General features: G+C 65.1%; 56 protein-coding genes, 1 tRNA gene and 4 pseudogenes (1 of these 61 running past the window's edge). 36 read left to right on the forward strand and 25 right to left on the reverse strand.

What is annotated here, in order from left to right; all coding sequences use genetic code 11:
* A partial coding sequence (locus ACZ60G_RS29930) for a quinone oxidoreductase family protein (RefSeq protein WP_465814188.1) occupies positions 1-293 on the reverse strand: 293 nt, incomplete at its 3' end.
* 360 nt (positions 294-653) lie between these two features.
* Positions 654-1,247 carry a TetR/AcrR family transcriptional regulator gene (locus tag ACZ60G_RS29935; protein WP_465814190.1) on the reverse strand — a complete coding sequence of 198 codons (594 nt, stop codon included), beginning with the start codon at positions 1,245-1,247 and terminating at the stop codon, positions 654-656.
* A gap of 15 nt (positions 1,248-1,262) precedes the next feature.
* Between ACZ60G_RS29935 and ACZ60G_RS29940 the strand changes: the two genes are divergently transcribed.
* The 6 genes and pseudogenes from ACZ60G_RS29940 (at position 1,263) to ACZ60G_RS29965 (ending at position 5,819) form a co-directional block, all read left to right on the forward strand.
* The gene (locus ACZ60G_RS29940; protein WP_465814192.1) at positions 1,263-1,742 is read left to right on the forward strand and encodes a DUF4345 domain-containing protein; all 480 of its coding nucleotides are present in this window, start codon (positions 1,263-1,265) and stop codon (positions 1,740-1,742) included.
* 2 nt (positions 1,743-1,744) lie between these two features.
* A pseudogene (locus ACZ60G_RS29945) lies at positions 1,745-2,488 on the forward strand (SDR family NAD(P)-dependent oxidoreductase).
* An 86-nt stretch (positions 2,489-2,574) separates the two neighbouring features.
* Positions 2,575-3,489 (forward strand): alpha/beta fold hydrolase, encoded by a 915-nt coding sequence (locus tag ACZ60G_RS29950; protein WP_465814194.1) that lies wholly within the window; start codon positions 2,575-2,577, stop codon positions 3,487-3,489.
* Complete coding sequence (locus ACZ60G_RS29955; protein WP_465814196.1) at positions 3,486-4,178, forward strand: SDR family oxidoreductase; 693 nt, start codon at positions 3,486-3,488, stop codon at positions 4,176-4,178. Before ACZ60G_RS29950 ends, ACZ60G_RS29955 begins: the two co-directional genes overlap by 4 nt.
* The gene (locus ACZ60G_RS29960; RefSeq protein ID WP_465814198.1) at positions 4,175-5,176 is read left to right on the forward strand and encodes an NADP-dependent oxidoreductase; all 1,002 of its coding nucleotides are present in this window, start codon (positions 4,175-4,177) and stop codon (positions 5,174-5,176) included. The genes ACZ60G_RS29955 and ACZ60G_RS29960 overlap by 4 nt, the downstream gene beginning before the upstream one ends.
* 199 nt (positions 5,177-5,375) lie before the next feature.
* Entirely contained in the window at positions 5,376-5,819 is a 444-nt protein-coding gene (locus ACZ60G_RS29965; protein ID WP_465814199.1) for a tyrosine-type recombinase/integrase, read from the forward strand.
* A 122-nt stretch (positions 5,820-5,941) separates the two neighbouring features.
* Here ACZ60G_RS29965 and ACZ60G_RS29970 read toward each other — a convergent pair whose 3' ends face one another.
* The 3 genes from ACZ60G_RS29970 to ACZ60G_RS29980 form a co-directional block, all read right to left on the reverse strand.
* On the reverse strand, positions 5,942-6,973 hold the full coding sequence (locus tag ACZ60G_RS29970; RefSeq protein ID WP_465814201.1) for an ABC transporter permease: 1,032 nt from the start codon (positions 6,971-6,973) through the stop codon (positions 5,942-5,944).
* Between the two features lie 35 nt (positions 6,974-7,008).
* Positions 7,009-7,968, reverse strand: a complete 960-nt coding sequence (locus ACZ60G_RS29975) for an RNA polymerase sigma-70 factor (protein ID WP_465814203.1) — start codon at positions 7,966-7,968, stop codon at positions 7,009-7,011.
* A gap of 110 nt (positions 7,969-8,078) precedes the next feature.
* Positions 8,079-9,269 (reverse strand): NAD(P)/FAD-dependent oxidoreductase, encoded by a 1,191-nt coding sequence (locus ACZ60G_RS29980; protein WP_465814204.1) that lies wholly within the window; start codon positions 9,267-9,269, stop codon positions 8,079-8,081.
* A 276-nt stretch (positions 9,270-9,545) separates the two neighbouring features.
* On the opposite strand from ACZ60G_RS29980, the gene ACZ60G_RS29985 reads away from it, so the two are divergent.
* The 3 genes and pseudogenes from ACZ60G_RS29985 to ACZ60G_RS29995 all read left to right on the forward strand — a co-directional run.
* Positions 9,546-9,923, forward strand: coding sequence for a DoxX family protein (locus ACZ60G_RS29985; RefSeq protein ID WP_465814206.1), 378 nt, complete (start codon positions 9,546-9,548; stop codon positions 9,921-9,923).
* Positions 9,924-10,014: 91 nt separating this feature from the next.
* Complete coding sequence (locus ACZ60G_RS29990; protein WP_465814208.1) at positions 10,015-10,191, forward strand: hypothetical protein; 177 nt, start codon at positions 10,015-10,017, stop codon at positions 10,189-10,191.
* Positions 10,181-10,243, forward strand: a pseudogene (locus ACZ60G_RS29995) (hypothetical protein); the annotation flags it as partial. The gene ACZ60G_RS29990 and the pseudogene ACZ60G_RS29995, both read left to right, overlap by 11 nt.
* Positions 10,244-10,288: 45 nt before the next feature.
* On the opposite strand, the gene ACZ60G_RS30000 reads toward ACZ60G_RS29995, so the two are convergent.
* Complete coding sequence (locus ACZ60G_RS30000; protein WP_465814209.1) at positions 10,289-10,744, reverse strand: hypothetical protein; 456 nt, start codon at positions 10,742-10,744, stop codon at positions 10,289-10,291.
* 194 nt (positions 10,745-10,938) lie between these two features.
* Here ACZ60G_RS30000 and ACZ60G_RS30005 point away from each other — a divergent pair, with 194 nt between their 5' ends.
* The 3 genes from ACZ60G_RS30005 to ACZ60G_RS30015 are packed head-to-tail and all read left to right on the forward strand — an operon-like array spanning position 10,939 to position 14,031.
* Positions 10,939-11,778 (forward strand): SDR family NAD(P)-dependent oxidoreductase, encoded by an 840-nt coding sequence (locus ACZ60G_RS30005; RefSeq protein WP_465814211.1) that lies wholly within the window; start codon positions 10,939-10,941, stop codon positions 11,776-11,778.
* Between the two features lie 32 nt (positions 11,779-11,810).
* On the forward strand, positions 11,811-13,289 hold the full coding sequence (locus ACZ60G_RS30010; RefSeq protein WP_465814213.1) for an amidase: 1,479 nt from the start codon (positions 11,811-11,813) through the stop codon (positions 13,287-13,289).
* The gene (locus ACZ60G_RS30015; RefSeq protein WP_465814215.1) at positions 13,279-14,031 is read left to right on the forward strand and encodes a winged helix-turn-helix transcriptional regulator; all 753 of its coding nucleotides are present in this window, start codon (positions 13,279-13,281) and stop codon (positions 14,029-14,031) included. Before ACZ60G_RS30010 ends, ACZ60G_RS30015 begins: the two co-directional genes overlap by 11 nt.
* Here ACZ60G_RS30015 and ACZ60G_RS30020 read toward each other — a convergent pair.
* Positions 13,997-14,576, reverse strand: a pseudogene (locus ACZ60G_RS30020) (SDR family NAD(P)-dependent oxidoreductase); the annotation flags it as partial. The gene ACZ60G_RS30015 and the pseudogene ACZ60G_RS30020 sit on opposite strands and share 35 nt — an antisense overlap.
* Before the next feature lie 182 nt (positions 14,577-14,758).
* On the opposite strand from ACZ60G_RS30020, the gene ACZ60G_RS30025 reads away from it, so the two are divergent.
* From ACZ60G_RS30025 to ACZ60G_RS30035, 3 genes are all read left to right on the forward strand, one after another.
* Positions 14,759-15,850 (forward strand): alkene reductase, encoded by a 1,092-nt coding sequence (locus ACZ60G_RS30025; RefSeq protein WP_465814217.1) that lies wholly within the window; start codon positions 14,759-14,761, stop codon positions 15,848-15,850.
* A 72-nt stretch (positions 15,851-15,922) separates the two neighbouring features.
* Positions 15,923-16,774 carry an alpha/beta fold hydrolase gene (locus tag ACZ60G_RS30030; protein ID WP_465814219.1) on the forward strand — a complete coding sequence of 284 codons (852 nt, stop codon included), beginning with the start codon at positions 15,923-15,925 and terminating at the stop codon, positions 16,772-16,774.
* Between the two features lie 129 nt (positions 16,775-16,903).
* Positions 16,904-17,563 carry a winged helix-turn-helix transcriptional regulator gene (locus ACZ60G_RS30035; RefSeq protein WP_465814221.1) on the forward strand — a complete coding sequence of 220 codons (660 nt, stop codon included), beginning with the start codon at positions 16,904-16,906 and terminating at the stop codon, positions 17,561-17,563.
* Between the two features lie 67 nt (positions 17,564-17,630).
* Here the strand turns inward: ACZ60G_RS30035 and ACZ60G_RS30040 are convergent, their stop codons facing one another.
* Complete coding sequence (locus tag ACZ60G_RS30040) at positions 17,631-18,686, reverse strand: aldo/keto reductase (RefSeq protein ID WP_465814223.1); 1,056 nt, start codon at positions 18,684-18,686, stop codon at positions 17,631-17,633.
* A 226-nt stretch (positions 18,687-18,912) separates the two neighbouring features.
* On the opposite strand from ACZ60G_RS30040, the gene ACZ60G_RS30045 reads away from it, so the two are divergent.
* Both ACZ60G_RS30045 and ACZ60G_RS30050 read left to right on the forward strand, forming a co-directional pair.
* Positions 18,913-19,419: an SRPBCC family protein gene (locus ACZ60G_RS30045; protein WP_465814225.1), complete on the forward strand. Its 507-nt coding sequence runs from the start codon at positions 18,913-18,915 to the stop codon at positions 19,417-19,419.
* Positions 19,419-20,473 (forward strand): annotated as a pseudogene (locus ACZ60G_RS30050) (LLM class flavin-dependent oxidoreductase). Before ACZ60G_RS30045 ends, ACZ60G_RS30050 begins: the two are co-directional and overlap by 1 nt.
* 3 nt (positions 20,474-20,476) lie before the next feature.
* Here the strand turns inward: ACZ60G_RS30050 and ACZ60G_RS30055 are convergent.
* Positions 20,477-21,355: an alpha/beta fold hydrolase gene (locus tag ACZ60G_RS30055; RefSeq protein ID WP_465814227.1), complete on the reverse strand. Its 879-nt coding sequence runs from the start codon at positions 21,353-21,355 to the stop codon at positions 20,477-20,479.
* A gap of 31 nt (positions 21,356-21,386) precedes the next feature.
* Positions 21,387-22,235: an alpha/beta fold hydrolase gene (locus ACZ60G_RS30060; protein ID WP_465814229.1), complete on the reverse strand. Its 849-nt coding sequence runs from the start codon at positions 22,233-22,235 to the stop codon at positions 21,387-21,389.
* A gap of 92 nt (positions 22,236-22,327) precedes the next feature.
* Between ACZ60G_RS30060 and ACZ60G_RS30065 the strand changes: the two genes are divergently transcribed.
* Positions 22,328-22,933, forward strand: a complete 606-nt coding sequence (locus tag ACZ60G_RS30065) for a TetR/AcrR family transcriptional regulator (RefSeq protein WP_465814231.1) — start codon at positions 22,328-22,330, stop codon at positions 22,931-22,933.
* A 142-nt stretch (positions 22,934-23,075) separates the two neighbouring features.
* Here ACZ60G_RS30065 and ACZ60G_RS30070 read toward each other — a convergent pair whose 3' ends face one another.
* Positions 23,076-23,297: a hypothetical protein gene (locus ACZ60G_RS30070; RefSeq protein ID WP_465814233.1), complete on the reverse strand. Its 222-nt coding sequence runs from the start codon at positions 23,295-23,297 to the stop codon at positions 23,076-23,078.
* Positions 23,298-23,435: 138 nt separating this feature from the next.
* A complete protein-coding gene (locus tag ACZ60G_RS30075) occupies positions 23,436-23,519 on the reverse strand; it encodes an HNH endonuclease (protein ID WP_465814482.1) in 84 nt (27 codons plus the stop codon).
* A gap of 1,357 nt (positions 23,520-24,876) precedes the next feature.
* Here ACZ60G_RS30075 and ACZ60G_RS30080 point away from each other — a divergent pair.
* The 3 genes from ACZ60G_RS30080 to ACZ60G_RS30090 all read left to right on the forward strand — a co-directional run bounded on the left by ACZ60G_RS30080 (position 24,877) and on the right by ACZ60G_RS30090 (position 29,178).
* Positions 24,877-25,188 carry a hypothetical protein gene (locus ACZ60G_RS30080; protein WP_465814235.1) on the forward strand — a complete coding sequence of 104 codons (312 nt, stop codon included), beginning with the start codon at positions 24,877-24,879 and terminating at the stop codon, positions 25,186-25,188.
* Positions 25,189-25,530: 342 nt separating this feature from the next.
* Complete coding sequence (locus ACZ60G_RS30085) at positions 25,531-26,964, forward strand: ATP-binding protein (protein ID WP_465814237.1); 1,434 nt, start codon at positions 25,531-25,533, stop codon at positions 26,962-26,964.
* A gap of 1,683 nt (positions 26,965-28,647) precedes the next feature.
* Positions 28,648-29,178 (forward strand): hypothetical protein, encoded by a 531-nt coding sequence (locus tag ACZ60G_RS30090; RefSeq protein WP_465814239.1) that lies wholly within the window; start codon positions 28,648-28,650, stop codon positions 29,176-29,178.
* Here ACZ60G_RS30090 and ACZ60G_RS30095 read toward each other — a convergent pair.
* Positions 29,107-29,715, reverse strand: a complete 609-nt coding sequence (locus tag ACZ60G_RS30095; RefSeq protein ID WP_465814241.1) for a hypothetical protein — start codon at positions 29,713-29,715, stop codon at positions 29,107-29,109. The two genes, ACZ60G_RS30090 and ACZ60G_RS30095, sit on opposite strands and share 72 nt — an antisense overlap.
* A 147-nt stretch (positions 29,716-29,862) precedes the next feature.
* On the opposite strand from ACZ60G_RS30095, the gene ACZ60G_RS30100 reads away from it, so the two are divergent.
* Positions 29,863-30,138 carry a hypothetical protein gene (locus ACZ60G_RS30100; RefSeq protein WP_465814242.1) on the forward strand — a complete coding sequence of 92 codons (276 nt, stop codon included), beginning with the start codon at positions 29,863-29,865 and terminating at the stop codon, positions 30,136-30,138.
* Positions 30,139-30,268: 130 nt separating this feature from the next.
* Here ACZ60G_RS30100 and ACZ60G_RS30105 read toward each other — a convergent pair whose 3' ends face one another.
* The 4 genes from ACZ60G_RS30105 to ACZ60G_RS30120 form a co-directional block, all read right to left on the reverse strand.
* Entirely contained in the window at positions 30,269-31,324 is a 1,056-nt protein-coding gene (locus ACZ60G_RS30105) for a tyrosine-type recombinase/integrase (RefSeq protein WP_465814244.1), read from the reverse strand.
* A complete protein-coding gene (locus ACZ60G_RS30110; protein WP_465814246.1) occupies positions 31,321-31,776 on the reverse strand; it encodes a hypothetical protein in 456 nt (151 codons plus the stop codon). The genes ACZ60G_RS30105 and ACZ60G_RS30110 overlap by 4 nt, the downstream gene beginning before the upstream one ends.
* A gap of 107 nt (positions 31,777-31,883) precedes the next feature.
* A tRNA-Leu gene (locus ACZ60G_RS30115) sits at positions 31,884-31,968 on the reverse strand.
* 55 nt (positions 31,969-32,023) lie between these two features.
* Positions 32,024-32,563: an HD domain-containing protein gene (locus ACZ60G_RS30120; protein ID WP_465814248.1), complete on the reverse strand. Its 540-nt coding sequence runs from the start codon at positions 32,561-32,563 to the stop codon at positions 32,024-32,026.
* A 173-nt stretch (positions 32,564-32,736) separates the two neighbouring features.
* Here ACZ60G_RS30120 and ACZ60G_RS30125 point away from each other — a divergent pair, with 173 nt between their 5' ends.
* The 3 genes from ACZ60G_RS30125 to ACZ60G_RS30135 are packed head-to-tail and all read left to right on the forward strand — an operon-like array spanning position 32,737 to position 35,334.
* Positions 32,737-33,897 carry a glycosyltransferase gene (locus ACZ60G_RS30125; RefSeq protein WP_465814250.1) on the forward strand — a complete coding sequence of 387 codons (1,161 nt, stop codon included), beginning with the start codon at positions 32,737-32,739 and terminating at the stop codon, positions 33,895-33,897.
* A gap of 49 nt (positions 33,898-33,946) precedes the next feature.
* On the forward strand, positions 33,947-34,141 hold the full coding sequence (locus ACZ60G_RS30130; protein WP_063038523.1) for a DUF3046 domain-containing protein: 195 nt from the start codon (positions 33,947-33,949) through the stop codon (positions 34,139-34,141).
* Entirely contained in the window at positions 34,138-35,334 is a 1,197-nt protein-coding gene (locus ACZ60G_RS30135) for a tetratricopeptide repeat protein (protein ID WP_465814252.1), read from the forward strand. The genes ACZ60G_RS30130 and ACZ60G_RS30135 overlap by 4 nt, the downstream gene beginning before the upstream one ends.
* 2 nt (positions 35,335-35,336) lie before the next feature.
* Here the strand turns inward: ACZ60G_RS30135 and ACZ60G_RS30140 are convergent, their stop codons facing one another.
* Positions 35,337-35,852, reverse strand: coding sequence for a CGNR zinc finger domain-containing protein (locus tag ACZ60G_RS30140; RefSeq protein ID WP_465814254.1), 516 nt, complete (start codon positions 35,850-35,852; stop codon positions 35,337-35,339).
* 154 nt (positions 35,853-36,006) lie between these two features.
* On the opposite strand from ACZ60G_RS30140, the gene ACZ60G_RS30145 reads away from it, so the two are divergent.
* The 3 genes from ACZ60G_RS30145 to ACZ60G_RS30155 are packed head-to-tail and all read left to right on the forward strand — an operon-like array spanning position 36,007 to position 37,855.
* Complete coding sequence (locus ACZ60G_RS30145) at positions 36,007-36,468, forward strand: VOC family protein (RefSeq protein ID WP_465814256.1); 462 nt, start codon at positions 36,007-36,009, stop codon at positions 36,466-36,468.
* Positions 36,469-36,492: 24 nt separating this feature from the next.
* Entirely contained in the window at positions 36,493-37,380 is an 888-nt protein-coding gene (locus tag ACZ60G_RS30150) for a pyridoxamine 5'-phosphate oxidase family protein (protein WP_465814258.1), read from the forward strand.
* A gap of 25 nt (positions 37,381-37,405) precedes the next feature.
* Complete coding sequence (locus ACZ60G_RS30155) at positions 37,406-37,855, forward strand: nuclear transport factor 2 family protein (RefSeq protein ID WP_465814260.1); 450 nt, start codon at positions 37,406-37,408, stop codon at positions 37,853-37,855.
* Positions 37,856-37,961: 106 nt separating this feature from the next.
* On the opposite strand, the gene ACZ60G_RS30160 is transcribed toward ACZ60G_RS30155, so the two are convergent.
* Positions 37,962-39,368 carry an MFS transporter gene (locus tag ACZ60G_RS30160; protein WP_465814262.1) on the reverse strand — a complete coding sequence of 469 codons (1,407 nt, stop codon included), beginning with the start codon at positions 39,366-39,368 and terminating at the stop codon, positions 37,962-37,964.
* A gap of 97 nt (positions 39,369-39,465) precedes the next feature.
* Here ACZ60G_RS30160 and ACZ60G_RS30165 point away from each other — a divergent pair, with 97 nt between their 5' ends.
* From ACZ60G_RS30165 to recX, 3 genes are all read left to right on the forward strand, one after another.
* Positions 39,466-40,488: an Lrp/AsnC family transcriptional regulator gene (locus tag ACZ60G_RS30165; RefSeq protein ID WP_465814264.1), complete on the forward strand. Its 1,023-nt coding sequence runs from the start codon at positions 39,466-39,468 to the stop codon at positions 40,486-40,488.
* A 209-nt stretch (positions 40,489-40,697) separates the two neighbouring features.
* Positions 40,698-41,744 carry a recombinase RecA gene (gene recA / locus ACZ60G_RS30170; protein ID WP_063038472.1) on the forward strand — a complete coding sequence of 349 codons (1,047 nt, stop codon included), beginning with the start codon at positions 40,698-40,700 and terminating at the stop codon, positions 41,742-41,744.
* Positions 41,745-42,165: 421 nt separating this feature from the next.
* Positions 42,166-42,735, forward strand: a complete 570-nt coding sequence (gene recX / locus ACZ60G_RS30175) for a recombination regulator RecX (protein ID WP_465814266.1) — start codon at positions 42,166-42,168, stop codon at positions 42,733-42,735.
* A gap of 144 nt (positions 42,736-42,879) precedes the next feature.
* On the opposite strand, the gene ACZ60G_RS30180 is transcribed toward recX, so the two are convergent.
* Positions 42,880-43,764: an NAD(P)H-binding protein gene (locus tag ACZ60G_RS30180; protein WP_465814268.1), complete on the reverse strand. Its 885-nt coding sequence runs from the start codon at positions 43,762-43,764 to the stop codon at positions 42,880-42,882.
* Between the two features lie 96 nt (positions 43,765-43,860).
* Between ACZ60G_RS30180 and ACZ60G_RS30185 the strand changes: the two genes are divergently transcribed.
* On the forward strand, positions 43,861-44,811 hold the full coding sequence (locus ACZ60G_RS30185) for a LysR family transcriptional regulator (RefSeq protein WP_465814270.1): 951 nt from the start codon (positions 43,861-43,863) through the stop codon (positions 44,809-44,811).
* Between the two features lie 209 nt (positions 44,812-45,020).
* On the opposite strand, the gene ACZ60G_RS30190 is transcribed toward ACZ60G_RS30185, so the two are convergent.
* From ACZ60G_RS30190 to ACZ60G_RS30205, 4 genes are all read right to left on the reverse strand, one after another.
* A complete protein-coding gene (locus ACZ60G_RS30190; protein ID WP_465814272.1) occupies positions 45,021-45,920 on the reverse strand; it encodes an amino acid ABC transporter permease in 900 nt (299 codons plus the stop codon).
* Complete coding sequence (locus ACZ60G_RS30195; protein ID WP_465814273.1) at positions 45,917-46,591, reverse strand: amino acid ABC transporter permease; 675 nt, start codon at positions 46,589-46,591, stop codon at positions 45,917-45,919. The genes ACZ60G_RS30190 and ACZ60G_RS30195 overlap by 4 nt, the downstream gene beginning before the upstream one ends.
* A 121-nt stretch (positions 46,592-46,712) precedes the next feature.
* On the reverse strand, positions 46,713-47,546 hold the full coding sequence (locus tag ACZ60G_RS30200) for a glutamate ABC transporter substrate-binding protein (protein ID WP_063038464.1): 834 nt from the start codon (positions 47,544-47,546) through the stop codon (positions 46,713-46,715).
* A gap of 65 nt (positions 47,547-47,611) precedes the next feature.
* Positions 47,612-48,340, reverse strand: coding sequence for an amino acid ABC transporter ATP-binding protein (locus ACZ60G_RS30205; RefSeq protein ID WP_063038495.1), 729 nt, complete (start codon positions 48,338-48,340; stop codon positions 47,612-47,614).
* A gap of 264 nt (positions 48,341-48,604) precedes the next feature.
* On the opposite strand from ACZ60G_RS30205, the gene miaB reads away from it, so the two are divergent.
* Positions 48,605-50,161 (forward strand): tRNA (N6-isopentenyl adenosine(37)-C2)-methylthiotransferase MiaB, encoded by a 1,557-nt coding sequence (miaB, locus tag ACZ60G_RS30210; protein WP_465814274.1) that lies wholly within the window; start codon positions 48,605-48,607, stop codon positions 50,159-50,161.
* Positions 50,162-50,781: 620 nt separating this feature from the next.
* Positions 50,782-51,363, forward strand: coding sequence for an Rv2732c family membrane protein (locus ACZ60G_RS30215; protein WP_040692860.1), 582 nt, complete (start codon positions 50,782-50,784; stop codon positions 51,361-51,363).
* 1,005 nt (positions 51,364-52,368) lie between these two features.
* Here the strand turns inward: ACZ60G_RS30215 and ACZ60G_RS30220 are convergent.
* On the reverse strand, positions 52,369-53,799 hold the full coding sequence (locus ACZ60G_RS30220; protein ID WP_465814275.1) for a DUF349 domain-containing protein: 1,431 nt from the start codon (positions 53,797-53,799) through the stop codon (positions 52,369-52,371).
* Positions 53,800-53,976: 177 nt separating this feature from the next.
* Here ACZ60G_RS30220 and ACZ60G_RS30225 point away from each other — a divergent pair, with 177 nt between their 5' ends.
* Both ACZ60G_RS30225 and miaA read left to right on the forward strand, forming a co-directional pair.
* Positions 53,977-54,846 carry a class III extradiol ring-cleavage dioxygenase family protein gene (locus ACZ60G_RS30225; protein WP_465814277.1) on the forward strand — a complete coding sequence of 290 codons (870 nt, stop codon included), beginning with the start codon at positions 53,977-53,979 and terminating at the stop codon, positions 54,844-54,846.
* A protein-coding gene (gene miaA / locus ACZ60G_RS30230; protein WP_465814279.1) for a tRNA (adenosine(37)-N6)-dimethylallyltransferase MiaA crosses the window boundary here: on the forward strand, positions 54,843-54,929 show its beginning. 831 nt of this gene lie beyond the right edge of the window; 87 of the gene's 918 nt are visible here — the first part of the coding sequence; the start codon lies at positions 54,843-54,845; the stop codon falls past the right edge of the window. Before ACZ60G_RS30225 ends, miaA begins: the two co-directional genes overlap by 4 nt.

The following is a 54,929-nucleotide window of genomic DNA, read 5'->3' on the forward strand; positions in this document are numbered from 1 at the left end:
TACTGCGCATACCCGCCAGCGCCGGGCGTCGCGAAAACGGCGTCTCCGACGTTCAACCACGAGACCCCTTCCCCGACAGCGGCAATGGTGCCCGCTACTTCTCCGCCGAGGGTGAACGGCGGGGGTGACGGCTCTGGATAGTCATCGCCTCGCCGGCGCATCACATCGGCGAAGTTGAGACCCACAGCTTCGATTCGGATCAGAACTTCACCGTCCGCGGGTGTTGGATCTGGCACATCTTCATAGACCAGGACCTCAGGCCCTCCGGTGCTGTGGAATCGCACTGCCTTCATGACTTGCTCCGCCTCACTATTACGACGACCCTTCCTCTTGCGCGTGCCGACTCGAGTGAGTCGTGGCCGGGTGCCGGCGCCTCCAAGCGCAGGAACCTGTCCAACACCTCACCCGAATCAATTGGTCGTGTTCCCTTGTGTGTGAGCACCTTTGGCGCTCAGGAACAAACGAAAAGCGACTCGCACAGCCGTTTCCGCCGACCTCAGCCGGTGAATCCGGTCCCACGATGGTCTCAGTCCGACACTTCGGATACTTGACTTGATGCGACCAATGTTTGACATTTGGCGACGGCGATGAATCCGAGTGCACGCATGACCCGCTGATGAGCGCGGCGCTAGGCGGGTCAGCCCACAGGGTCGTTAGGCCCCGGCTTGGTCGAGGAGCGTCTGCACGGCCTTACGCGCGTGTGTCCACGGAGCCGGGTCGTCAAGAGAGGTGGACAACGCAGCCGCACCTTCGTAAAGGACCCCGAGTTGGTTCCCGAGCAGAGTGGGTTTGGCGGCACCGGCTTGACGGGCCAGCTTGATCAGGCCCTTGATGTAGTTGCGCTTGTGTTCCTGGACGATGTCGTGAATTTCGGGCATGACGTCAGCGGCCTCGACCGCCGCGTTGTGGAAGGGGCAGCCGCGCATCTGCCCGCCCGGAGACGGCGTGGCGAACAGGGCGAGTATCCGCTCGCGAGGTGTGCGGTTGGCCGCGTCCGGTCCGGGCCGGATGGGGTCATCGACGAGTTGCTGGATAGAACGCAGATACTCCTCGACGACGGCAGCCTTGCTCGGAAAGTGTTGGTAGAGAGTTCGCTTGGAGACCGATGCTTCGCTGGCGAGTCGCTCGACGCCCGTTGCGTTGATGCCCTCGCGATAGAACAGTTCGGCGGCCGTGTCGAGGATGCGCTGTCGTGCGCCGCGGCCGCCGCGACCATTGGTGGACGGTGCATCTTGCTCAGTGGTCATAGGGCGAGTATACCGATGGGTTTACATCGTGCACAAAGGCGTGTAGCGTCCTCCGATCAAGCAGGTACACCGACCGGTATATTGGGAGTGGGCGTGACACACCAACGTAGTAGCAGTCGTCGGGGGTTGCAGAGGACGCTGGCGGTGCTCGCGGCGATACCGACGGCCAGCGCGATCGGAGAGATCGTTCGGGGTCCGAAGGGGGTCCCCGGCGGTTCGCCGGACGTGGCGCCGACGGTGGACAGTGCTCTGCGATATGCGAATGTTTTCAAATTCGCCGTCGGACCGATCGTGTGGTCTCAGCTCGCACGTGTCGAGCAGTCGTCGGCCGTGACCTTGGCGCTGTCGACCATCTTCGTCGGCGGCCTGGCGCGAGTGCGGTCATGGCAACAGAGCGGGCGACCACATCCCATCACGGTGTCCGCAATAGGGCTCGAAACCGTCGGGGTAGCGGGTCTGCTGATGTGGCAACGGCGCCTTTCCAAGGCAGTGTGACCATGCCGTCCGTGTTGGTTACCGGTGCAGGCCGAGGAATCGGTCGTGCAATCACCGAACACATGAGCAGCCGAGGATGGGACGTCTACGCCACCGCCCGATCCGACGCGGCCCTGGACAGCCTCGATCGCATGCCGAACGTGCACGCGATCGCTCTCGACATCACCGACAGATCCGCCATCGCGGCGCTCCTCGATCGGCTTCCACTGAGCTCAACGGCGGCGTCAACAACGCAGGGATGATACTCAGATAAAACTCAACGGGCCGGTCGAGAGGCTATTCCTCGATGACCTGACACGGCAACTCGACGTTAACGTCATCTCCCAGATCGCGGTGACCCAGCCGCTCTGCCGAAGATTCGTGCTGCGCGCGGCCGGGTAGTGTTCACGCCCTCAGTCAGCGGCTTGATCACCACACCGGGCACCGGCGCTTACAACGCATCGAAGTACGCGATCGAATCGTTTGCCGATGCACTGCGGATGGAGTTGCGCCCCTGGCGAATCCCCGTCTCACTCATCGAGCCAGGACCCATCCGTACCGATATGCGGGGCGACGTGCTCACCGATTGCTCACCAAGATCTTGGTTAAGCGTCCGCTTGAAGACCGATGGCTTCCTCGCGATTGGTCCGACGCCGGTGGTGCACCCCCTCGAAGCGAGGACAGCTCTGCCGATGCGTCAACACGCGATGCGGAGGCTACCTTCGCCGCGAATCGGTCCCGCACCTCATGAGCGGCGTCATAAATGAAAGTACACCGGGCAGTTTACCGATTGACGAACCGCGTGCTATCGTCGCTTCAGTAAGTAAACCGTTCGGTATACAAAGAGGAAATCATGGCAACCAGACGAACCCCCCGGCACGACCCCGCCAGTCATCCGCGCAACGCGAGCGCGCGCTGGGGCGTTACTTCGTACCAGAACGCACCGACGAGATCGGTTTCGGTCGGCGGCACCCGGTTCGTCTACCGCGAACTCGGCCTCGATACCGGCGTACCGGTGATCTTCGTGAATCACCTGGCCGCCAACCTCGACAATTGGGACCCCCGGGTTGTCGACGGCATCGCGGCCAAGCACCGCGTGATCACCTTCGACAATCGCGGCGTCGGCGGCTCGGAAGGCAAGACACCCGACACGGTCGAGGCAATGGCACACGATGCCGTCGCGTTCATCCGAGCACTGGGCTTGGACAAGGTCGATCTGCTCGGGTTCTCCATGGGCGGATTCATCTCGCAAGTGATCGCCCAGCAGGAGCCCGCGCTAGTGCGCAAGATGATCCTCGCCGGGACGGGACCAGCTGGAGGCGAAGGCATCACCAACGTGACGAAGCTGACCTATCTGGACACGTTCCACGCGTACGCCACTTTCAAGGATCCCAAGGAACTGCTGTTCTTCACGCGAACCGCCCACGGCAAGTCGGAGGCGAAAGCATTCATCAAGCGGTTGAAGGAACGCACGAACGATCGGGATAAGGCGATGGCGATCGGAGCATTCCGCACCCAGCTCGAGGCGATCCACACCTGGGGTCTGCAGAAACCGGCCGACCTGTTGTCCACCATCCAGCATCCTGTGCTGGTGGCCAACGGTGACGACGACCGCATGGTGCCGACCAGCAACTCTTATGAGCTGGCTCGGCGTCTGCCCAATGCGACGCTGCGGATCTACCCCGACGCTGGCCATGGCGGCATCTTCCAGGCCCATGAGCGTTTCGTACCCGAGGCCCTCGCATTCCTGGGAGCGACGATTTCATGACTTCGCTTGCCGAGCAGACAGTGCTGGTCACCGGAGCTAACCGCGGCATGGGCCGCGAATACGTCGCGCAACTGCTCAGTCGGGGAGTGACGAAAGTCTATGCGGCTGCCCGTGATCCGCGGACAGTCGACGTCGCGGACCCGCGCGTCGTTCCACTTCAGCTTGATGTCACCGACCCCACGTCCGTGGCGGCGGCGGCCGAATCAGCCTCCGATGTCAGTGTCCTGATCAACAACGCCGGCATCGTCCGCGGCACCTCAGTTCTTGGGCAGGACACCTCCAAACTGCGCGAAGAGATGGAGACGAATCTTTTCGGTCCGCTGGCGATGGCCTCCGCTTTCGCCGATCGGATTGTGGAAAAGTCCGGTGCCATTGTGAATGTCGCCTCGGTGCTCGCGTGGCTGCCCATCGGCGCGAGCTATGGGGTGACCAAGGCGGCGCTGTGGAGCGCCACGGACTCGATGCGGCTTGAACTGGGGTCGCGTGGGGCGCAGGTGGTGGGCGTCTACGTGGGACTCGTCGATACCGACATGACCAAGTTCAACGATGGTCCCAAATCCGATGCCGCCGACGTAGTCCGTCAGGTCCTCGACGCAATCGAGTCCGGGGCCGACGAGGTGCTCGCCGACGAAATGACCCATAAGGTGCGGGCGCACCTGAACAAGCCGATACGGGAACGCCTGTCATGAAAGCCTTCACGATCGATCGCTACAAGAGCAAGGACGGCGGTCGGCTCGTCGACATGCCGCAGCTGGCGGTCGGGGACAACGACGTACTCGTTCAGGTGCATGCGGCCGGCGTGAATCTACTCGACCCCAAGATCGCGGACGGAGAGTTCAAACTCGTTTTGCCGTATCGCTTTCCGCTGATTCTCGGCAACGACGTCGCTGGTGTCGTGGTCGAGGTCGGAGCACGGGTACGCCGCTTCAAGCCCGGTGACGAGGTGTATGCGCGGCCGGACAAAGACCGGATCGGCACGTTCGCGGAGTTCATCTCCATGGGCGAAGGCGATGTGGCGGTCAAGCCCAAGAACCTCAGCATGGAGGAAGCCGCTTCACTTCCGCTGGTGGGCCTGACCGCTTGGCAAGCACTGGTCGAGATAGCCGACGTCAAGGCCGGGCAGAAAGTCTTCATCCAAGCAGGTACCGGCGGCGTCGGCACGTTCGGGATTCAACTGGCGAAACACCTGGGTGCGACAGTGGCTACCACAGCGAGCGCCGCCAATTTCGACTTGCTGAGAGATCTCGGCGCCGATGTCCTGATCGATTACAAGACTGAGGACTTCGAAACCGTGCTGCATGGTTACGACGTGGTTGTGCACAGTCAAGACGCCATGACCCTGGATAAGTCGTTGCGGGTGCTGAAGCCGGGCGGGAAACTCATCTCCATATCGGGACCGCCAGACCCGGCTTTTGCCAAAGAAATCGGCGTGCCGTGGTTCGTGAAGCTCATCATGGGGGTCTCGAGCTTCGGCGCTAGGAGAAAGGCCAAGCGACTCGATGTGACGTTTTCCTTCTTGTTCATGAGGGCGAACGGCAATCAATTGAGCCGGATCACCTCCCTCATTGATGAGGGCGTCATACGTCCGGTCGTGGACAAGGTGTTTGCCTTCGATGAAACCAAAGACGCACTGGCATACGTCGAGACAGGCCGGGCCAAGGGCAAGGTCGTCGTCAAGGTGCGGTAAGCAGACGCGCTTGACCATCTAGGTTTCGCTCGTGGCGTTGAGGTCGTCGCACATCACGTGCGGCTGGTGCGAACCGGGGCCTCGGCCGGTGGGCGGGCACCTCCGCAGGCGGGAGCTTGAAGATCAGCCGGCCACCGCTGGCGGCGTCAAACTGACCCACTACCCAGCCGTCCAGTTCTCGGTGCGCTGTGTTTGTTCCATGAACCGCCGCGCCACCGTGGTCCGCAAGGGCGGCGGCCGCGACGTGATCTATTGGCAGACCGGCACCGCGCGGTTGCTGCCGCGGTTGGTCGCTGGTCGTGAACGCGGTCCGCTGTTCCTGACCGATCGCAAGGCGAAACCGTCTGTGGCACTGGCCGATGTCGGCCCGAGCACGCAACGTGCCCGGTTGTCGTACCGGCGGGCGGCGACCCTGTTCGAGGAACACACCGAGCGGATGAAGCGGGGCCCGTTCACGCTGCATCAACTACGGCACAGCAAACTGACCCACGCCGCGGAGGCCGGTGCCTCCACCCCGATGCTGATGGCGTTGTCCGGGCATACGTCGGTGCGCAGCCTGGCCAAGTACACCAGGGTGTCGGCCGAGGCACTGGGACGATGGCAGGGATCGACGGACCCCGCATCGCGGCGTCGAGACCGGTGAAGGAGGCCGCTGTCGGAGCGGCCCTGGGCTAGCGAGACGGTGCGGCCGGGTCGGGCAGGCCGACGAAGAACTCGGTGAGTATCGCGTTGTCTTCGTCGCTGCGGGTCACGTGGCGACGGGAATTACGCTTGCTGATACTCCTTTCGAACTGCACGTTCAGGGTTCGAGGTGGCGTGGTGTGCGCGCAGGCCGTCGATCAGGCAGAGCGCCGCCCCGAGTGCGGCCCAGACGACCAGGACGGTGACGGCGGGGGTAGCGCCGTGGCCGTAGAAGAAGGCGGTTGATCGCAGTAGCCGACCACCTGCCCCGGGCGGCAGCAACTGCCCGAGTGCGCCGGACCAGCCGGGCAGCATTTCGGGGGCGGTGGCCGTCCCCGAGAGCGGGTTGCCGATGAGCATCATGATCACGGCGCCGATCCCGATTCCGGCGTATCCGAACACCGATTCGAGCCCGAGGACGGTCAGGGAGACCGCTGCGATGCTCAGTGCGACGGCGCCGGCATTGGCCGGGTAGGACCCGTTGAGCGAGCCGAACCAGAACTGCAGGATCCCCGCCACGGCTAGGCCGGCGGTGACCGCGAAGGCCAGTGTCCCGACGACGCGGCGACCGGCGCCGCGCACGAGCCTGGTCAGCAGCACCGCGGCGAGCAGGCCACCCATGACCAGCGGCAGGGCACCGGCGGATAGGCCGGCGCCGCGCGGGTCGTCGGTGGGCAGGGCAGCGAGGTCGCGGACCGCCACCGGCGTACCGGCATTGGCGTTCTGTCCGAGTCCGGTTGCCATGGTCTGCAGGGTTTGGGCGACCGCGGTGCTGGCGGCGGAGGCGACGATGACCTGCGGGGTGCCGGAGCCGAGATCTATCGCCCCGTACACCTGCCGGTCGCGGATGAGTTGTTCCGCGCTCGCGGTGTCGGCGACTTCGGTGAGGTCGAAGCCGCCCGGCGCACGCTGCTCGAGCGCGGTCCGGACCTGGGCGACTGCGATGGTCGGTCCGGCGACGGCGATCGGCACATCGTGCACGGAGGACCGCACCGACGGCCAGGCGAAGGCGATGAGCAATACGCTGGTGATCGTCGTGAGCACGACGACCGCTCCGGCCACGGTCGGCCATCGTGACGGAAGCGTATCGGTGGCGAGCGGTGCCCGCGTGGTCATGTCTACTCCCTTGAGTGGTCGGGTCGTGGCCGGTGTCAGCGCAGGGTGAGTGGGGTTTCGGCGTCGATGTGGGTCAGCTTGTGCGGGTTGCGGACGAAGTAGAGGCCAGTGATGCGGGTGTCCTCGACTCGCACCGCGAGGACACCGTCGAATTCCCCATCGACGTGCAGCGCCAATGCGGGACTGCCGTTGATCGCGGTCGGTTCGACGGTGAGCGCGACGTCGTGCTTGGTGAGGCCCCCGACCATGAACCGCGCCACCTTGTCCGCGCCGATGACGGGCCGTGGGGTGGCCTGCTTGATGCCGCCGCCGTCGCTGATCGCCACCACCTCGGGGGCGAGTACATCGAGCAGGCCCTGCAGGTCCCGGGACTCGAGCGCGCGCCGGAACGCTTCGACAGCCGCCTGCGCCTCGCCCGCGGTGACCGCGCGGCGCGGTCGGCGGGCTTCGACGTGGCGGCGGGCGCGGTGGGCGATCTGGTGCACGGCGGCGGGGGATTTCTCTACCGCGGCCGCGATCTCGTCATAGCCCAGCCCGAACGCTTCTCGCAGCACGAATACCGCTCGTTCGGTCGGGGTCAAGGTCTCGAGCACGACCATCAGACCCATCGACACGCTTTCGGCGAGTTCCACATCGGCGGCCACGTCCGGAGTGGTGAGTAGCGGCTCCGGCAGCCAGGAGCCCACGTACGCCTCCCGGCGGCGCTTCACCGAACGCAGCCGGTTGAGCGCCTGCCGCGTGGTGATCCGCACCAGGTAGGCGCGCAGGTCGTCGACGTGTGCCGCGTCGACGCCGACCCAGCGCAACCAGGTTTCCTGCAGGACGTCGTCGGCGTCTGCCCTGGATCCGAGCATCTCGTAGGCGACGGTGAACAGCAGATTGCGATGTGCGACAAACGTTTCCGTCGCCGCGAGGGTGGCGCGGTCACCGTCGCCGAGGCTCGCGGCCTCGCCTTCGGCCCGCCGTCGCGCACCGGATTCATCTGTCGTGTGCATGAATTCCTCTCCTGGAGATGGTCGTGGGCCGGCGCGGGCGCACGATGCGCAGCCTTCTCGATCCGAACGCTGCCGGACCGTGCCGCTGGTGGTAGCGGCGAAACCAGCGTCTACGCGCTCGATGTCGTCACGTTCTCGTTCCGGGCTTGCAGCAGGGCGGGCCGGTGTTCACCATCCTTCGGCCAGTGGTGCGAGCCGGGCTTGTGTGCCTCGGTCACCAAATGCTTGACGCTGGCGGCGCAGGAGAACTCCTTGAGTTTGCGGCCCATGAACCCGGTGAAGTACAAGCGCTTTGCCGTGTCGTCCTTGTGCAGGAGTTGGAAGATCCCGGTATCGCGGCCGAAACTGAAGCACATGGCCTGGAATGCCAGGTCGACCGGTGTCGGCCGCTCATCTGCGATCCGGGCCAGCACCGTGTCGGCGGCGTGGGCGCCCAGGCATCCAGCGATATAGGCACTCATCCGGAACGGCACGTCCGACGGCGCCGACGCGTCGCCCGCCGCGATGATGCGATCACTGTCGACGCTGGTCAGCGTCTCGTCGGTGAGCAGCCGCCCGGCAGCGTCGGTGCGCAACCCGCTGCGCTCGGCAAGATCGGGCACACCGAAACCCGCAGCCCAAATGGTGACCTCACTTGCCAGACTACGGCCGTCACCGAGTTCCACGGATCCCGACTTCACCGCGGTGACCGACGTGTTCGGGCCTTCGATCACCTCGACGCCCAGTTTGGTGAGGTATTTGCGGGCTGTGCGCCGAGCGCTGGGGTGCAAGGCCGGGCCGACGACATTGCCGCAGACCAGCCTGACGCTGCGGCCCTGTTCCGCGAGTTCCGCAGCGGTCTCGGTACCAACCGGACCGCCCCCGACGACCGTCACCGTGGCCGTCACAGGCGTGTCGAAGAGCACCGACCGCAGCCGCTGCGCGGCCTCCAAAGTTGCTACCGGATAAGCGAATTCGGCCGCGCCCGGCACCTGCGGTCTGCTGGTGAAGCTGCCTACCGCGTAGATCAGGTAGTCGTAGCCGATGCTGCCGCCCTCGGCGAGGGTCACAGTGCGCCCGGTCGCGTCGATCTGCGTGACATTGTCGATCACCAGCTCGACGTCCTCGGCGAGTACCTCTTGGTAGTCGACGACCGCATCGTGGGTCCCGCCCACCAGCTGGTGCAGCCGCAGCCGTGGTACGAAGACCTGCCGCGGATTGATCACGGTCACCGTGACGTCGTCGCGCTGCCTCAGACGATTGGCCGCCATCACTCCGGCGTAACCGCCGCCGACCACGACTACCTCGATGCTCTTACCCATGGTGATCTCTCCTTCGATCCGGGGTGGGTCGGAAACAAGACACCGCATCGAGGAAAATCCTGACAACTTGTGAAGCAGATCACAGCATTGTTCGGTCTGTGGGCTCGCCGTGCGATCGACGCACCGGGGTTCCGTATGGCGATCGTCAGTCTGATGAGGCTCCGCGAAGTGATCCACATCACTGGTCAAGGCTGTCAGAAAATCGCGACTGGCGGTGTCTCGTTCAGCAAGCACACACCAGGTCCTCCCGGACCACCTCAAATCTTAAGGAACCTCATGAACCTCGCCCTCTGGATCGTTGCCGGGCTGCTTGGCGCCCTCTCCCTGTTCAGTGGCGCCACCAAAACGTTCTTGCCTAAGTCCAAGCTGGACGAATCAACGGATTGGACCGAGAGCGCAAGCGCCGGTTTCGTCAAATCTCTCGGGGTCCTCGAGATCCTGGCCGCGGCGGGCCTGATCCTGCCCGCCGCGTTCGACATCGCACCGGTGATGGTGGCGGTGACAGCCGTCTGCTGGATTCTGTTGATGATCGGCGGAATGATCACCCACGCCCGCTACGGGCACTACAAAAACGTCGCGCTGTGTCTCGCCCTCCTCGCTGTGGCCGCCTTCGTGGCCTGGGGCCGTTTCGGCCCCGAGTCCTTCACCAGCTGATCCAAGTAAGTCGCCGGCGGGTCGCGACCCGCGGTTCGGCAGCACCACCGCAGACCACGGCGTTCCCGGCGTCGACGAGCACGCCTACCATGTGGCAGCGCGGCTGGCCGCGCTGCGCCTGCGGGCACGCCTGGACGAGGGCGGGCAGGTGCTGGTGGTCGGCGGCAATCTGACCGCGATCGAGGCGGCCACCGAGCTCGCGCGACGATCCGCGCCGTCGCGCAACCGAACTCGCATTCCTGCACGCCACCGAGGCGCTGCTCAATGAGGGGGCGTCCTATGCGGACCTCGCCGTCAGTCGCATCGCGGAACGTGCGGGCCGTACCAAGACTGCGTTCTATGCGCATTTCGAGGATCGCCGCGAGTTATTGCTGGCACTCGTCGAAGAGGTCGGCGACGAGGCGTTCGCGGCTATCGAACCATTCCTGGCGGTTGGCGGCCCTGTCGCATATGACCAGCTCACGACATCGACAGTGGGCCTGCTCGCGACCTTCCGCGACCACGCGACCCTGTTGCGGGCGGTCATCGAGGCCGCGGGGTAGGACGAGGGGATAGCCGCGTACTGGGACGGTGTGCTCGGTCGCTTCGTCGATGCCGCGCGAGAGCGATTGCGAGCCGAGGGATTCGGCGAAGCCGAAGCGGCGACGACCGCCACCGCGCTGATCTGGATGACCGAGCGTATGTGTTACCAGCAGGCCGTCCGCGGCGGCACGGGCCTCGACGATCCTGCGGCGGTCACCGGTATCAGCGACGTGTGGTGGAGCGTGTTGTGCACCGCGCGGACGGGTGCCCTGCGGCAGCGCTGAAGGGGCCGCCCGCATGAGTCATACTATACATTTCGTATAGTTAACTGTAGCGTGCGCCACATGCCTCAGTCATCGACCTATCGACGCCAAGCGCCCCCTCGAGTTCTGCTGCCCGGCGTACTTCACCAACTCGGACCTCGGCCCCCGATATCTGGCGCGCGAAATCCACTGGCCGCCGTATGCACCAGCAGGCACGGAGGACAGCTGGCATGAAGCGTTATTCACTCTCGGACAAAGTCGTCTTGATTACCGGTGCCGGTCGCGGGCTCGGCGCGGCGACGGCCACCGCACTGGCGGACCGCGGGGCACGGGTGGTGCTGGCCGACATTGATCCGTCCACCGCGCAAGGTGTTGCGGCGACCCTTCCGAGTGGACGGGCGCTGGCGCTGAAATGCGATGTCACCCAACTCGATTCCGTCCAGGAAGCCGCGCTGCGAACGCGTGCGGAGTTCGGCCGAATCGACGTGGTGATCGCCAATGCGGGCATTCTCGGGCGGAGTGCCACATTCAGCACGCTCACGCCCGACCAAGTGCGAGGCGTGATGTCGGTGAATGTGGACGGAGTCGTCAACACGGTTGCGGCCACGCTGGATTCGGTGATCAGTAGCCGCGGACAGCTCGTATTGGTCAGTTCGGTTTTCGCGTTCATCAACGGGGTGGGCGCGATCCCGTATGCGATGAGTAAGGCAGCCGTCGAGCAACTCGGCCGGGGCCTCGGCGTCGAGTTGGCGCACCACGGAGCGTCGTGCATGACGGCGTACTTCTCGCTGATCGAGACCGACATGATCCGGCAGGGCGTGGACGCTGATCCCCAAGTCCTCGACCTGCTTTCGGCGTCGTCGCCAGACTTTCTGTTGAAGCGAATCCCCGCCGCAACGGCTGCTGCGGCGATCGTCGCCGGGCTGGAACGTCGGCAACGTTCCATCACTGTCCCCGGCCGTTGGCAGCCCTTTGCCGCACTTCGAGGTGTGGTCGGACCGATCCTCGACGCGAGGCTCGCACGTGATGCCTCCGTGCAGCGAGCCGTTGCCCAACTCGAGAACCGCTAAGTCGTTGTCGATGAACATCTTTGGAGAACACCATGTCTGATGATCTTGCGTTCGCGCCCGCACACGAGTTGCTTGCCCTCCTCGGCGGCGGTGACATTTCGAGTAGCGAGCTCGTGGACCGCTATTTGCAGCGAATCGAGAAGTACGACCGGCTCCTGAACTCGGTGGTGACGTTGGATCCCGAGCGGGCCCGCGCCGAGGCGGCCGAGGCGGACCAACAGCGTGCCGGTGGCAGTGCGCCGCTGGGACCTCTGCACGGATTGCCGATCACCGTGAAAGACAGTTACGAAACGGCACGCATGAGGTCTGTTTGTGGCCGGCGCGACCTCATCGACAATGTGCCGACGCGGGACGCGGAACCGATTGCGCGGCTGCGCCGGGCCGGGGCGGTCATCATGGGCAAGACCAATATGCCGCCCGGAAACCAGGACGTACAGGCCGACAATCCCGTCTTCGGTCCGACGAACAATCCATGGAACCGCGCACGCACATCCGGTGGTTCTGCCGGTGGAGGCGCGGTGGCGACCGCAGCCGGTCTCACCGCCTTCGACTTCGGCTCGGAAATCGGCGGCTCGACCCGAATCCCGTCACACTTTGTCGGCTTGTACGGCCACAAGGCGACGTGGCGGTCGATCCCCTTGGTCGGCCACCTCCCACCAGGTCCCGGGACCGGTCGCTGGGCCGAGCCCGATCTCGCCTGCGCGGGCGCTCAGGTGCGCGACGCCCGCGACCTGGTTCCCATCCTCGCCGCGACGACTGGCGCCTTGACTCGTGATGGCGGCTTCAGCTACCAGCTCTCGGCGCCCAGAGCCACCGCGTTGAGCGACTTCCGCGTCGCCGTCTGGTTCGACGACCCGGGCTGCCCCATCGACTCCGAGGTCAACGCCGCCGTGGTCGACGCGATCGAGATCCTGAAGCGGGTCGGCGCGAAGGTGGAGATCCAGCCTGCCGCGCTGCCGGTCGACATCGCCGAGTCGCACAGAGTCTTCGAACCGTTGGTGTACGGACAGCTTTCTGGGGATCGCACCGGCATCACTCCGGCCTCTGGTGCCGCCATGATGGCGCGCATGGTGCAGGACCCGCGAGGAGCGGCCACCCGTGCGTTTCGAGGCACATTCCAGTCGCACTACGCGTGGATGCGGGCCGACGCCGCGCGTCAGGAGATCCGGGAGCGGTGGTACGAATTCTTCCGCCAGTTCGACATCGTGCTCATGCCGGTTACTCCCACGGCCGCACCCGCGCACCACAACAAGCTGATCGATCGATTCGGTCGGCGATTCGAGGTCGACGGCGTCGCCCGCTCCTACTGGGCCCAGGTCAAATGGTGTGCCATCGCCAATATCGCCGGAGCACCCGCCACCACGATTCCCGTCGGCCTGGGCAAGTCCGGGCTTCCGGTGGGTCTACAAGCGATGGGGCCCGCCGGGGGTGATCTGACAACGATCGAGTTCGCGGCTCTGCTGGGCGAGCAACTCGGCGGATACATTCGCCCTCCGGACTATGCCGGGTGACCGCGGAGCCGAGTTGGTGCAGAGTCGATCCACGCCCTTCCCTACACTCGGTTCAGTGGAGAAGTCTCGTCTATATGGGCAAGGGTGTCCGCTTGCGAGCGCCTTGGATGTGCTCGGCGAACGATGGACCCTGCTGATAATTCGGGAACTGCTCCTGGGACCCAAGCGGTTCACCGATCTCGGTGCCAAACTGCCTGCTGCCGGACCGAATCGCCTGACGAGTCGACTTCGTCGACTCCAAGGCGTCGGTATCGTCGAGAAGACCTCCGGTGGTACCTACGCGTTGACAGAGTTCGGAGAGGGCCTGCGGACGCCGGTCATCGGCTTGGGTCTGTGGGGGCTGGGGTTGATGTCGGAGGGGATCGACACGGAAACGGCGCGACCCGACATGGTCGCGCTGTGTATGACTGCCGCGGTCACCCCGAATCTCTTGTCGGGCTTGGCTTTCGAGTGCGAGGTGCACGCGTACGAGAGTTCCGAGTCCGAGGCGCATGCTCACGAGGTCTTCACGATGAGCGTTCGTGACTCTGCGTTGTCGGTGGTGTCCGGTCCATCGGAATCGGAGTCGCCGGTCAGGCTCTACTGTTCGTCGGTGACCTTCATCGCGTTGAGCATGGATACGCTCACCTTGGCGGAAGCGCGCAGGACTGGCGCGGCGCGAGTCTCTGGAAAGGGTGCGGGCCTCCCGAAGCTGTTCGCGGCGTTCGCGGCCACGACCCGGGAGCTCGAGCCAGCTCTGTGAGCGAGGCCGGCTCTGATGTCCCGTCAGCGCCCATATAGACGCCCATCACCTGGACGCCGTGGGGCAAGTTCGGTGCGCATGGAGTCCGTCGCACTCCGCATCGCTGCCTTCGATACGCCATAGCTCGCGCCGACGGGAAGCCATGCGAGAACCGACGAGACGTTGACGATGGCGCCGGAGCGCTCGGCGATTCGGTCGGCGAACGCGGAAGCCAGTGCGAGCGGGCCGAACAGGTTCGTCTCCAGCTCCGCGCGAAGCCTGGCCGTGGACCGGCCCAGCACCGAAGCTCCGTGGGCACTGCCCGCGTTGTTGATCAGAACGCTGACATCGGTTGCGGCCTCGGCCGCTTCGGTGACCGAGGCCGCGCTGGTGATGTCGAGGTACAGCGCAACGATGCGCGGGTCTGCCACGTGGATCTGCTGCGGGTCACGGGCGGCGGCATAGATCTTCGTCACCCCGCGGCCGAGTAGTTGCTCGACGTATTCGCGGCCCATGCCGCGATTGGCTCCGGTGACGAGCACCGTCTGATCGATGAGCGAAGTCATGGCATCCTCCCGGATTGCGTAAACCGATCGGTGTACATTGATGAGGCTACCTGGTTCGGCGGGAGCTTCACAACGGGCTTGGTTGCGGAATCGGATAGTAAATACTATCGTTTTTTAAAGTGAACGGATCGGCTCTGCCCCGTTCGTCTTTCGACACCCACCCCAATCAGGAGGATCACCGCATGTCTGTTGCTTTCAAGCCAGTACGAATCGGACCTTGGGATCTGCCGCAGTCTTTCGTCATGGCGCCGCTGACTCGTAGCCGTGCGGGGGAAGGCAACGTGCCCACGGCGATGAACGCCGAGTACTACACCCAGCGCGCCGGGGCGGGACTGATCGTCACCGAAGGCACTGCGCCCAGTGCCGTCGGCCAGGGCTACCCCACCGTGCCAGGGCTCTACACCGACGAACAGGTCGCGGGGTGGCGGCTCGTCGCCGAGGGCGTGCACGGCGCCGGTGGCACGATCGTGGCCCAATTGATGCACGTCGGGCGGGTCGCCCATACCAGCAACAAGGGCGGTGAGGACACGATCGCGCCCAGTGCTGTCCAGGCTCCCGGCCAGATGTTCACGCTGACCGGCATGGTCGATCACGATGTGCCCCGGGCCATCGAGACCGGTGAAATCGCCGGAATCATCGCCGAATTCGTCGAAGCCGCTCGCAACGCGATCCGCGCCGGTCTCGACGGCGTCGAGATCCACGGTGCGAACGGCTATCTGCTGCATCAGTTCCTCGATCCGACCGTCAACCTCCGCGATGACGAATTCGGCGGCACGCCAGGGAATCGGGCTCGTTTCGTCATCGACGTGGTCGCGGCGGTCGCTGAGGCGATCGGTGCGGACCGGGTCGGGCTGCGGCTCTCGCCCGGTCATCAGTTGAACGGCATCGGCGAGGTGTCAGGGGCCGACCTCGACGAGACGTATCAGGCGGTCGTGGATGGGATCGCGCCGTTTGGTCTGGCGTACCTGAGCATTCTGGCCAGCCCGTTCGAGTCCCTCGAACCGCTCGTTCGTGACCTCCGCGCGCGGTTCGGTGGCTCGGTGCTCTTGAACCTCGGTGCTACACCGGTGCCGACGTCGCTGGAGACGATCGAGGAACTGCTCGACAAGGGTGTGGCCGACGCCGTCGTTGTAGGTCGTGCCTTCCTCGCCAATCCCGATCTCGTAGAGCGTTGGCGCACCGGCGCGGAGCTGAACGAGGTGGACTACACCACGCTGTACGGCGGCGGACCGCGCGGATACACCGACTACCCGAGTCTCGCCGAGATCGCCTGAGCCGCAGGCTTTTTCATGCCGCAGCTGGTAGTCGCGCAACGATTGCCCGCACCACACCCTGAGGAGAACGATATGAGTACCTACACACCCGTCAACGCCGCCGAGGACAAGCATGTCGATGGGGCGTCTGCTCGTTTCACCTACCGCCGGATCGGCCCGCGCGGCGGAGTTCCATTGGTGCTGTTGCACCGCTTCCGTGCCACCGTCGACTGGTGGGATCCTGAGTTCCTCGACATCCTCGCCGCCGAGCGTGACGTAATCCTGTTCGACAACATCGGTATCGGATACACCGGCGGCGAAGCCCTCACCTCCGTGGAGGGGTTCGCCGCGGGCGCGATCGACTTCATCGAAGCGCTGGGGTTGACCGAGGTCGACCTGCTCGGCTGGTCGTTCGGCGGTGTCGTCGCGCAGGCGGTCACGCTCACGCGACCCGATCTCGTTCGCAAGTTGATCGTCGCGGGCAGCGGATCGGGTCTCGCCCCGAATATGCCGACCATCAGTGAACGGGTCCTGGGAATCATGGCCAAGCCGGACGCCGATCTCGACGACATGCTGTATCTGTTCTATCCCGAAACCGAAGAGGCGCGAAAGCTGGGGCTCGAGCACTTCGACAAGGTCTCGGCCGCGATGCCGACGGACGCACCGGCGGTCAGTGAAGCCGCCGCTATGGGGCAGCTTCAGGCAATCACCGCGGCGTTGGCGACGCCGTGGGAGCAGGTTGTCGCGGGGCTCGAAACGATTCGGCAGCCTGTGCTCTACGCCAACGGTTCGCACGACGTCATGATTCACGCCTTCGCGTCTTACTCCGCTGTGGAGCACCTCCCGTCGGCCAAGTTGGTGCTGTACAGCGACGCCGGCCATGCGTTCCTGTTCCAGCATCTCGCGGAATTCACGGCCGAGGTGAAGTCTTTCCTCGCCGACTGAGCCTCGTTCTCGCGGACACCTGTCGCTCCCTCCGGTCAGTCGAGAGCGACAGGCGGCTGCACCGGGATCGATTGGCATCGCACGTAGTCGAAGACAATATAAAAGTGAAGTATTTACTATAATATGGTTATGAATTCTCGAACGTACGGCCAGAACTGTGGTCTCGCTCGTGCGCTCGACATCCTCGGCGATCGCTGGACTCTGCTCATCCTGCGTGATCTCGGTATGGGTCCGCGGAGATATAAGGACCTGGTGGAGGGGCTGCCGGGCCTCGGCACCAATCTGCTCGCCAGTCGTCTCAAGGGTCTCGAAGAAGCGGGCTTGATCGAGCGCACGGTACTTCCGCCACCGACCCCGGTCGCGGCATACGCACTCACCGGTATCGGCGAAGAGTTGCGCCCGGCGCTCGGGCTGCTGGCGGCCTGGGGGTTCAGGCATGGTGCACCATTCGACGCCGACGATATGACGCGTGCGGAATGGCTGGTTCAGGGACTGGTAGCCCGCGCAGAACCGGATGCTGTCGATCGGTTCGGGGGAGTTGTGCAGATCAACGTCGGCGACGAGTCCGCATGGATCGGGCCCTCGGCGGATGGTATCCGTTTGCGACCGGGTGCGTCACCGACATTGCCCAAAATCACGCTGAACAGCGATATTTCGACACTCGCCGCTCTGGTGACCAATGAGCTCGATGTCGCCGACGCGGTCGAATCCGGCGCGCTCATGGTGGAGGGCGACGACGGTGAATTGCAGTCCTTCCTACGCGCCTTCAGCCTCACGAGCACCGGCTAGTTCGTCGCTCGTGCGGGTGCGAGACTCGACCACACCCGCAACAGGCGATACATGTGTGCGAGTTCGGTTATGCCACTGGAGTATTCACAAGGAAGTCGCCTCCCACGCGGCCTCGGACCGCGTCGGCTGAGCGGGCGGCGGCATCGTGTGGCGCGCCCAGGACGGGGTCGCTTGCCGTGGTCAATCTTGTGTACTGCTCATCGTCGAGGGCCACATCGAGCGAAGCCAGGTAATCGTCGAGCTGCGCGCTCGTGCGTGGCCCGATGATCGGCACCACTGCGGTCGCGCAGCGGCGGGCGTGTTCTCGCTGCCATGACATTGCCACCTGGGCCGGGCTCGCGCCGATCTCACCGGCTACGGCGAGAACGGCATCGACGACGGCGGATTTCTGAGTCGTGTCCTCCCGCTGGATAACCGAACCCAGGGTCGTCAGCCGCCCCTCGTCGCTGGTCCGATACTTTCCGGTGAGTAGACCGCCACCGAGCGGTGAGTAGAGTGCGGCACCGAGTCCGAATGCCTCTGCCATCGGCATGATCTCGCGGTCGGCGGTCCGCTCGACCAGGCTGTACTCGGTTTGTACGCCCACGATACGAGCGCCGATTCCGCGCTCGTCGGCCAGGGTTGCGGCATGCGCGGTGCGCCATGCCGGGAAGTTGGAAAAGCCCGCGTGCAGAATTTTTCCCGCTCGTACCAGGTCGTCGACCGTTTCGACGATTTCCTCGACGGGTGTCACGAAATCCGGCCAGTGCACCCAGTAGAGATCCAGGTAGTCCGTGCCGAGGCGGCGTAGCGATTTTTCGAGTGCCTGCACCATCACCTTCCGGCTGTTGCCGGTCTTCGATACGTGTGGTTGTGCCGTGTCGCCTTGGGTGAACTTGCTCGCCAAGACGAAGTGTTCGCGATCAGTGGATATCAGATCGGCCAGGTAGGTTTCCGACTGCCCGAACTGATAGATGTCGGCGGTGTCGATGAAGGTCCCCCCGGCTTCTGCGAATGTGTCGAACATCGCCCTGGAATCGTCGAATTCCGCACCGGCGCCCCAGTTGGTGCCGAAATTCGCTGTACCCAAAGCGAATTCGGATACTCGCAAACCGGTCCGCCGACCGAAAGTGGTGTAGCGCATGCTCTGGATGACCTCTTTCTGGCCTGCTGTCCGAATGAGGCGTTCGAACACCTAACCGGCTCGGCCTTCGCTGGTATGGGCCCGTCGTTTTAGTAAATTATGATCATAATACTATCGATGACGACCGGCAGCGGCGGAGGATGGGCAGTGAAAGTCGATGTCGGAGACTGCGACGCCACAGGCCTCGCACGGTTGGCACATTTACCGAGAAGGAGGTCGACCAGCGATGGAGTGGACTGGCGCACGCTACGCAGACACACCGACGGTGGAGGTACGCATCTGGATCGCCGCCCCGCCGGAGCGGGTTTGGGCGTTGGTGTCGGAGGTGGAGTCGATGCCCGACATGAGTGATGAGCTGCAGTCGGTCGAGTGGATCGACGGACCGACCGGCCCGGTCATAGGTGCGCGATTCATCGGCCGCAGCAAGCATGATGCGCTGGGGGAGTGGGCGACCACATCGCACATCGTCGAATGCGACCCGCCGCGGGTGTTCGCGTGGGCGGTCGAGGATCCGGATAATCCAACTGCCGTCTGGCGCTTCCGGCTCGAACCCAAGAGCGGTGGAACCGAGCTGTCGGAGTGGATGCAGATGGGCCCTGCGCGTTCGGGTCTATCGCTGGCGATCGACCGGATGCCGGACAAGGAGCAGAAGATCGTGTTCGTGCGGATGCGGGAGTTCGAACGCAATATCACCAGGACACAGGAGCACATCAAGAAGCTGGCGGAAGCCTGATGCGCACTGCGACGACAATCGAGGCATCCGGTGGGGGCCGCTGGTCGGAACAGGTCGACTTCGTGGTGGAGGCGGAAAGCTCGGCCTGGACATCTGCTGGGTCGCGGAGGCGTGGGGGGCGGATGGGCCGTCGGCTCTGGGGTACTACGCGGCGCGGACGGAGCGGATGCTGCTCGGATCCGGGATCATGCAGATCGGCACCCGCACGCCTATTGCGGTGGCGCAGACCGCCATCGCGTTGTCCAACCTCTCCGGCGGTCGGTTCCTGCTCGGTCTGGGCGCGTCCGGTCCGCAAGTAATCGAGGGTTTGCACGGGGTGCCGTTCGCGCGGCCTCTCACCCGGATGCGGGAGACGGTGGAGATTGTGCGCCGGGTACTCGAGGGTGGGAAGATCTCGTACTCCGGCACCGAGTTCCAGATCCCGTTGCCCGGCGGTGAGGCGGTGCCGATGCGCCTATCGATGCGGGCCGACCATCCGATCCCCATCTATCTCGCCACGCTGTCGCCGGCCATGCTCCGGCTGACCGGCGAGATCGCCGACGGCTGGCTGGGCACCAGTTTCGTGCCGGAAGGCGCGGCCGGTGCCTACTTCCGCTACCTGGACGAGGGTTTGGCCCGCGGCGGGCGGTCCCGGGCGGATCTGGATATCTGCCAAGGCGCGGAGGTGGCGTTCGCGCCCGACGAGGATGCGCTGCGCCGGATGGTGGCCGGGAGAAAGAAAGAGTTGGCGTTCAGCCTCGGGGGCATGGGTTCGGCGTCGACCAACTTCTACAATCAGGCCTACAGTCGCCAGGGCTGGGCCGAGATCGCCGCCGAGGTGCACGAACGTTGGCAGGCCGGAGACCATGACGGCGCGGCTGAACGGGTGACCGATGAAATGGTGCTCGGCACCACGCTCATCGGCACCGAATCCATGGTGCGCAGTCGGTTGCGCGACTGGCGCGACGCCGGTGTCGACACCGTCCGGCTCTATCCCGCCGGGGAAACGCTGGAGGCCAGACTGTCCACCTTGGCCAGAGCGATCGAGATCGTGCGGGAGACGGACAGTTCCTAGCGGCTAATTCGACAGGAACTCGCGCAACGCGTCGATGGTCTGTTCGGAGGCTTCCTCCGGGACGAAATGCCCGCAGTCCAAAGCGTGGCCGCGAACATCATCGGCATACTGCCGCCACACCTCGAGCGCGTCATAGCGGTTTCCGACGAAGCCGTGCGCACCCCACAAAACCAGCAGCGCGCAGGTGATCCGGCGGCCTGCCGCGGCGTCGACCTCGTCGTGTTCGAGATCGATGGAGGCGGCAGCGCGGTAGTCCTCACAGCTTGCCCGGATCACATCGGGGTCGCTGAAGCAGCGCACGTACTCCGATATCGCCTCTTCGTCGAAGACCGCACCAGGGCCGGACCATTGCTCGAGTTTTCGGCGCAGAAAGTACTCGGGAGCGCCGCCGATGAGAACTTCGGGCAGATCGGGTTCCTCGGCGAGGAAGAACCAGTGATCGTAAACGGTTGCCAAGGCGCGGTCCACATTCGCGAAAACATGTCGGGTCGGCACAATGTCGAGGACTGCGGCCCGTTCGACCCGCTCGGGGTGGTCGAGGCAGAGTCGATGAGCGACTCGGGCGCCGCGGTCGTGACCTACGATCGCGAAACGGTCGTGCCCCAAGGCAGTCATCAACCCGACTTGGTCCGCGGCCATCACACGTTTGCTGTAGGACGAATGATCGGATTCCGAAGCGGGCTTAGCAGAGTCGCCGTACCCCCGTAGATCGGATACGACAACGGTGTGCGACTCGGCCAATGCTGCTGCTACATCACGCCAGATCACATGGGTCTGGGGATAGCCGTGTAGCAGCAGCACCGGTGGCCCCTCGCCGCCCACGCGAGCATGGATACCGACGCCCTCGACATCGATGTCGTGGGTGGTGAATTCGCTGAACATACAGGCGATCTCCTGGTCGACGCGGCCGGACTCAGGATGCCAGGAATTCGAGCGCCTCCCCGACGAACCTGTCGTGATACTGGAAGATGCCGCCGTGCCCCGCGTCCGTGTAGATCCGCAGCGTCGCATTCGGCAGACGCTGTGCCAAATCGAAAGAGTTGCGGGTGGGCACCATTCGGTCATCGTCACCATTGGCCACCAGAACAGGGTGTTGGATGCGACTCAGGTCGGAGGGCTCCTGTGCGCCCCAGGCATGGATGGCTTTGAGCTGAGTGCGGAAGGCGCGCAATGCGATTGCCTTGTCGCGGTCGACGGTGCGTTCCTTCAAACGCTTCACGAACGCTCGAGCCTCCGACTTGCCGTGGGCGGTTCTGGTGAAGAACAGATACTCCTTGGGATCTTTGAAAGTGGCGACCGCCTTGAAGGTGTCACGGTAAGTCAGCGAGGTCACGTTGACGATGCCTTCACCTCCCGCCGGACCGGTTCCCGCGAGGATCACCTTCCGAACCAGTTGCGGCTCTTCGCGAGCGATCACCTGCGCGACGAAGCCTCCCATCGACAGCCCCAGGAGATCGACCTGATCGAAGCCCAATGCACGTATGAAGGCGACGGCATCTCGTGCCATAGCTTCGATCGAATCCGGCGTCGCGCCTTCGGACGCGCCGACGCCGCGGTTGTCGAAGGTGATCACGCGGTGCTTCGCCGCAATGCCATCGACCACTCGGGGATCCCAGTTGTCCAGGTTGGCGGCCAGATGATTCAAGAAGATCACCGGTACACCGGTTTCGAGACCCAGCTCGCGGTAGGCGAACCGTGTTGTGCCGACCTGCACGAATTTCGTCGGCGCATCTTTGTACAAGGTGCCGCTCGCGCGCGTCATGACTTCCTCCTGTTGTAAACAGATTGGTGTACTTTCGGAGTCGACGGTACTCGCCCGCGCCCAGCTTGTAAACAGATCGGTATACTTTGCTCATGACTTCGCTCACCGGTACCCAGGAAACGACCCGTCGGGGAGGGCGTGGCGCGCGTCAACGCATCCTGAATGCCGCTGCGCAGCTGTTCTACAACGAAGGCATCAACGCCACCGGTGTCGAACTGCTTGCGGCCAAAGCATCGGTCTCGAAAAGGACTCTCTACCAACACTTTCCGAGCAAGACCGCGTTGGTAGAGGAGTATCTGCGCATGCTACGACAAGCCGCAGGCAACCTCACGGACGCGCCGCCGCCGGACTCCGACTCGAACCCGCGAGCGCGGCTGCTCGCTTTGTTCGACAGCCCGGATACTGCCGATACACTGATGCGCGGCTGCCCGTTCCACAACGTGGCGGTCGAGGCGGCCGAGGCCATGCCCGGCGTGCAAGATATCGTCCACGCACACAAGCGGAACTACATCGACGGACTCACCGAGCTGGCCCGACAAGCCGACGCCGCGGACCCGCAACTCCTAGGTAACCAGCTCGCCGTCCTCTACGAGGGGGCGGCGGCGTTATCTACTTCCCTCAATGATCCGGCGCCCTGGGCGCATGCACGAACAACGGCCGAGGCGCTGATAAACCAAGCGACACGCGACGTCGCCTGACCTCGGTGTTCATCTCATACGGCCGACGGCGATTGCGTCGGCCCCCAACCTCGACATCGGCAGATATAAGCAGGCCACGGCGGAAACGATGTCGTGTAGATCGTGCGTGAACACGCTGGGTGTTCGAACGGACAGATTTGGCTCAGCGAATGTCCGCGCGGTCGAGCTGGCAATCGTAGATTGTGAGCGTGCCCTTGGCGAGATGGCCGCGTAGTTTGGTCTCGGCCAGCCAGATGTCGGCGAGGGTGGGCAGGCGGGTGGTCGGTTTCACGGTGTGGCGGCCAGGTTTGGCGCCGATCCATTCGGGGGCCGCCCCGCGCACCTTTCTCGCCGTCTCCTGCTCGGGCCGAGGTTGTTGCGGCACGACATCGGTTGTGGTGCACCAGACTGAGCGGCAATCGTGGACTTGGAGCAGTTGGACGAACTTCTACGCGGTGAGGATTCGTTGATCCCGCTCGACCAGGCACGCCGGTGTTGTGCAGAGACTGACGGTTGCGTCTGATCAGATTCGCGCGCCTTTTTCGAGATTGCATCTGCGGCAGAGAATTTGGAGATTTCCGACGCTTGTCGCGCCGCCTCGACTCAACGGTATGACGTGACCGAGCCAAACAAGCCCGCCGGCTCATCGCCATCGCACGTACACGCCGCGCCACAATACCGCCGGGCGCACTATCGACACGCACCTCCACGCCGACCGAGCACGCCGAGGATGCCCACCATGTGCCCGCCGATCCAAGTCGGCGGCAGCGGACGGACGGGTCACCGGCCCCTCGACACCGTCGAGGCCGCGCGTCAGCGCATCCCATTGACATCCATGAGGAGGGGTGACGACCGAACCTGATGGTATGGCCGCCGAAGAGGGGAGATCGCTGGGGTTGTTCGGCGTGAAGATGCGTTGAAAGGCGGTTCGATTCCCGTGGCCATGTGGAGCGGCTAAGCAGACGTGCCGGGCGCCGGATACGTTGGTATCCGTGACCAATTCTACCGGTCGAAACTGTATGCGCTATCGACTGTTGTGTTCCATCCACTGTCGATAGGTTTCGTGTCGAAACTGGTACGCCATACCGGTCACTCGGAGAAGACCACACCCCCTGGCCCAGTCGAGAAACACCGCAAGAGAAGCTTCGCCGGTGATGTGTCGGCGTGGAGTTACGGAATCGACGACTGGGGATCGTGGGACCTGTGATACAAGCCGTCACAACCCTGCTCCCGCCGCAAACCGGAAGTTGGTTACACCCCCTACTCGGAGATTCATTGTTGCCCAACAGATTTGCGCGGTGATAGCGTCAAGATCTATCGTTCAAGAGGGGAACAAATCCATGCGTTACTCACGGTCGGCCCGCGCTGTCACTGCGCTCGCACTAGCTGGCGCTACAGCAACAATTCTCGCGGCCGGTGCGGCATCTGCTGAAGACACCCAACAAGTTTGGGGCCGCAAGAACTGCGAAATTCTCGCGGACCAATATCGGGCAATGGGATACAATGCACGCTGCTACAATACGCACGACGAATGGTTCTACGTGAACTATCAGAAGCCGCGACCCGGCCAGCTTCCAAACTCCGGTAGTGCCGGATCGTCATAGCCCCAACGAAATAGAGCTCCGAATCGATTGGTTCGGGGCTCTATCCATTGCTCAGCCATCGCGTTTCTCCCGTCCCTTCTCATGTTTCGTTTTGGGCACATACGTCTTGCCCGACACGACCGGCTGCGCGGCGTTCGAACCGCGTACCCCTGCCGTCGACGCCACGCAGCCAGATCCAGGCGCCTCGGCGGCTTGTCGATCGGGGGCGGATACAACTGGTCCTCCTGCGGGTGATGTTGTGGCAGTGACGAGTTGGCGCTACCCAGCTCACCAAGTAGGGAGCCGAGCATTAACCGGTTAGTTGCGGCGCTGTGCGCCGCCATCACCGCCTGTTCTGTCAGTTCGTGCTCAGGCACTGACGTGACCGCGACAACCCGACCTACGATCACAACCAAGGCCACGGCCGCAGCAGTGGCGGCGGGGCCGTCGTGCGCCGACGTGGGCGGGGTCTTCCACCAGAACTACCCGGACGGTCGCGGGGTGTGCGTGTCGGCCTATCCGGGGCGCGACTGCCACAAAGCGCTTGCGGAGGTCGAGTGGACCGATCCGAACTATCTGACGGACTTGACGTTGACGCCGCCAACGTCGTCCGGCACCGTTGGCGCGATCGGGTTGGAGATGATTCGGTCGGCGAGCAACCGGCAGTGCTGGCGTTTGCCGCCCGGCTCCTGAACGGCGAAGTTCACTACGAGCCACCACATGAACGCCGACACTTCTCGAGTCCGGGGAACCGCAGGTATCCGCCTATGTCAGTGCAGTCGGTTGCCACGCGCCAGTATGTCCACGATGCCGCTGAGACCCGCGCTTGTCAGCAGAGGCCCAATGGCTTCCCGACTTTCCGCCGGATTCCGACCCGTCGATGCGGGCGTGACGACCAGCCATCGAAGAGGCATTCGACCCCTGGGAGTAGTGGCCCCGCATCTCACCCTTGGGCGGTCAGTTACATAGGTCCCATCTTACTTAGATTGAATCTATGTAAGATTGGTGACCGGTCTCGAGGCGTGGAGGTGACGGGTGGAATTCAAGGGGCGTGCGTCGGATCTCGGTCTGCTGGGGCGGCAGCTGGAGTTGGTGACGGGCGGGGCCGGTGCGACACGGGGGCGTGCGGTGATCATGACCGGGCGGCGGCGGGTGGGGAAGTCGCGTCTGGTTCAAGAGTTCTGCGACCGCTCCGGTCTCGGATATGTCGTTTTTCAGGCGACGCGAGGGCGTAATCCTGTCACCGAGCGTGAGGACTTTGTCGGTGCTGTGGCTCATTCGCCGCTGCGGGGGGCGGAACTGGTCGCGGGGATGTCGGGGGCGGATTGGAACCAGGCGTTGCGGATATTGGCCATCGCTTTACCCGACGATGCCGCGAGCATCGTGGTTATCGACGAGGTGCCATGGCTGGTCGAACAGGACTCCGAGTTCGAAGGAGCCTTGCAGACGGTGTGGGATCGGCACCTTTCGGCTAAGCCGCTGCTGCTGGTGTTGGTGGGTAGCGATGTCTCGGTGATGGAGGCGTTGCAGTCGCACGGTCGTCCGTTCTTCGGGCGGGCGACGAAGATGACTGTTGCGCCGCTGCATCTGGGTGATGTGCAGGCCATGACCGAACTGCCAGCGGCCGAGGCGGTGGACGCGCTGTTGATGACCGGTGGATTCCCGGAAATCGTGCAGTCGTGGCGGGCGGGGATGAGCCGTGTGGATTTTCTGCGTGATGCCACGGCGAATCCGCTGTCGCCGTTGCTGGTGGCGGGTGAGCTGTCGCTGCTGGGTGAGTTTCCCGAGGCGTCTCGTTCACGGGCCGTGCTCGAGGCGATCGGCAGCGGCGAGCGCACCTTCGGCGCCATTGCCGCCGCTTCGGGCAGCGCCGGTGTATTGCCGGCCGGAACGCTGACACCGCTGCTGAACACCTTGCAGGCCAAGCGGATAGTTGCTGCGGACCTGCCGCTGTCGACGAAACCGGACAGCAAGAACAAGCGCTACCGCATCGCCGACTCCTACACGAGATTCTGGCTGGCCTTCCTGGAACGCGGAATTCCGCTCATCGAACGCGGCCGGGGCGATCTGGCGCTGGAGCGGATCGAGCGTTCGTGGACGAGTTGGCGCGGTCGCGCAGTGGAACCGGTGATCAGGGGATCGCTGCTGCGGTTGTTGCCCGAGGTCCACTGGCCCGAAACCGAAGCGGTAGGCGGCTGGTGGAACCGGCAGAACAACCCGGAACTGGATCTGATCGGTGCCGACCGCGAACCCGTCGCCGGCGCGGTGCACTTCGTCGGGTCGATCAAGTGGCTCGAGGATCGGCCCTTCGATCGCCACGATTATGACGCCCTCACCCGCGGCGTCCTAGCTGTTCCCGGCACGCAATTCGATACGCCGCTGGTGGCGGTCTCGCGCTGCGGGATCGACGGTGACCTGCCGCTGGCGCAGCATTGGGGGCCAGAAGATCTGCTGCGCGCATGGCAGTGAAGCCACGCCGCAGAACATAGCCTTTCGGTAGAACATGCCGCCCTCCCACTGGGACGGAGCCCGCGGCAATTCATGATGCATGATGCAAGCCGTCGGGCATTTGCTGAATGTTCACTGGCTTTGGTTTTGCTCGGTGTGTCGGAAGATCGACACGCAGACCGGATCGTCGGGAGGCGATCGCGGGTTCATTTCCCGATCTCACCAAAATCTCACACTTTCAGCCGGAATCTACGGGATATTTCAGGTCATGTTGAGGGTGCGTGGATCGTGAAAGACTCGGTCTACCAGTCTTTTTCGGCAATATTGAGACCTGTTCAGAAAACTAGAACCTGTGTCAGGTGGTCGCAGGTTCAAATCTTGTCAGCCCGACCAGGTCAGAGGCGGTTTCCGTTCTCCGTGAGGAGTTCTCGAGCAAGCGATCTTGACGAGAACGGGGCAACCCCACCTGAATCCGACTTATGCCACCTGTTAGCGAGTTCGTATCCACCGCCCACAACCATCTGTGTCGAGCGCGACATCGCTGGGCTGGACCGTGACGTTCGCCTCCTGGCGCCCTGCGTTGCTTTCGATGATCGATGCATCACTACGCGTCGGCGACGAAAGCCGGTACCAGACACAGAATCCGAAAGCAGTCCGGTCGATATCCCGTGTGATGTACGTGCCGGGCAGCACGTCCTTTCCGACAATCTTGACTCCATCGCCTTCCAGAGCGGGCTCTGCGGCGGGCCGGACCGTTTGCCCACACGCGGCAACGGTCACGGTGGCTATGGCGATTCCGACGAGTCTTGGCCACGGCATAGCGACTCTCCTCGTACTGACTAGGACGGCCAAGCGTAACCGTCAGAAGCGGCTCGTCTGAGGCGAAAGGAGCCTTTCGGGCAATAGAACTCTTCGCCCTATTCGGCTGCCTGCTGCACCACCCCATCCGCACGCTCTAGGCTCCACTGCCTTGCGTGTCACCCCTCGGGGTGTTGACATCGCGAGTGCATGGCTCGACGAGGCGCTCGCATAGTTGGCTCGGATTGTCGCTCATATCGTTGGCATTCGCTGCCACCATCGTGGTCACCCTGCCCGAGGTTTCAGGACACGGGATCATCGAGGTCTATGCCCAGATTTGCCGCAACGGCAACGCAGAATCGGTCCAAATGGCGAAGCGCGTGCGGTGGCAGCCGCTGTTGAGCACGGTGCGCATCGGCCGGGCAGTGGTGTTACCGGGCTCGGCCTCCGAGTGCGATGTTGAGGCGAGAGTGCCGTCACCGCGTAGATACGCGCTGTAGCCAGAGCAACCCGACCGGGTTGGCGCGGTCCGTGCCGGTGAGAGCACGGATCAGCAAGGTCCACAGCTGCTAGGCCATGGGAGCGTGGCTCCCGGCTGCGGTCGCGTGTAGGCGGTCGATGACCGCGCGTGTTCGCGTCGCTGCGGCAAGACGTGCGAGCTGGTGGGGAGGGAGACTGTCGCCTGCCGCGATATGGGCAATCTGCCACAACACGAACTCGAGGTCGCGCTGGTTGTAGTTGGTCAGTCGTCGTCGTGGCTGGCGTGCGCCCGTCGTCGGTGCGTGCGTGAAACTGCCTCTGGCAGTGGCGCGTCGACGGTCGGGGTTGTGACCGAGACTTCGCCAGCGCGAGTGTAGAATCGATTGCGGGAGAATCAGCTGGCAGGCCCGACTTAGGAGGTCGGCCATGTCGTTGCCTCGTCCGCCGCGGACAGTTCGATCCCCGGAAGCTCTTGAGCGACTGGAACGCTCGCGTGTACGTATTCGTGAGCGCCGAGAACTGGCGCGTCAGCGGGAGCGAGCGATCACCGACGCGGTGAAGCGGTACCTCATCGATTGGCAGGCGATCACGACGTGTGAAGCCAAGCGTGACCAAGAAATCCAGGCGCTGCGCCAGCAGATCAGCGCAGTCGAATCACGAGCCAGTGAGGAGATCGCCCGCCACCGCGCCGACCAAGCTGTTGCCGCCGCAGTGATCCGTGACCAAGGTCAAACCGACGAAGATGTCGCTGATCTGCTCGAAATCAGCGTTAAACAAGCCCGGCAACTGATCACCGCCGCACACGCAACGGACGGCACGATGTCGGCGAGTGCATCACCGCAGCCGACCGCGACACCGACCACCTCTCTGGACTCGATGTTGGATTCAGGCGCGGGCGTAACCACCGGCGTTCCACACGTACCACCGGAAGTGCTGCGGCGCGAAGGCTTGCCGTGAAGGAATGCCCGGCGCTGGGGAGAAGGGCCAGAACGCGACACCGCAGCGATGGCAGTAGAAACCGGCTTGCCATACAGCGTGAGCGCGTCGACGTCCTCGTACGACTCTGCCGTTGCGGCGAATACGATGAACAGCAACGGTGAGCAGGAGGCCGCCAGGTGTGGTCAGGACCACGAAGAAGATCACGGTGGAAAGAGCAGCGACCCGTCGCGATACGCCGGGATACGGCTCGGCGACCGAGAGGATTGCCGGAACGATCCAGCACATCGCTGGCAACAGCAGCACAAGCGCGAAGAAGGTCAGGCGCCCGGCTGGAGTACGTGCGGGCTCGCGGGCCAGACTCCGTGCCAGTGTTGTGGTGTGAGTGCGCTCAACCGTGGCCGTACCGAACACCGGGACCAGGCCAGTCGAAGCCACACCAACGCCGGAATAGACGTTCGTCCCGGAGCTGGTCGACACACCGCCCGCATTCAACGCGGGCACACTCTGAACCGAGTCGAGCTGGCGGCATTGTGGACACGTGAGGTCGATGTCCATGCGGGGGACCGCCTCCCAAGCCGTTGCGCTGTAGCGGCGCGGTTGTGGTGCTGGTACCTGCGACGAAAGCTCTGTGAGGTATCCAACACCTTCAGCGACCCGCCGTCGAGAGGTATTGGTGTGGGGATGCATTGATGCGTCCTTTCCTTGTGGCTGACTGGTGAGGCGGATTCGTCGATCCAGCTGCAGATTCCCGGTGCACTGACCGAACTACTGCGCGCATGCCACTGGGTGGTGCTCGCAGTCGGCGAGCTCCGCAACGCATTCACCCCAGCGCGCAATCGGCGGCCTGACTACCCAAACGGGCAGCGCCGCGAGCTTGGCGTTGTGATCGGCTGTCGAGCTGGCAATGGCATGTCGGCGCGTCTGCTGCTGTCGGTACTGACCTACTCGAAAACCGTTGATGTCAATGGTCATTTATGAGTTCTCAGCGGACGGCAGCGCACATTCGGCGCCGCCCCGAGGACCGGCAGTCGCTGGGGACGAATGTCAAAGAGTTCGTCCTAGTGGCTATCGCCGGCCTCGGGGCAGAGCATCTGCCTGGCTGCGTCGTTTATGTCGTCATATGGTTCTTCTGTGCCTGCGTGACCGGTGTGGCGAGGGGGTGGGGTTCCCCGGTGAGGTGGGCCAGCGCGGATGCGACTTCGTTGATTGTTGCCGTGGTGTAGACCCCGGTGGGTCCGGCGCTGCCGAGGCCATGGCGGGCGAACTCGCGTGCGGTCGCGCCGCCGTAGCGGCGCTCGACCCAGGTGGTTGTGGTGTGGCGCAGCCAGTGGATGGAGATGCCGTGGGTGATGACCCAGGGCAGATATCGGCCGAGACGCTCGAACAGGTAGTTGTAGCGACGGCGAGTGATGGGTTTGCCGTTGCGTGTGCGCAGTAGTTGCTCGTTCGGTGCGGCTGCGCGTTGTTGGGCGTGGCTGCACAGCGCGCGCATCAGTGTGGGGGAGACCGGCTGCCATTGTTCGGTGCCGCCCTTTTCTCGTAGGAGGATCACCGACTGCACGGGATCGAGATCTTGGGGACGCAAGGCCAGTGCACCGCCACGGCGGCAGGCGGTTTCGGTGTGCAGGCGCAGCAGCAGGGTGTCGAGCTGCGGGTCGTTGCCGGTGGTGGCGGCGACGCGGTTGATCTCGGTGAGGAGGTCTTCGGGCAGTGCACGCCGATTGGATCGGGTGCGCCGGGGTTTGGTCAGCCTCGCGGCCGGGTTGTCGCGCGGGTCGATGATCCGGTTGTCTTCGGCGTGCTGGTAGACCCGGCGCAACGCGTCGATGACGTGGCGCACGACTTCACGTCCGTCTCGCCCGTTGCGGCGGATCAGTCGCTGGGTTCTGATCACCTCGCACAGCGCCTGCAACTGCACGGGAGTCGGCTCGTTCAATGCCCGCTCGGCCCACCCCGGCTGGGCAAGAATCTTGGTCCAGTATGTCTGGTAGTGGTCGCGAGTCCGGCTCGCGGGCATGCTGTCGGCGACGACGGGGATGTAGTCACCGAAGGTCGGCACGCTTGTGACCGGGCTGGTGTCGTCGCTGAGCTCGGCGACGGTGAGATTGAGCCGGTCCATCATCATCCGGACCGCGGCGACGTCGGCGTCGCTGCGCGCGCTCATCGGCTTACCCCCTCGGAGAAGCGGCGAGCGGCCATCTCGTCGAGGACGTGCGGTCCGAAAACCGCCAGCAGGCGTTGGTCAGGATCGGCGGCCAACAGGACTCTGTCGCGCGGCTGGATGCCCGCGGCGCGCCGTGCGTGGGCGGGTAGGGATAGGTGCCCGTGCTTGGTGATCCCGCGGCGGCCGTAGCCGGGCCGGGTGATCACGATCAGCCCCGCAGCGATCCGCCAGGACAGCAGGTCACCGGGGTGCCAATCCAGTGCTCGCAGAACGGCTTTGTCGACCACGCGGCCGTTGGTGTCGACCGGGCGCACGCTGTACACCGCGGTGTGTGCTGGTGGTTGCTCGATGGTCGCCATCGGCAGACCGGCACCGATTCCGGAGGCATCGCCACCGGTGAGCCCGATGGAGGAGAAGGAAGGGATCAGCGGAGATAATGTGTCATCGGTCACATCGACCACCCAAATGAAGCAAAACCGCAGGTGGCGGGGTATGACCAGGACAGAGTGTCCAGGCGGTGCCCGGACCCGATTTTGGGGGCATAAATGCCACAGTTAGGTGTCCGGAGGGGGACTTGAACCCCCACGCCCGATAAAGGGCACTAGCACCTCAAGCTAGCGCGTCTGCCATTCCGCCACCCGGACCGGTGTTGCTGAGCAAGGGTAACGGATGGGTGGGGAAGTGTTGAAATCGGTTGGGTCAGCGGGTGCCTGCGACGCGTTGGACGACTGGACGCCAGGACTCGACGGAGGCGACTCGAAGGCCGACCACCTTGCCCGCGTCGTCGGCGCGGCGGAGGGCGAGGGCGGCGGTGAAGTCGGGATCGGTTCGGAATTCGGCGATTTCGGTCTCGGTCATCGGACCGCCTTGGGTGACCAGGGTGCGTCGGCTGGCGGGGGACAGGGTGTGGGCGGTCTCGGTGGCGGCCAAGTAGCGCTTGGCGACGACGTGTAGTTCGACCAGTCGGGCGACGCGGTCGCCGAGTAGTGCACGGATCGCGTCCGCGCCGTGCCTGCCGTGGCCCGCATCGTCGCCGGGGACGAGTTTGTGGCCGATATCGTGCAGGAGTCCGGCGAGTTGGAGTTCCTCGTCCTCGGGATGGGATCGGCGCAGCAGCTCTGCGCATTGCAGGTCGTGGTTCAGGATGTCGACGGGGTCGCCGCTACGGTCGGGCATATCCCAGACGTCGGCGCATCCAGCGAGCAGGTTCAGCAATTCGTCGATGGTGGTGACTGGCACCTCGACCCCAATCTGTCGATCCGGCCGGAATGGTCTAGACCAGGATTCCGTCGATCGGCGCTCGACGGGTTTCTTCCGAATGGCATTTCGATGAACGCGGGCCGCATCGGGTGCTCGACCGAACCCAGTCCGCGCCGCACCGAGTTCCGACACCGATGTGGCAGGCTGGCCGCATGCGTGTTGCCGTTGTTGCCGGGCCGGATCCCGGCCATGCGTTTCCGGCGCTGGCGCTGTGCGAACGCTTCCTGGCCGCCGGTGACGATCCGGTGCTGTTCACCGGACCGCGTTGGTTCGACGCCGCCAAGCAGGCGGGCATCGCGGTGCGCAGGCTCAAGGGGCTCGCTCCGCGCACCGTCGACGACGACAATGATGCCGGTCAGCGCATTCATGAGCGTGCGGCGCATATTTCGACGGAAATCCTGCCCGATCTGAGCGCGATGCTGCCGGAGCTCGTGGTGTCGGATGTGCTGACCGCGGGCGGCGGAATGGCCGCCGAGCGACTTGGGGTGCCGTGGGTCGAGCTGTCGCCGCATCCGCTGTATCTACCGTCGAAAGCGTTGCCGCCCATCGGAAGTGGCCTCGCGCCGGGTGAGGGGGTGCGCGGCCGCCTGCGTGACGGCGTGTTGCGCACCATGACCGCCCGTGCCGTTCGCAACGGTCTGCGTCAGCGTGAGCAGGCCCGCGAAAGCGTCGGATTGCCCGGCACCGATCCGGGCCCGGCGGCTCGCCTGATCGCCACCCTGCCCGCCCTCGAGGTGCCGCGCCCCGACTGGCCCGAGCACACCCACGTCGTCGGCCCGCTGCTGTGGGAGCCGACTCCGAAAATCCTCGAGCCGCCGCTCGGCGATCGGCCGCTGGTCATGGTCGCACCGTCGACCGCGCATACCGGTGTCGCGGGCATGGTCGAAACCGTGCTCGCCGCACTGGACGGAGCGGGCGTCCGGGTGGCTATTTCCATGCTCGACACCCCGCCCACCGACCTGCCGCCATGGGCAACGGCCGGACTCGGCCGTCAGGACGAACTGCTCACCCACGCGTCGGTCGTGGTGGGCGGCGGCGGCCACGGACTGCTCGCGAAATCCCTGCTCGCGGGTGTGCCGATCGTGACGGTACCCGGCGGCGGCGACCAGTGGGAACTCGCTAATCGCGCTGCGCGCCAAGGCAGTTCGATCCTGGTTCGCCCCCTGACCGCTGATGCGGTGCGTACCGCTGTCCTCGATCTGCTCGACACGCCCGACTACACGGCCGCGGCGCAACGAGCGTCCGCTGGTATCGCGGAAGTCGCGGACCCGATCCGCATCTGTCACGACGTCCTCAGCGTGCGGACCCGCTAATCGAACGGCCCGAGTGAAGGCCCCCAGCGGCGCGAGTATCTTGAATACGGTGCGGTTGACCGAGTTCCAGGAGCTGTTGCACACCGAGTTCGGTGTGTCCCGCGGCGATGCGCTGCTCAGGGACCACACCATCCCGGCATTGGGCGGGCGGACGGGCGCCGCCGCCATCGAGGCGGGCATCGACCCGCGTGACGTGTGGCGCGCGCTCTGCGCCGACTTCGACGTACCGAGAACACGCTGGTGAGCGATCACGGATACCGCTTCGATGAGCGGCTGCGCATGATCCCCATCGATCATGCGCAGCTGGCCGCTCGCGTCGCGACCGCGCGGCCGGTCGACTTCGCCGAATTCCGCAAGATCGGCATCGAGCTGATGCTGCTCGGCCGCTACGCCGAGGCCCTCGATTACCTCGATCGCGCCCTCGAACTCGCCGATAGCGACTATCGCAGGACGTCGGTCTGGATCAACCTCGGTGATGTCTACCGCTATTGGGGTGACATCGTCACCGCCGAAACGCTGTATCGGCGAGCCGTGGACCGAGCCGGCGACTCCGAAGTGCTCTCCTTCGCGCTGCAGCACCTGGGCAAGGCCCTTGCCGAACAGGGCAGACTGCCCGAGGCCAGGGCGCGGCTCACCGAGGCGTTGAAACTGCGCGTCGTCGAGGGGGATGCCGAGCTGATCGAGGCCACCCGCACCACCCTCGACCTGCTCGATGATCTGCCGACGACCTTGCCGCCGAAGGTCGCCGCGGTGCTGGGTGCGGACCCCGCGTGGTCGGAGGACCACGAGGGAATGAGCGGTGGTGTCGCGCATGTCGACGGTGCGTACTGGGTGAAGCGGGGACCGAAGGCCGCAGCCGAGTATGCGCGGCTGAATTGGCTGCGGGGCAAAGGGATTCAACTATCCGACATTGCTGTGTTCGAAGAGGATGTGCTGGTTCTCGCCGACGCGGGTCTGCCGAGTCTGGCCGCTGAACCGACAGAATCGGTGGGCGCGGTCATGGGCGCGCTGTTGCGGCGGCTGCACGATATTCCCGTTGCCGAGTGCCCGTTCGACGGCAGGCTGGATGTCATGCTGGCCCAGGCGCGGCGCCGGGTGCTCGAGGATTTGGTCGATGTCGACGACTTCGACGCCGACAATCGAGGGCTGACGCCGGAACAGATCTACCAACGACTGCTCGCCGAACGTCCGCTGGACGAGGATCTCGTTGTCGCGCACGGTGATTTCACCCCGTCCAATGTGCTGGGCGGCGGTCTACTGGTCGACGTCGGCGGTTTGGGTGTCGCGGATCGGTACCGCGATCTGGCCCTGGTCGATCGCGATCTGCGCGAGGACTTCGGTACCGACGAACTGAGCGCGTTCTACGCCGCCTATGGACTCGCCGAGCCGGACCGGCGGCGACTGGACTACTACCGACTGCTCGACGAACTCTTCTGAGCTCAAGCCTTTTTCGCGTAGTGGCGTGCGGCCTTGGTGCGGTTGCCGCAGGTCGCCATCGAATGCCAACGGCGGGTGCCGTTTTTCGAGGTGTCGTAGAAGAACAGGACGCAGTCCGGATGGGCGCACTGGCGGATCCGGTCCGGCGCCTCGGCCAGTAGCCGCAGCAGGTTGTCGGCGGCGAGCCAGCCGGGGACCCAGGTGGTTTCGGGTACATCGACGATTTCGGTGGGGCCGGTGTCGGTCAGCATGCGTCGGATCCGGCCGTGGTCGAGGACCTCGTTGAGCGCGGTGTGTGAGGTGTGTTTCACGGTGTCGTAGATGGCGGTGCGGGCGGCCAGTACCGCCTGCAGGGTCCGCTCGTCGGCATTCGCGCGATCGTCGAGTCCGGCCGAGGTCAGCCATATGCCCAGGCCCAAAACATCGGTGAGCAGATCCTGCGGTCCGTCCTGGATCCACCGGGTGTTCAGCAGGTCGAGTGCCAGCGGTTCACCGAGGTGGGGGCGTGGATCAGGCATACCTGAGGGTAGCGATCTTCCTTTCGTTGCCAAGGCAACCACCGCCGTTCTAACCGGTTAAATCGATTTTAAAGGTTGACGTTCTTCCGGCTACTAGTTAAGTTCTAACTAGTAAATCTACTTAGAACAGTTATAAATTCCGAGGAGGATCTCGATGACCACAGCCATCGCACCCCAACTGGCCACTGGACACATCGGCCTGAATGTCTCCGACCTGGACCGATCGGTGGACTTCTATCGCCGCGCATTCGGTTTCGAGCAGCTCGCGGCCAGCACCGACGGCGAAAAGCGTTGGGCCTTCCTCGGTGCGAACGGCAAGCTCGTGCTGACCCTCTGGCAGCAGTCCGACGGCGCTTTCTCCACCGAAACCCCTGGTCTGCACCATCTTTCGTTCCAGGTCGACACCATCGAACAGGTGCGCTCGATCGAGGCGCTGCTGCGTGAACTCTCGGTGAGCTTCGCCCATGACGGGGTGGTCGCACACGGCGAGGGGGTCGCCTCGGGTGGCATCTTCTTCGTCGACCCCGACGGTATCCGCCTCGAGGTCTACGCTCCCACGGGCGCCGAATCCGCTCCCGCGCCCAGCGGTGCCGCCCCGACGTGCGGATTCTTCTGAGCCCGGACGCTGTTGAGCACTGTGATGTCTCACTTTCATTCGGGCGAGGTCGCTGTACAGCAGCGAATGGGTCAGGCGCATATCGCCGACCGGGTAGGACGGATGGTTCGTGCCGACATCCCGGATGTCGCGGCGGGTTTCCTGGCGGAACAGCCGATGGTCGTGATCGCGGCTGCGGACCTCGACGGACGGATGTGGGCAGGCGCGGTGGTCGGGTCGCCGGGATTCGTGCACGTCGTCGATGCCGAGACGATCGCAATCGATGCATTTCCGGCAGCGGGAGATCCGCTGCAGAACGCACTGACCCGGCCTGCCCGGATCGGCATGATCGCGCTGCAGCCTGAGCGGCGCAGGCGAATGCGCGTCAACGGATTCGCGGCTCCGACGGAGGCGGGACTACGGATTGCCGTCGATCAGGTGTATTCGAACTGCCCGAAGTACATCTCGCGCAGGCAGATCGAATCGTATCGCCCCGATATCGACCTGCCAGCACCCCGGCGCGGCATGGAACTCGATGCGCGGCAGCGTGCACTGATCGCCGCGGCGGATGCCTTCTTCGTCGCCACCGCGGATACCGAAGGCAATGCCGACGCCTCGCACCGTGGCGGGAATCCCGGCTTCCTGCAGTCGCTTTCGCCGACTCGGCTGAGATGGCCTGACTACCAGGGCAATTCGATGTTCATGACACTCGGGAACATCGCGGTGAACCCACGTTGCGGCATCCTGATCCCGGACTGGACCACGGGCGGAACCCTTCAACTCACCGGAACCGCCGAATTGTCCTGGGCGCCGGAAACCTTCACCGCCGGAGCTCAGTGCTCGGTCGACTTCACCATTACCGAAGTGATCGAAATCCACGGCGCGGGCCCGCTCCGCTGGGGTCCCGCCGAACTTTCCCCGGTCAACCCCTGATCCCGATCCCCGAGAGGAAATTGCAATGCGACCTCCGCTGCCACCATTCGACCTGGAATCCGCCAAGGCCAAGGTGCGCGCCGCCGAGAATGCCTGGAACACCAGGGATCCCGATCGCGTCGCCGCCGCGTACACCGAGGATTCGGTGTGGCGCAATCGTGACGAATTCTTCACCGGCCGCGCGGCGATCGTCGAATTTCTCACCCGAAAGTGGTCCATCGAAAACGGTTACGCACTGCGCAAGGACCTCTGGGCGTTCGAAGGCAACCGCATCGCGGTCCGCTTCCAGTACGAATGGCATGACGAATCCGGCCAGTGGTGGCGCAGTTACGGCAATGAGCAATGGGAGTTCACCCCGGAAGGCCTGATGTCGCGCCGCGAGGCCAGCATCAACGATGTCCGCATCGACGAATCCGACCGCCGCATCCTCGGCCCGCGCCCGGAAGGCGACGAATCCGTTCTGCCGCAGCGGTAATCGGCAGGTACCGGGCACCCCGTTGCCAGACCGGGCACCGCGTGTGCGGGGTGCCCGGTCGGTGTACGGGGTGCCCGGACTTGCCTGATGATCGTGCCGGTAGGGCTCAGGCGGCGACGGTGTCCGGCTGGACCGGGGCATCGGCGACCTGACGCTGACGGTGGAACAACCCGAATGCGATCACCCCGAATGCGATTCCGACTCCGGCCGCGACGCCGAATGCCGCGTCCAAGCCATCCACGAAACGCGACAATGTCATCGCGCGACTGTCATCGGCGACTTCACGAAATACGGTGCCCAGCACGGCGACTCCGAGAGCGAGGCCGAGCTGTCGTGCGGTATTCACCGCGCCTGCGGCGATCCCGCCCTGCTGCGGCGGCACCGCCGCCATCCCCACCGCGACCAGCGCAGGTGCGTTGACGCCGATGCCCGCACCGATCACCACGAATCCGGGAATCAGTGCAGCCCAAGATGATTCGGCGTCAATCATAGTGAGCAGTCCGGTACCGATGCCGACCAGCACCAGACCGGCACCGATCGTCCACTTCGGCGAAACATCATGCAGCAGTTTGCCGAATGCACCGGCGACCACGAACGCTGTCGCCGCCATCGGCAGCATGGCCAGTCCGGCGTGCATGGGTGACATATGCAACTGCTGCTGCAGCCAGAGCGAAATCAGGGGTGTGGCGGCGAAGGCAGCGAACGTCTGGCCGGATGCGGAGACAAGGGTGGCCCCGAAGTTGCGATTGCCGAGCAGTGCCAGCGGGAACATCGCTGCCGCGCTGCGGGATTCGACGAATACGAAGGCCAGCAGCGCGCCCGCGCCGAGCGCCAGGGCGAGCAGCGTAGGACCATCGGACCAGCCGTGTTCGCCGCCGCGGATGACACCGTAGGTGACCGCCGTCGCGGCGGTCGCGAACGCGAGCATGCCCGCCACATCGATGGCCCGATCCGCCTGCCGCGGCGACGGCTGGAACACGACGGCGGTCAACACGATCGCCAGTACCGCGATCGGCAAATTGACGAAGAAGATCCACCGCCACGACAGTGCCTCGGTGAGCACACCGCCGAGCACCACACCGATCCCGGCCGCCGCACCCGACACCGCACCCCAGACGCCGAAGGCGACACCCCGATCACGGCCGGTGTAGGTGGAGTGCAGCAGCGATAGTGTGGTCGCGAACATCGCGGCCCCGCCGATGCCCTGAAGTGCACGCGCCGCAATGAGACTCGCCGAGGTATCGGCAATCCCGCAGATCAGCGATGCGATCGCGAAAACGACGAGTCCGGCGAGATAGGCGCGCTTCGCACCGACTCGATCGGCCAGCGAACCGAGCACCAGCAGCAGCGCCGCCAGCGCGAGCGCGTATCCGTCCATCACCCACTGCAGTCCGGACAGACCGGTGCCGAGATCGGCGGCGATGTCGGGAAGCGCGACATTGACGATGGTGACGTCGATGAGCAGCATCAGCGTGCCCAGGCACGCGGCGAATAAGGGCAGCCATTTCCTCACGGGAGCCTCCGAGACGATTCGAACGATATCGACACTCAGGGTGCGGCAGGCGGTGATATCCACATAGTCACGTGGTCAGGTGCGTTAGATTCCTCCTATGCAGTCCGAAGATGGCGCGGATTCCTCCGTACTCGATGTCCTCGAGAAGCAGATCCTGCACGCGCTGGTGACCGATGCGCGCATCCCGTTCGCCAAGCTCGGCGCCATCCTCGGGGTTTCGGAGCAGACGGTGGCGCGCCGCTACCGATCGCTGCGGCAGCGCGGCATCCTGCATGTGGCGGGGCAGGTCAACGTGGTGCCGCTCGGGCATGCGCGCTGGGTGATCCGGCTCCGGTCGACTCCGGACAAGGCGGCGCGACTGGCCGAATCACTGGCGCGGTTTCCGGATCTGAGCTGGGTCACATTGTCGGCCACCGGATCCGAGGTGACCTGCGTGAGCAGGCCGCGCTCGATCGAGCGGCGCGACAAGCTGTTGATGCAGACGTTGCCCCAGGCCAGTCAGGTGATCGGACTGACGGCCCATGAGGTGATCCACCGCTTCCCGCTCGATGAGGAGTGGCCGGATTTCAGGCACCTGTTCACGGCTGCGCAATTGCGCGACCTCGGCCCACGGCCGTCGTGGCGGGCCGATACGGGGCCGGAAGCCGCTGTGGAACTTTCAGCGCAGGATGAGGCGATGCTGGCGCTGCTCGGTCGCGACGGACGCGCGCCCTATGCTCGTATTGCCGCCGAAATCGGTTGGACCGCAACGAAAGTGGCGCGGCGCATGGCCGAACTCGTCGAATCCCGGGTGCTGTACTTCGACCTCGATTTCGCGGTCGAACGGATGGGATACGCAGTGCGGGCGGCGCTGTGGCTGCGCACGCGCCCGGCGGATCTCGAGGCGGTGGGCACCGCGATGGCAACCCATCCGGAGATCGTCTTCATCGCCGCGACCACGGGGCCGACCAACCTCATGGCGTCGTTGATATGCCGCGATACCGCGCACCTCTATCGGTATGTCACGCAGCGGCTGGGTGCACTCGACGGGATCGCCGATGTGGAGGTGACCCCTGCGTTGCGGGTGTACAAGCAGGCGCAGACATTGCTGGACAGTGATCGGATCTCGCTGGTTCGGTGAGGTCGGGTGTTCGGCGCCCGGAAAGGGGCCGCGAGCGGCCGTAGCGCGGCGGTTGCCGTGTCCCGGAAGTTCGGGACGCGTGTTGTCGGGCGCGTCGCTTGACTCGAACATCTGTTCGTCTAGGCTGGTCGCCAGAACTTGTCGGTGCTGCCCTCTAATGTGGGCGCCAACCAAGAACGAGACTTACCCGTCGAGAAGGGGATCAGGATATGGCACCACAGGCGTACGACCGTGATAAGGCGCTCGAGCTGGCGCTGGCTCAGGTTGAGAAGAGCTTCGGCAAGGGCGCGGTCATGCGTCTCGGCGAGGAGGCCCGCCAGCCCATCTCGGTGATCCCGACCGGATCCATCGCCCTGGACGTGGCGCTCGGCATCGGCGGTCTGCCGCGCGGCCGCATCATCGAGGTCTATGGTCCGGAGTCCTCGGGTAAGACGACCGTCGCGCTGCACGCGGTGGCCAATGCCCAGGCCGCGGGCGGTGTCGCCGCCTTCATCGACGCCGAGCACGCGCTCGATCCCGACTACGCCCGCAAGCTGGGCGTCGACACCGACGCACTGCTGGTCTCCCAGCCCGACACTGGTGAGCAGGCGCTGGAAATCGCTGACATGCTGGTGCGTTCGGGCGCGATCGACATCATCGTCATCGACTCGGTGGCCGCGCTGGTACCGCGCGCCGAAATCGAGGGCGAGATGGGTGACAGCCACGTCGGTCTGCAGGCGCGCCTGATGAGCCAGGCGCTGCGCAAGATGACCGGTGCGCTGAACAACTCCGGCACCACCGCCATCTTCATCAACCAGCTGCGCGAGAAGATCGGTGTGATGTTCGGTTCGCCCGAGACCACCACCGGTGGTAAGGCGCTGAAGTTCTACGCCTCGGTGCGCCTGGATGTGCGCCGCATCGAGACGCTCAAGGACGGCAGCGATGCGGTCGGCAACCGCACCCGCGTGAAGGTCGTGAAGAACAAGGTCTCGCCGCCGTTCAAGCAGGCCGAATTCGACATCCTCTACGGTCAGGGCATTTCGAAGGAGGGCTCGCTCATCGATATGGGTGTCGAGCAGGGCTTCATCCGCAAGTCCGGCTCCTGGTACACCTACGAGGGCGACCAGCTCGGCCAGGGCAAGGAGAACGCCCGCAAGTTCCTGCTGGAGAACACCGACGTCCGCGACGAGATCGAGAAGAAGATCAAGGAAAAGCTCGGCATCGGCGCCGACGTGACCGCAGAGGGCGCGGCCGCCGAGGTCCCCGCCGACTTCTGATCCGATGACCCCTCGGCGCCCACACCCCGCCCGGCCCGCATCCGATACAACGCGGTCAGACCCGGTAACCGAGGTCCGCCACCGCCTGAACGAACTACTCTCCGCCTCAGGCCGCCCACCCATCCCAACCGGGTCCGGTTCGGGCGAGTCCGAACCTGGGCGGGTGCATTGGTCCGAGGGCGGTGAGGGGGATTCGGAGGGATCGGGTTTTCGGGGGAGGGGGCAGGGGGATAAGCAGGTCCGATTGGCCGAAGGTGGTTTGGCCGATTCGGACATCATGGGAACTCGGTCGAGCGCGCCCGATCCGCAGCGGGCGCGTTCGACTGGGTCCCGGCGCGGTCGCGGGCGCCGGAACGAGTTCCGGCGCAACGACTCCCACTCGGCTGACTTCCAGAGTTCCGAAGGCCGATGGGCGGATCCGGTGGCGGCTGGATCCGAGGAGGGTGCGTCCTCGACGGGCACCGGTGCGAACCGGTCCCGTGCGGAGCGCACTCCCCAAGGCGGGACGGTCGAGCAGGCGAAGGAGGCGTGTCTTCGCCTGCTCGCCGTCCGCGCCCGCAGCCGTGCCGAACTGGTGCAGCGTCTCGCGGCCAAGGGCTTTACGCCCGAAATCACCGAACGCGCCCTCGACCGCTTCACCGAGGTCGGCCTGATCGACGACGCTGCCTTCGCCGAACAATGGGTCCAGTCCCGCCACACCTTCTCCGGCAAGGGCAAACAAGCTCTCGCCCAAGAACTCCGCCGCAAAGGCGTCTCCCAATCCGACGTCGCCTCCGCCCTCGATGCCATCACCGCCGACGACGAGGAACAACGCGCCACCGAACTGGTCCGCCGCAAACTACGCACCATTCCCGCAAACCTGGACCGCGACAAAACAATCCGCCGCCTCGTCTCCATGCTCGCCCGCCGCGGCTACAACCAATCCACCGCCTTCGCCGTGGTGAAAGCCGAACTGGCACAGGCCCAGTTCGACGCACCGGACCTCGACTGAGCGTCTGCTGTGCCCGGCTGTCCGGCGGGTCGGCCTGCTGCGGTGTCAGCTAAAGAGACTGCGCCGCGCACCTTTTCTCGCCACGCGCACGAATTCGCCGGGCGAAGACATGCGGCAGCAGCCCCAGTGAGGCCGGGGGCCGGGTTAGTCGTGGAGGGCGGGGACGAGGACTTCTTCACACCATTGGCGGAAGGTAGTCGGAGTCGTGGCTCGAGGAGTTCGGGGTTCGGCGTTGTCGAGGCCGTTCTCCTTTGCCTCCAACATGTCGTACATGCCCTGGGCCATGGCCTCGGACATGCCGGATTCGAGCATTGTGGCCTTATAGGCTGCACCGGAGACTTGCTGGAACCGGATCGGGCGGCCGAGCACCTCGGACATGATTTGCGCCATGTCGTTGTTGGACAAATCCTCTGGGCCGAGTACGGGAACGCTGTCGTATCCGTCCCACGAGTCGTCGAGCAGCAGTTCGGCGGCGACGGCGGCGATATCACGGGTCGCGCAGGTGGGGCGTTTCAGGTCGGGCGACAGCGGTGCAAAGAACATGCCCTGGTTCTTGATCGCATCGACTTGGCGAAGCAGGTTGTCCATGAATGAGGGCATAGTCAGCGCTCGGTAGTTCACGCCTGTGCTCGCTATCAGATCGTCCATGGCCAGCGACGCTGTGACCAGTCCTGCGTTTCCGACCACCGCTGACCCGCGACCAATGGACGAGACGCCGACCACTCGCTCGACACCTTGACCCTTGAATGCCTCGCACGCGGGCCGTGTGAAACCCAGAACCGCGGCATCGAGGCTCGCTCCGCGATGAACCGGAGGCAGCAACCAGAACACGGCGTCGGCATCGGCGAACGCCTGGGTGACGACATCAATATCGCTGTGCGATCCGGTCACGACTTCGACGTGCTCTCGGATGTGCACGGGCAGGCGTGCGGGATCACGCGCGATAACGCGGACCGGCGCGCCGCGATCGAGGAGATGCGGAAGGACCTGACGGCCGATGGTGCCGGTCGGGGCAGTAACAACGATCATGACAACCTCTGCTCGAGTGATTTGGCACTGGCAAGTCAAGTCGGCGCGGCACCGAACCTGAAGGACCGATCCGATAAGCGTTGATACCGTGGGGATATGAGTGATCTGGAGGTTCGCCAACTCCGATACTTCGTGGCCGTCGCGGAGGAACTGCATTTCGGACGCGCAGCCGACCGACTGGGGATGGCGCAACCACCCCTGTCGCGGGCGATCCGGGAACTGGAACGTCAACTGGACGTCCAACTTTTCGAGCGCACCACCCGACACGTCGTGCTCACCCCGCCCGGCGAGACCTTGCTCCGCGACGCGCGGACCGCACTCGATGCCGTCGCGGCGGCCGCGGAGCGTGCCCGGCACGTAGGTCGGCCCGCACCGGGGCTGCGGCTCGCGCTCAAAGCCGACTACGACGCCGGACTCCTGCCGCAGATCGTCGAGACATACCGCCTCGAGGAAGCGGCTGTCCCGGTGGAGTTCATGCTGGGTGGTCGGGGTGAACAGGTTCCAGCATTGCGTCAGGGCCGTGCGGATGTCGCGCTCATTGCGGCCCCGTTCGACGACCGCGGCCTGGACATCGAACCGCTGCTCACCGAACCCCGCCTGGTCGCACTGGCTGCCTCCGATCCGCTCGCCGCGCAGGCAACCCTGTGCCTGGCCGACCTGGCCGGTCGACTGCTCCCTGATGGAACGCACGCCGACCGCGACGGCCTCGTCCCCTCATCCGGAACTTCGCGTCCAGTGCGGGATCTTGCGCAGATCTTCAACCTGATCGAGCTCGGCGACAGCATCTGGTTCCCGCCCACCTCGGTCGCCCGCCGTCACCCCCGCCCCGGCATCGCCTATCGGCCGGTCACCGACCTGAAACCAACTACCCTCGCGGTAGCGTGGCCGCAGAACTGCCATTCCCCCGCGGTGGCCGCCTTCGTCCGCGCGGCCACCGCCGTGGCAGCGGCCACCTACCCACCCGAATCCGTCCCGTTCGCCGAACCTTTCACCGCCACGGTCCACCCCGAGACCGGAGAACTCCGCAGCAGCGTGCCGTCGTCCTGATCACTGCGGCCGAACGCGGACGGGGCCGGAAACCAGGACCCCGGTGGGCCGCACGCCCGTACAGCGATTGTGCGGGCTGCAACGGCGATCGCGGAGAACACCGACGAAATCGACTCAGCCCGAAAATGGATCTGAGCGTGCACTTTCCCACGAAATCCGGCAATTTCTGCCGGATTCAGGCGAGAAGTGCACGCTCAGAGCCGCTGGCATCACGGCTTCTGCGTGATATCCATCCCCGGAGTCGCATCGGCAAGAATCGAGTCGGCCGCCACGACGGCGGCACCCTTGGCCCGCTTGCGCGAGCGCAACCGCTGCTCCAGCTTATTGGCCACGATCGTCAACGTGCTGTTCAGCAGAATCATCACCACGGCGACGACCATCAGCGCGGGCACCGTATTGCGTTCGGCCGCACCGAGTTGCGAGCCCTGACGCACGATCTCGAGGTAGGTGATCTGATAACCGAGCGCTGAATCCTTCAGCGCCACAACCATTTGCGAGATCAAGGCGGGCAGCATGGCGGTAATCGCCTGCGGCAGCAGGATCAACCGCATCAGCTGCCCCTTGCGCAGCCCCAGCGCCACCGCGGCCTCGGTCTGCCCCTTCGGCAGCGATTTGATGCCGGCGCGCACGATTTCGGCGATGACCGAACCGTTGTAGACCGTCAGCGCGATAACCACGGCCCACAGCGCGAGCTGATCGACCTTGAACACCTTGTAATCGGAGAAGATGTAGAACAGGAAGATCATCAGGATCAGCACCGGAATGGCCCGGGCCACCTCGACGATCGCGCCCGCCACCCAGCGCACCACCCGGTGCTCCGATAGACGCAGGATGCCGAAGACCATACCGATCACCAGCGCGAACACGATCGACAGCAGCGCCGCGACCAGGGTGCCGCGCAGACCGGGCAGCAGATAGGTCTTCCAGACGTCCGCCTCGATGAACGGCTTCCACTTCTCCGCGGTGAACTGTCCCTTATCGGCGAAGCCGCGGTAGAACACCCAGCCCAGCGCCACCACAACGACTACCGCGACGACCGAATAGATGGAGTTGCGAATGCGCGCGCGGGGTCCCGGCGCATCGAAAAGAACCGAAGCTCCTGCACTCATCGGGCCACCTCGAATCGCTTGGCCAGCCAGCCGAACAGCAGGCCGGTCGGCAGGGTCAGGATTACGAAGCCGAGTGCGAAGATGAAGCCGATGGTGATCAGTGCGGCCTCGTTCTCGTTCATCTTGGCCATCAGGGTCGCGGCCTCGGCGACGCCGATCGCCGAGGCGATCGTCGAGTTCTTGGTGAGTGCGATCAGCACGCTGCCGAGCGGGGCGATGACCGAGCGGAATGCCTGCGGCAGCACCACGATTCGCAGATTCTGTGTGAAGGTGAAGCCCAGTGAGCGGCCCGCCTCGGACTGGCCCATCGGCACGGTGTTGATGCCCGAGCGCAATGACTCGCACACGAATGCCGCTGTGTAGATGCTGAGTCCGAGTACGGCGTAACGGAAGTTGTTCTGCGCCAGCGAGTTCGGGCCCTCCGGAGCGAGCTTCCAGCCCATGGTGGAGTAGAGGCCCAGTGAGCAGAACACGATGATCAGCGTCAGCGGGGTATTGCGGAAGATGGTGACGTAGGCGGCGCCGAGAAAACGTGCGACCGGCACCGGGGACACGCGCATCCCGGCGACGAATGTGCCCAGGATCAGGGCGAGGACCGCCGACGACGCGGCCAGTTTGATGGTCACCCAGAAGGCGCCGAGGACGTCATACCTCGAGATCAGGTCGAACACGGTGCTCGCGTCCCTCCGATCGGATTGTGCGGCGGCCGGAGATCGTCCTTCCGCGCGCGATGTACAGGTTGCTCGTAGCCGAGAGATCGGGTGGCCCGTGCGGACCACCCGATCACGAATCTCAGTACCGGTTCACCGTCGGCGGGGTCGGCGCCTGGTAGCCGGAGACGCCGACCGTGGAGTCGAACGCCTTCTTCCAGGACCCGTCGGCGATCATGGCCTCGATCGCGTCGTTGACCTTGTCGCGCAGCTCTTTATCGCCCTTCTTGAGGCCGATGCCGTAGTTCTCCGTGGTGAACGGCTTACCGACGACCTTGAACGTGCCCGCGCTCTGCGCGGCGTAACCGGCCAGGATGATGTCATCGGTGGTCACCGCGTCGTACGAACCGGCCTGCAGGCCCTCGAGGCACAGCGAGTAGGTGTCGTTGGTCTGCAGCTGCGTAGCGGGGTAGTTCTTCTCGATGTTCTGGGCCGGGGTGGAGCCCTTCACCGAGCAGACCTTCTTACCCTTCAGATCATCGGGACCGTTGATGCTCGAGTTGTCGGCCTTCACCAAAAGCGACTGGCCCGCAACGTAATACGGCCCGGCGAAGTCGACCTTCTGCTTACGCGCATCGTTGATCGAGTAGGTGGCGACGATGTAGTCGACCTGACCGTTCTCGATCAGCGTCTCGCGCTGACCGGACGGGGACTCCTTGAACGTGATGTTCTCCGGCTTCACACCGAGCTTGCCCGCGACGTACTTGGCGACCTCGACGTCGAAGCCGCTGTAGGAGCCGTCCTTATTGCGCAGGCCGAGGCCCGGCTGGTCGAATTTGATGCCGACCGTGAGCTTTCCGTCCTTGGCGTTGTCGAGTGCGGACTTGTCGCTTCCACCGCCACAGGCGGCGGTTGTTGCGGCCAGCGTCAGGGCGATTGCCCCGATGCCGAGTCGAAGCGAACGGTTGATCCTCATCGTGTTCCTTCTCCCTCTGGTGATTTCGGTGGCCGAGGTCTTTACGTTTGCGGTGATTGCTCGGTTCAGTGGCTCAGAATCTTGCCGAGGAAATCCTTGGCACGGTCGGACTTCGGCGCGGTGAAGAACACCTCGGGTGTGTCGTCCTCGACGATCGACCCGTCCGCCATGAACAGCACGCGGTTGCCCGCCTTGCGTGCGAAGCCCATCTCGTGGGTGACGACCAGCATCGTCATCCCCTCCTTGGCCAGCGACACCATGACGTCGAGCACCTCGTTGACCATCTCCGGGTCCAGTGCCGAAGTCGGCTCGTCGAACAGCATCACCTTCGGGCTCATCGCCAGTGCGCGGGCGATCGCCACGCGCTGCTGCTGGCCGCCGGAGAGCTGCGCCGGATACTTATCGGCCTGATTGGCGATCCCGACGCGTTCGAGCAGTTCCATCGCGCGCTTGCGGGCGTCCTCCTTTTTCACCTTGCGAACCTTCAGCGGCGCGAGCATCACGTTCTCGACGATCGTCTTGTGTGCGAAGAGGTTGAACGATTGGAACACCATGCCGACATCGGCGCGCAGTGCGGCAAGCGCGCGGCCCTCGGCGGGCAGTGGCACGCCGTCGATGGCGATGTCGCCGGAGTCGATCGGTTCCAGTCGGTTGATGGTGCGGCACAGCGTCGACTTCCCGGACCCCGAGGGGCCCAGAACGATAACAACCTGCCCCTTGGGGACCTCGAGGTTGATATCGCGCAGCACATGGAGGTCACCGAAGTGCTTTTCCACATTGCGCATCGAAATCATCGGCGCGCTTGTGGCGGTACTGCCCTCATCAGAACTAGCTGCCCCGGTTTTGGCCAACCCGATTGTGTCGGGTGCGGTGGCGTCGTCGGTCATGGTCCAAGACCTTAAGCGGAAAACGGCGATTTGCCCGGGTTTCGGCGACACACCGTTACGCCGCGCCGATACGACACAGCGCCGTAACCCTTCCGATGCGACCCGGCCGGTGCCCGGAGCCTGCGCCGATGCGCTGAAAACCCGCGTTGCGCACCCCCGTACCCTGGACGGGTGGATTCGATCGGACAGGCAGTGTTGTCTCCCGCCCCTGCGGCCGCGGAAGGCGCACGCAGTTACGAGGTCCGCACCTTCGGTTGCCAGATGAACGTGCACGATTCCGAACGCTTGTCGGGCCTGCTCGAGGATGCGGGTTATGTGAAGGCCGCGGCGGGAGCGACGGCCGACCTCGTCGTCTTCAATACCTGCGCGGTGCGCGAGAACGCCGACAACAAGCTCTACGGCACTCTCGGCCACCTCGCGCCGATCAAGGCCGACCGGCCGGGCATGCAGATCGCCGTCGGCGGCTGCCTGGCGCAGAAGGACCGCGACACCGTCGTGCGCAAGGCGCCGTGGGTGGATGTGGTGTTCGGCACACACAACATCGGATCGCTGCCGGTGCTGCTGGAACGCGCGCGGCACAATGCCGAGGCGCAGGTGGAGATTCTGGAATCGCTGGAGGCGTTCCCGTCGAGCCTGCCCGCCAAGCGTGAATCCGCCTATGCCGGTTGGGTTTCGATCTCGGTCGGCTGCAATAACACCTGCACGTTCTGCATCGTGCCGTCGCTGCGCGGCAAGGAGGTCGACCGCCGTCCAGGCGATGTGCTCGCCGAGGTGCAGGCGCTGGTCGATCAGGGCGTCCTGGAAGTCACGCTGCTCGGGCAGAACGTGAACTCCTACGGTGCGTCCTTCGCCGATCCCGACGAGGCGCGCGATCGCGGTGCCTTCGCCAAACTGCTGCGCGCGGCCGGGCGCATCGATGGGCTGGAGCGGGTGCGCTTCACTTCGCCGCATCCGGCCGAATTCACCGATGACGTGATCGAGGCGATGGCCGAGACGCCGAATGTCTGCCCGCAACTTCATATGCCGCTGCAGTCCGGATCGGATCGAGTGCTGAAGGCGATGCGCCGGTCCTACCGCAAGGCGCGCTACCTCGGCATCATCGAGAAGGTGCGGGCCGCGATGCCGCATGCCGCGATCACCACCGACATCATCGTCGGCTTCCCGGGCGAGACCGAGGAGGATTTCCAGGAGACCCTGGATGTGGTCCGGCAGGCGCGGTTCACCAGCGCCTACACCTTCCAGTACTCCAAGCGTCCCGGCACACCCGCCGCGGATATGCCCGACCAGCTGCCCAAGGCGGTGGTGCAGGAGCGCTACGAGCGGCTGATCGCGCTGCAGGAGGAGATCTCCCTCGACGCGAACCAGGCGCTCGTCGGCACCGAGGTCGAATTGCTCGTCGCCGAGGGCGCGGGCAAGAAGAACGCCGCGACCGCCCGCATGAGCGGCCGTGCCCGCGACGGCCGACTCGTGCACTTCCGCCCCGAAGGCGCTGCGGAAAAGATCCGCCCGGGCGACATCATCACCGTCGACGTCACCGCCGCGGCCCCGCACCACCTGATCGCCGACGCCACCATCAAAACCCACCGTCGCACCCGTGCCGGGGACGCCCACGAACGTGGCATCACCCCCAAAACCGAGCCCATCGGTGTCGGCCTCGGCCTGCCGCGCATCGGCGCACCGACCACCGAGCCCGTGGCCTCAGGCTGCTCAACCGATTGCGGCGCATGAACACTCGGCCCGGTCACGAGGAACTGACGCGTGCTGGGGGAGCGGATCCCGCACCGGGTGCGTCCAGGCCGGATTCGCGTGGTGCGCAGGCTGATCGCGGGGAGCGTACGGGTGAGAGTGCCGCGTTGAACGGTGGGCACCGCGAGGTCGTCTCGAATGCGGGCGAACACGGCGTGGGCTCGCGGTCAGGTGAGGACTCGGGGCCGCGCGTAGGCGCTTCGGACTCGCGTGGAGGCAAGGGCGACGCGGGTTCGGAATCAGGCGGGGGTGGCGCGGAATCGCGTGCGGGTGACCCCGGCGGTGTCTCGAATGGGGGCGAAGGCAGCGCGGATTCGCGCGTCGGGGAGAACTCAGGACCGGGCGCGGGCGCTTCGGACTCGCGTGGACGCAAGGGTGACGCGGATTCAGGACCCGGCGACATCGGCGCGGATTCGCGTGCGGGTGAGGTTGGTGCGGCGGATTCGGGGCCCGGCCAGGGTAGCGCGGATTCGCGATCGAGTGCGGGCGATGCGAGTACTACCGAACGTAGTGGGGTGGATGCGGGCGATCGGGGCGGTGATGGCACAGTGGATGCGGGTAAGGCAGCGGGGCAGGGATCAGCCGAAGGAAACGAGGGCGCAGTGAACTCGGTCGAGAGCAGTAATGGCTTCGAGCAGTTCAAGGACGATCTCGATGCCGTCGAGCGGCGCATCGCGGGCGAGATCGACCCCGGGGTGCGCGCGATGGTGGTCGCGGGCGCGGTCTTCCTGCTGCTGTTTTCGCTCGTGTTGTCGCATGCGGGCGGTGCCCGCGGGTTCGATGTTCTGCTCGGTACCGATGCCGCGCGCGCTGAGCACATCGGTCTGCCGTCGCGGATCTTCGTGTGGTTCGCTGTCCTGTTCGGCATCGGCTTCTCACTGCTCGCGCTGATGACTCGCCGCTGGGTGCTCGCCTGGATCGCGGTCGCCGGTTCCGCGATCGGCAGCGTTTTCGGCGTCTTCTCGATCTGGCACCGCCAGACCCCCGGCCTCGGCAACTACCACGGCGCAGGCCCAGGCGTCGGCCTCATCCTCGGCACCATCGCCATCATCGTGCTGACCTTCCACTGGATCCGCGTCGTCTGGAGCCGCACCGCCCTACAACTCGCCGCAGAGGAACAGCGCCGCAACGCCGCAGCCGCCGCCGAGGAACGCGACCGCCGCCGCCTCACCGGCGACTCCTGACCCACCCGGCGCACGGACCTACGCTGAGCCGCGCCACTTTCGTGCGAACGGGGCAGAGAATCCGAGTTCGTGCGAGCGTGCACGCTCAGCGGCGCTGCGGTCGGTATCGCTAGCCCGATCGCACGGTCAGCGCGGCCAGTGCGGTACTCGCCGAGCACCAGATCCGCTGCCCGCTGGACGGTTTCGTGGTGTTCAGTCCCGAGGCCGACGGAGTTCGCGCGCTTGTGGTGCTCTAGCCAGAGCGGCATGGACGATGCCGCTTCGTCGGTACTTCAGCGTTGCCAGTCAGCACGTCCATCCCGGCCGCGCAGATGGCGCACCCACACGGCCCAGGGCACGCCGGTGCCGAGCACCAGATCCGTTGCCTGCTGGGTGGTGGTCGTGGCGTTCGTCCCGAGACCGACGGAGTTCGCGCTTCTGGTGCTCTAGCAGCAGCGGCGTGGACGATGCCGCTACGTCAGCGCTGCAGCGTTGCCAGTCAGCATGTCTATCCCGGCGGCACAGTCGGCGCGGCCGCACGGTCCGGAGTTCGAGTCCGCGCGCCGCGGACGATGCCATGAGGGCGTTGCTGCTCCGGCGCCTGGCGTCTCGGGCCGCAAGTGTCAGTACCGCTACCCGGCCGCGCGGTAAGGAGGCTCTCAGCGTGAGCACCATTTCAGCACCACTGTCGGTCCGGCCGTATCGCACCGGCAATCGTCAAGATCCGTAGCCCTGATCCGCTCCGGCGAGCTGGTGGCCATCGAGGATCTCGCTTGCCGCCACGGCGAATCCATGCCGTTGACAGAGATTTCGTGATCGGGGCCTCCGGAGACAGATCGAACTCCACGAGAGCCCGAGACCGAGCCGCGCGGAAGAAATGCAGCGCTGGTCTCCCGCGTGCCTGGATGCCAGGCTGTCTCGCCTCTGAGAGGGCCGCATCGACGGCCGGGTGCCGATCGCACCCGAGCTCGTCAACTGGTCGCGCGGCCGACCGGGCGATCCGCGCCAGCGCATGGCGGTACCGGATCAGCGGTTGCTGACTGCGCCTTCTGCCGCCTCGGCCCACTCGCGCCACTGTTTGGCTTGCTCCAGTGCCTTCTCCGCGTCGCGCTTGTTGCCTGCGGCGGTTGCCTTGGCGGCCTGTTCCTCGAATTGGGAGACGCGTTCGCGGAATTGGGCGGCTCGGGCCATGGCCTCGGGATCGGTGCGCCGCCATTGGGCGTCAGCCGCGTCGCGGACGCGCTTTTCGATGGTGCGGAGTTTGCCCTCGAGTTCCTGGATGCGTTCGCGCGGGACCTTGCCGATCGCGTCCCATTTGTCCTGGAGTTCGCGCAGGGCGGCGCGGGCGGCGTCCAGACCGGTCGAGGGATCGATGTCTGCGTAGGCGTGCAGCAGTTCTTCCTTGGCGGCGGCGTTCTGCTCGAATTCGGCGTCGCGCTCGGAGACAGCGGCATTGCGCGCGGCGAAGAAGACGTCCTGGGCGCTCTTGAAACGCCGCCACAGCGCCTCGTCGGCCTCGCGCGGCGCCCGGCCCGCGGCCTTCCATTCGGCGAGTAGATCGCGGAACACACCCGCCGTACCGACCCAGTCGGTGGAGCCGGAAAGTTCCTCGGCGCGTACGCAGAGTTCCTCCTTGCGCGTCTTCGCGGCCGCGCGTTCGCGGTCGAGTTCGGCGAAGTGCGCGCCCCGGCGGCGGTTGAACGCCTCACGCGCCTTGGAGTAGCGCTTCCACAATGCGTCGTCGACCTTACGGTCCACACCGCGGATGGACTTCCACTCGTCCAGGATTTCGCGCAGCCGATCGCCCGCGGCCTTCCACTGGGTGGATTCGGTGGCGATCTTCTCGGCCTCGGCGCACAGCGCTTCCTTGCGCTCGGTGTGCTCGTGCCTGGCCTTTTCCTTCTCCTCCTTGGCGTGCGCCGCCGCCTCTTCGGAGTGTTCGGCAATGGCCTGCAGTCGCTGGGCGAGCCCCTCGACATCGCCGATGACCGCCGCGGTGGGCAGCGATTCGGCGATGGTGACCGCGGCCGCCTTGGTCTTGCGGGCATCCGCGCCTGCGGCCAGTCGCGCCTCGAGCAGCGCCACTTCGGTGGCCAGATCGTCGAACCGACGGCCGAAGTGCGCCAGGCCCTCGGCGGCGTCACCGGCCTGCCAGGATCCGACGACGCGCTCGCCCTCGGCGGTTTTCACCCACGCGGTGCCGTCGTCGTCGACGCGGCCCCACGCACTGGGATCGCTGGCGGTCGGCACGACGACCGGATGCGGATGCTGCTGCGCGGCCGGCCCCGGGGCCGGCTTGATCGCATGTGGCTTGGGATGGGCCACCGACCCGCCCGGTTTGGGGGCCGCGGCTGGTTTCGGGGCGGCGGAAGGTTTAGGCACGGCGGCCTTCGGGGAATCCGAGGGGCGCGACGTGCTGCCGGGGGTCGCTTTCGCCGTTCCGTTGCTCTCGCTCATTGCTCCTCGTCCCTGCCGCGCGTCACGGCTGCCTGGTTACGCCCTAGCTCACTCCATTGAACCCGGTCCGAGCCCTGTAAACCATCGATCAATGCCCTCCGACTGATGATTCCCAGGGAAATCAACCCGTGATGACCTGGGTTGTAGCACCTCGAACACTATCAATCTCGGCCGAGTTTGCGGCAGAGACACTCGAACCCGGAGGTTGCGGACGCCGCAGCGGTGCTGTCGATCGCGGATTCGGCGAACGGCTACGGTTACGGCGTGTTCTCCATTGCGGCCCTGGTCCCGTCGCCGCCGATCCTGGTGCCCGAGCTCTGCGGCGGTCTCGCGCACGCGGCCGGGTCGGATTCCGATGACGCACCCGCGGTGTTGCGCGCGGCCGCACTCGCCGCGGTCGGCGCGTTGGCCGCGACGACTCGGCACTGGACCGTCGTGGGTGTGGGCGCGGCCGCGCAGGTCGTCGGACCGGATGCGGTCGGCACCTTTCGCGGTTTCGGTGCGGACGTGCAGGTCGGGCTTTCGGCGGACGCGCTGTCGCGATCGCGGCAAACGCCCGGCGCTGCGGATCCGCAGCAGCCGCTGCCCGCCCTGATCGCCGGGTGGTTGCGTGGTCAGGGCGCACCGGATGCGGTGGCCGCGACGACCCTCGTCGCCGTCGACACACCCGCCGACGAATGCGCCCGGATCGGTGCGCAGCTGCGGTCCGCCCTGGACGATTTGCCCGAGGAGGCGGGCGTTCTCGTCGTCGCGGACGGCGCGGCGACCCTGACCCTCCAGGCGCCGGGCTACCTCGACGAGCGTGCCGCCGACGTGCAGCGCGAACTGGACCGTGCCCTGGCCGACGGCGATACCGCCGCACTGCTCGCCATGGATCCGGCGTTGTGCGCCGAACTCGTGCTATCCGGCCGCGCGGCCTATCAGGTGCTCGCCGGACTTTTCGCCGCCGACTCGGTCGTCCCATCCGTCGAAACCCTGTACAGCGGTGCCCCGTTCGGCGTCGGCTATCAGGTGAGCGTCTGGCGCACATCGGGAGGTGATCGGTGACAACGCCGATCGCCGTCGTCGGTCCCACCGCCACCGGCAAATCCGACCTCGGCCTCGATCTCGCCGAACGACTCGGCGGCGAA

This window comes from Nocardia sp. NPDC102475 (genome assembly GCF_055584605.1).

Excerpts from the sequence above, each read along its gene's own strand:
- ACZ60G_RS29935 (WP_465814190.1), bottom strand. The coding sequence starts at position 1,247 with ATGACCACTGAGCAAGATGCACCGTCCACCAATGGTCGCGGCGGCCGC.
- ACZ60G_RS29940 (WP_465814192.1), top strand. The coding sequence starts at position 1,263 with ATGGGTTTACATCGTGCACAAAGGCGTGTAGCGTCCTCCGATCAAGCA.
- ACZ60G_RS29950 (WP_465814194.1), top strand. The coding sequence starts at position 2,575 with ATGGCAACCAGACGAACCCCCCGGCACGACCCCGCCAGTCATCCGCGC.
- ACZ60G_RS29955 (WP_465814196.1), top strand. The coding sequence starts at position 3,486 with ATGACTTCGCTTGCCGAGCAGACAGTGCTGGTCACCGGAGCTAACCGC.
- ACZ60G_RS29960 (WP_465814198.1), top strand. The coding sequence starts at position 4,175 with ATGAAAGCCTTCACGATCGATCGCTACAAGAGCAAGGACGGCGGTCGG.
- ACZ60G_RS29965 (WP_465814199.1), top strand. The coding sequence starts at position 5,376 with ATGAACCGCCGCGCCACCGTGGTCCGCAAGGGCGGCGGCCGCGACGTG.
- ACZ60G_RS29970 (WP_465814201.1), bottom strand. The coding sequence starts at position 6,973 with ATGACCACGCGGGCACCGCTCGCCACCGATACGCTTCCGTCACGATGG.
- ACZ60G_RS29975 (WP_465814203.1), bottom strand. The coding sequence starts at position 7,968 with ATGCACACGACAGATGAATCCGGTGCGCGACGGCGGGCCGAAGGCGAG.
- ACZ60G_RS29980 (WP_465814204.1), bottom strand. The coding sequence starts at position 9,269 with ATGGGTAAGAGCATCGAGGTAGTCGTGGTCGGCGGCGGTTACGCCGGA.
- ACZ60G_RS29985 (WP_465814206.1), top strand. The coding sequence starts at position 9,546 with ATGAACCTCGCCCTCTGGATCGTTGCCGGGCTGCTTGGCGCCCTCTCC.
- ACZ60G_RS30000 (WP_465814209.1), bottom strand. The coding sequence starts at position 10,744 with ATGCGGGCGGCCCCTTCAGCGCTGCCGCAGGGCACCCGTCCGCGCGGT.
- ACZ60G_RS30005 (WP_465814211.1), top strand. The coding sequence starts at position 10,939 with ATGAAGCGTTATTCACTCTCGGACAAAGTCGTCTTGATTACCGGTGCC.
- ACZ60G_RS30010 (WP_465814213.1), top strand. The coding sequence starts at position 11,811 with ATGTCTGATGATCTTGCGTTCGCGCCCGCACACGAGTTGCTTGCCCTC.
- ACZ60G_RS30015 (WP_465814215.1), top strand. The coding sequence starts at position 13,279 with ATGCCGGGTGACCGCGGAGCCGAGTTGGTGCAGAGTCGATCCACGCCC.
- ACZ60G_RS30025 (WP_465814217.1), top strand. The coding sequence starts at position 14,759 with ATGTCTGTTGCTTTCAAGCCAGTACGAATCGGACCTTGGGATCTGCCG.
- ACZ60G_RS30030 (WP_465814219.1), top strand. The coding sequence starts at position 15,923 with ATGAGTACCTACACACCCGTCAACGCCGCCGAGGACAAGCATGTCGAT.
- ACZ60G_RS30035 (WP_465814221.1), top strand. The coding sequence starts at position 16,904 with ATGAATTCTCGAACGTACGGCCAGAACTGTGGTCTCGCTCGTGCGCTC.
- ACZ60G_RS30040 (WP_465814223.1), bottom strand. The coding sequence starts at position 18,686 with ATGCGCTACACCACTTTCGGTCGGCGGACCGGTTTGCGAGTATCCGAA.
- ACZ60G_RS30045 (WP_465814225.1), top strand. The coding sequence starts at position 18,913 with ATGGAGTGGACTGGCGCACGCTACGCAGACACACCGACGGTGGAGGTA.
- ACZ60G_RS30055 (WP_465814227.1), bottom strand. The coding sequence starts at position 21,355 with ATGTTCAGCGAATTCACCACCCACGACATCGATGTCGAGGGCGTCGGT.
- ACZ60G_RS30060 (WP_465814229.1), bottom strand. The coding sequence starts at position 22,235 with ATGACGCGCGCGAGCGGCACCTTGTACAAAGATGCGCCGACGAAATTC.
- ACZ60G_RS30065 (WP_465814231.1), top strand. The coding sequence starts at position 22,328 with ATGACTTCGCTCACCGGTACCCAGGAAACGACCCGTCGGGGAGGGCGT.
- ACZ60G_RS30090 (WP_465814239.1), top strand. The coding sequence starts at position 28,648 with ATGTCGTTGCCTCGTCCGCCGCGGACAGTTCGATCCCCGGAAGCTCTT.
- ACZ60G_RS30095 (WP_465814241.1), bottom strand. The coding sequence starts at position 29,715 with ATGGACATCGACCTCACGTGTCCACAATGCCGCCAGCTCGACTCGGTT.
- ACZ60G_RS30105 (WP_465814244.1), bottom strand. The coding sequence starts at position 31,324 with ATGAGCGCGCGCAGCGACGCCGACGTCGCCGCGGTCCGGATGATGATG.
- ACZ60G_RS30125 (WP_465814250.1), top strand. The coding sequence starts at position 32,737 with ATGCGTGTTGCCGTTGTTGCCGGGCCGGATCCCGGCCATGCGTTTCCG.
- ACZ60G_RS30140 (WP_465814254.1), bottom strand. The coding sequence starts at position 35,852 with ATGCCTGATCCACGCCCCCACCTCGGTGAACCGCTGGCACTCGACCTG.
- ACZ60G_RS30145 (WP_465814256.1), top strand. The coding sequence starts at position 36,007 with ATGACCACAGCCATCGCACCCCAACTGGCCACTGGACACATCGGCCTG.
- ACZ60G_RS30150 (WP_465814258.1), top strand. The coding sequence starts at position 36,493 with ATGTCTCACTTTCATTCGGGCGAGGTCGCTGTACAGCAGCGAATGGGT.
- ACZ60G_RS30155 (WP_465814260.1), top strand. The coding sequence starts at position 37,406 with ATGCGACCTCCGCTGCCACCATTCGACCTGGAATCCGCCAAGGCCAAG.
- ACZ60G_RS30165 (WP_465814264.1), top strand. The coding sequence starts at position 39,466 with ATGCAGTCCGAAGATGGCGCGGATTCCTCCGTACTCGATGTCCTCGAG.
- recA (WP_063038472.1), top strand. The coding sequence starts at position 40,698 with ATGGCACCACAGGCGTACGACCGTGATAAGGCGCTCGAGCTGGCGCTG.
- ACZ60G_RS30180 (WP_465814268.1), bottom strand. The coding sequence starts at position 43,764 with ATGATCGTTGTTACTGCCCCGACCGGCACCATCGGCCGTCAGGTCCTT.
- ACZ60G_RS30185 (WP_465814270.1), top strand. The coding sequence starts at position 43,861 with ATGAGTGATCTGGAGGTTCGCCAACTCCGATACTTCGTGGCCGTCGCG.
- ACZ60G_RS30190 (WP_465814272.1), bottom strand. The coding sequence starts at position 45,920 with ATGAGTGCAGGAGCTTCGGTTCTTTTCGATGCGCCGGGACCCCGCGCG.
- ACZ60G_RS30200 (WP_063038464.1), bottom strand. The coding sequence starts at position 47,546 with ATGAGGATCAACCGTTCGCTTCGACTCGGCATCGGGGCAATCGCCCTG.
- ACZ60G_RS30205 (WP_063038495.1), bottom strand. The coding sequence starts at position 48,340 with ATGATTTCGATGCGCAATGTGGAAAAGCACTTCGGTGACCTCCATGTG.
- ACZ60G_RS30220 (WP_465814275.1), bottom strand. The coding sequence starts at position 53,799 with ATGAGCGAGAGCAACGGAACGGCGAAAGCGACCCCCGGCAGCACGTCG.